Raw genomic sequence first — 57671 nt, 5'->3', positions numbered from 1 at the left:
GGGTTGGCGCTTCGATAGCATCTGGAGAGCCGCAGTCCGCGCCGGGGTTTTCCGGCAAGTATGTATGAAATCGGGCGATAGTCTCGGCCAAGCTGTCAATATGCGCCGGCGTCAGTTCCCCGCGGGTCAGCAGCGTATCCAGCAACTTACCGGCCGCAAAGCGGCGCATTTTTACCGCATATTCAAATGCCGGTTCCGCGTTGATTATCGGTTGCGTGGGGCTGCCGCCAATTGCCGTTACCTGCAAATAAATGCCTGGGGCCAGACGCCTATTCAAGCGAATTTCTTCCTGGCAGTAAAAGTGGCGTTGGCTAAGTTGGCTGAAATCCAGAAAGCCCAGATCGACCGGCTTTTTAATTTTGTAGGCGTAGCGGCCGGCCAGCAATACCCAGGAAATATGGGTTTCCAGTACGGTGACCCGTTTGACCGGATGCGGGAAACAAGCCGGGTCGCAAAGCGCGGCTATCAGCGGTGGGTATGCATTTGCCATGATTAAACACCTTTACGCGGACTGGGCGCGACTGATACCGAAACGGCAGTAGCAGTGATGCCGCCGATTCTGGCAGATCGGCAAGCGCTATGCAAAGCAAGCGTGCACCTAAATTGCTGTCAGGCATGTAAGTCATAAATGCCAGGATTTGCCGTGCCTTACAGGGTAAAGTTACGTAATGGTTGAGATTTCGACTATAATCCCGCCCCGCTTATATGGCTTTTTCATAGGCTTACCAAATTCGACTGGTTTACATCAACTTCATCCACATGCTGATTTCGACCCTGGTACCTGACTGGTACGGAGCCTGATAAAAAAATGGACATTACCCTCATCATCAAATCCCTGATACTCGGCGTAGTTGAAGGATTAACCGAATTTCTCCCCATTTCCAGCACCGGCCATTTGATTCTAGCCGGCGATTTGCTGAATTTTAACGACGATAAGGCCAAGCTGTTTACCATCGTGATTCAGGTTGGCGCGATCCTGGCGATTTGCTGGGAATACCGGGCTAAGATCGGCTCGGTATTGAGCGGCTTGACCAGCGACAGGCAAGCGCAAAAGTTTGTATTAAACCTGATGATTGCGTTTATGCCGCTGGCGACGCTGGGCTTGTTGTTTGGCAAGCATATCAAGGCCGCGCTGTTCAAACCGGTGCCGGTGGCCTTGGCCTTCATCATCGGTGCGTTCGTGATTATCTGGGCGGAAAAGCGCGAGCACAAAATCCGGGTCGATAATGTTGACGATCTCAGCCCGCTGGATGCCTTGAAATTGGGTATCGCCCAGGCCTTTGCCTTGATCCCCGGTACTTCTCGCTCAGGTGCCACCATTATTGGCGGCTTGTTGTTCGGTTTGTCGCGTAAGGCTTCCACCGAGTTTTCTTTCTTCTTGGCGATTCCCACCTTGGTAGTCGCCAGTCTTTACGACTTATACAAGCACCGCGACTTGCTGCATATCGAGAGCGACGCGCTGTCGTTCGCGGTCGGCTTGGTCGCGGCTTTTATCAGCGCTTTGTTGGCGGTAAAAGGTTTGCTGCGTTACATCAGTCATCACGATTTTATAATTTTTGCCTGGTATCGGATTGTGTTTGGCGTGGTGGTGATTGCCAGTGCCTACAGCGGTCTGGTGCAGTGGACTGTGGATTAGTATTCGGCGTCACGCAGGGCAGTATTTCGGTTTTTTTTGATCTTTAAAATTTAAGGGTAGGTTATGGCTTTGCCACTGTTGATGATAGTCATCGGTCTGATTGTGTTGGTTTGGAGTGCCGATATTTTTGTCGAAGGAGCTGCGGCGATAGCGCGTTTTCTGGGTATGTCGCCGTTATTAATAGGTATGGTGGTGATTGGTTTCGGTACCTCCGCGCCGGAATTGACAGTGTCCGCCTTGTCGGCCTGGCAAGGTAATCCGGGGATAGCGCTGGGTAATGCTTACGGTTCGAATATTACCAATATCGCCTTGATTCTCGGTGCCGTGGCGCTGATTAGTCCCATCGTAGTGCATTCGCAAATTATCAAAAAAGAGCTGCCGGTGTTGTTTGGGGTGACGATATTTGCACTCGGTCAAGTATACGACGGCGATCTGTCGCGGATGGACGCGGTATTGGAGCTGGTGGTGTTTGTCGGGGTGATGACCTGGATGATCCGCCAAGGCTTGAGCAAAACTGCCGAAACAACTGACGTGTTGGGCGAGGAGATGGCCGAAGAGCTGGAGCAGCGCAGCATGTCTTGCGCCCAGTCTGTGATTTGGCTGATCAGCGGATTGCTGCTGTTGGTGATCAGTTCCAGGTTATTGGTCTGGGGTGCGGTAACTATTGCTCAGGATTTGGGGGTCAGCGATTTGGTGATCGGTTTGACTATCGTCGCCATCGGTACTTCGTTGCCCGAGCTGGCATCGTCGATTGCCGCCGCCCGCAAAGGCGAACACGATCTGGCCTTGGGTAATATCATCGGTTCCAACCTATTCAATACGCTGGCTGTAGTGGGATTGGCCGGGGTCATTCATCCGATGTCGATTCCACTGGAAATCGTTAATCGCGATTGGCCGCTGATGGCGCTGTTGACGGTGTCGCTGTTCTTTTTGGGTTATTCCAGTAAAGGCGAGCAAGGCCGGATCAATCGCGTCGAAGGCGGGATATTGTTGGCTATTTACGCCAGTTACACCGTGTATCTGATCAACACCGTAGTGAGCGCTTAAGCATGTCCTTAGAAAAACGTTTGGGAAATATCGCCTTTCGTTGGGGCAACTGGCTGCTGTACTCGCCGGGATTAGTGTTACTTGCCTCGGTAATCTTGGCGTATCTTGCCGTGCAATACACCGGCAATCATCTGACCGTCAACACCGATACCGCGGAACTGATCGCGCCGGAAGCGCCGTTTCAGCAAAACCGCCGCAAGTTCGAACAACAATTCGGTCAGGAAGTACACACGCTGTTACTGGTGATCGAATCTTCCAGTCCGGAATTGACCAAAGCCGCTGCACAACGCTTAAGCCGCGAACTGAGAGCCGATACCGAACATTTCACCAAGGTCTATCGGCCGGATGAAAACGCGTTTTTCCAACGCAACGGCTTGCTATATCTGGATACCGATAAGTTGCAGGATTTTTCGGTGACACTGGCGCAAGCCCAGCCGTTTATCGGCCGAATCTCGCAAGATCCCAGCCTGAACGGTTTTTTCTCGATCTTCGAAGACGCGCTGAACGCGGAAACCAAGACCGAAGAAGTGCCTATCGATTTGATGTCTTTGATCGACAAGGTCAGCAACTCGCTGCATAAGACGCTGAACGGCGAAACCGATTTGCTGTCCTGGCAAAAACTGATCGCCGAAAACAAGATCAGCGAAGAACAATCGGACAAAGCCTTTATTTTCGTCACCCCGAAATTCGACTACAGCCAGATTTTGCCGGTAGAACCCGCAATCAAGGTGATCCGTCAGGCCGCCGACAAAATTCAGGACCCCAATCTACCGGCAGTCAAAGTCTGGGTGACCGGTGAAGTGGGCTTGGAACATGACGAAATGGCCGGGATGAGTGAAGGTACTTTTACCGCCAGCATCTTTTCTATCGTGTTGGTCTGCGGCATTTTGCTGGTCGCTTACCGTTCCTGGCTGTTGATGCTGGCGACCTTGTTGACGCTGGCCTTGGGTATGGTATTTTGCGGTCTGTTCGCCTCCGTGGCGGTCAAACAGCTAAATCTAATTTCGGTGGCCTTCGCGGTGTCCAATATCGGTTTGGGCGTGGAGTATGCGATCCACTTTTGCCTGCGCTACCGCGACAATCTCGACCTCTACGGTAGCGACAAAGGCAAGGCGATTCGTTCGGCATTATTGGCGACCAGTCCGTCCTTGATCCTGTGCGCCGGTACCACTTCCATCGGTTTGTATGCCTTTATTCCCACCGATTATCAAGGTATTTCCGAGTTGGGTTTGCTGGCCGGTACCAGCTTGTTTATTTGTTTATTCATCACCTTGACCGTGTTGCCGGTGCTGCTTAAGGTGTTGCCGAATCCGCCCGTGCATCAATTGCATGGCGAGCAACCCGGCGCGACAAAATTTACCCACCTGCTGGCCCACTTTACGCTGCACTATGCCAAAGCTATTTCCTTGCTGACGTTGCTGGGTGCGGTCGTTGCTGTGTATTTTGTGTTTCAGGTGCAAACCGATTTCAATCCCTTGAATCTGCGTGATCCGCATACCGAGTCGGTGATTGCCTTCAAGGACTTGATGAAGGAGCGCGATACCTCGCCGATGACCTTGACCGTTTTGGTGAAAAACGAAGACGAAGCCAGGGCTACGCAGAAAAAGCTGGAGAGCCTGAAAACCGTCGACAAAACCGTCAGCTTGTTCGATTTTGTGCCTGACGACCAGGAAAGCAAGTTAGGTATCATCGACGACATGGTGCTGACTTTGGGGCCGCAAAGCCAGTTTTTCCCGCAGTTAAAAACCGGCACCGATCCGCTACCGGCAATCAAGCGCATGATCGCGGCGATAGACAACAACCTGCCGAAAAAAACCAATCCCGCCGACATCAAATCGCTGCAAACCTTTAAACAACAGTTGCAAGACGTGATGGAGGAACTGGAAGCCAGGTTTCAGCCTGACCGTGGCGTGTTTATCGAGAAAATTCAAACATCGTTGCTCGGCACGCTGCCGACCGTAATGAACCAGCTTCTGATTGGTTTCCATGCGGAAGAAATCATACCCACCAGTATCCCGGCGGAAATCAAGGAGCGTTGGCTGAGTAAAGACGGCTTGTATCGTATCCAGATTTTTCCTAAGGAAGATTTGAACGATCTCGGTAACTTGCAGACTTTTATCACCGATGTGCAGGCCGTGGCACCCAATGCCACCGATTTGCCGGTGATGTATTGGGAGTCCATGAAAGCGGTGATAGGCGCCTTCCAGGAAGCCATCATCATCGCCTTGGTGGCGATTGCCTTGCTGTTGATGTTCATTCGCCGCAGTATCGTCGATACCCTGTTGGTGATGACGCCTCTGGTACTGGCTGGCTTGTTCACGATGGCGACCACCGTGTTTACCGGTACGCCTATCAATTTTGCCAATATTATTGCCTTGCCTTTATTAATGGGGCTGGGTGTCGATAATGGTATCCACATGGTTGAAAAACTGCATCACTCCCTGTCGGAGGATCAGAATATTTATCAATCCAGTACCGCGCGCGGCATGTTCTACGGCGCGTTGACCACCATTTCCAGCTTTGTCGGTCTGGCATTTTCGCCGCACCAAGGCATATCCAGCATGGGACTGGTGATCACTATCGGTATTTTCTGGATTATGACGTGTACGTTTGTGGTGCTGCCGGCGATCAGCAAGCTGGTTTTGAAAAAAACTGTGCATTTAGCCTGAGATATTGAAAAGCTTAGCCTAGACTTATCCGGCAACTTACATGGCGGCCGGTAAAGCGAGTGGATCCAGGGTAAGTTTGGATTTTATATTTAACTTTTAGCTTTTAGAGGCAACCATGTTTGTAATCATTGGTTATGTGATCATTTTGGGCTGCGTATTGGGCGGCTTCATGATGGCCGGTGGCCACTTGGGAGTGCTTTGGCAGCCGGTGGAGGTGCTGATCATCGTCGGTGCCGCCTTTGGTTCCTTTTTGGCCAGTAACTCCTTAGCCACCAGTAAGGCAGCCATGGCTGGCGGTACCGCTACGCTGAAAGGCAGTACCTATACCAAGGAATACTATATGGAACTGCTGATGAGCTTTAACGCGCTCAGTCAGAAGGCCCGCAAGGAAGGCTTGCTGTCCCTGGAAAAAGTCGTGGACGATCCGGAGGGAAGTTCGATTTTTGGGGAAAAAATCGTGCATGACCACCATCTGATGGAATTCATTTGCGATAAGCTCAGGCTGATTCTGACAGGGGTTGACGTCAACCAACTTGAAGACATCATGGATGCGGAAATTGAAGTGCACCACGCCGAAGGCAACGAGCCGATCAAGGCCGTGCAAAGGGTCGGTGACGGTATGCCGGCGTTCGGTATCGTTGCGGCGGTAATGGGGGTGGTGCATACGATGGAATCGGTAGGGATTCCGCCCGCGGAATTGGGCAAGCTGATTGCTGCGGCGCTGGTCGGTACCTTCCTGGGTATTCTGGTGTCCTACGGCTTTATTGGTCCTGTGGCCTCGGTGATGGAGGCGCGGCTGGAAGAAGAGGGGAATGCCTATAAGTGTACCCAAAAAGGCCTGCTGAATTGCGCGAAAGGCACTTCGCCGGCGATGACAGTGGAGTTCATGCGTACCGCCATTCCTCACCACGTCAGGCCGGGCTTTACCGAACTGGAAGAACAGTTGAAAGCCGGTAAAGGGTAAGCAGCGATGGCCGAACAACCCATAATCATCAAGAAAATCAAGAAGGCCGGTCACGGCGGTCATCACGGCGGTGCCTGGAAAATTGCCTATGCCGACTTCGTGACGGCGATGATGGCCTTCTTTTTGTTGATGTGGTTGCTCGGTTCCACCGACGAGAAAACCAAAAAAGGCATTTCCGAATATTTCCAGAATCCCTTCGGCGTAGCTATTACCAATAGCAGCGGTGAAGGTACCGGCGACCGCACCAGTATCATTCAAGCCGGCGGTCAGGACTTGAAGTCGCAAGAGGAGGGGCAAGTGCATCAGGGGGAAAATACCCCGGCCGAACCAACCCCCGAGGATATCGAAAAGCTCGCGGAAGAGCAGGAAAAACTCAAGCTGGAAAAGTTGCAGGAAAAAATCGAGGACATGCTGAAAGCCAATGACAAGTTGGCGGAATATAAAGATCAGATCAAGCTGGAAACCACCCCTGAAGGTCTGAAAATCCAGATTATCGATGCGCAAAACCGGCCGATGTTCAAACTGGCCAGTTCGGGTATCGAAACCTACGCGCAAGCCATCTTGCGCGAACTGGCGCCGGTAATCAACGAATTGCCAAACAAAGTCACCATCAACGGTCACACCGACGCGCTGCCGTTTCCCAGCAATCGCACCGGCTATTCCAACTGGGAGTTATCCAGCGACCGGGCCAATGTGGCGCGCCGCGAGTTGACCCAAGGCGGTCTCAGCGAGGATAAGGTGCTGCGCGTCGTCGGCCTGGCGTCCAGCATTCCTTACAAGGGTGATGTACCGAACGATCCGATGAACCGGCGGATTTCCATCGTGGTGATGAATAAAAAGACCGAAAATCAAGTTCTGCACGATGGCGCCGAAGATAAACCCGGTAGCAGCGATACCACGGTTCCCGGCCTGCCGGCCATATCGCCGACGATTCAGCAAAATACCAAAATTACCGGGGCGGATGGCGCTGCGCATTAGCCGGGAGTCGTCAATTTGCGCAGCGCATCCACCTTGGTAACTGGGCTCCCGCCGACGCGGGAGCGACGATATTCAAGAACCCCAAAAATAAGAAATCTATCCGGCGATGCAGTTATTCAAGGCTTTGCTGAGCCAGCTGCTGGCCTATGGCGTGATGCTGGTTTTACGCGCACTGTTCCCCCTGCCCATTAGCGTTTGGCAAGCTGTCGTCATTCAGGCTTGCTTAGCTGCGCTGTTCTCGCGGGGGTTTCGCCAGCCTGTTTGGTGGCTGCCCATCCATTTGCTGTTCATGCCGACCGTATTGCTGGGTCTGAGCTGGCAAGTGCCGGCTTGGCTGTATCTGCTGATATTACTGCTGCTAACCCTATTATTTTGGGGGACAGTGAAAGGTGATGTTCCTCTGTTCTTATCATCTTCTGCCGTCAGCGATACGCTGATTGAGATAGTGCAAAGCGAGGGTGCGCAAACGTTTGTCGATATTGGTGCCGGTCTGGCCACGGTTGTGGTGCCGCTTGCAAAAGCCCGGCAGGACATGGCTGTAGTGGCCTTAGAGCGAGCACCGCTGCCCTGGCTGCTGGCAACATGGCGTTGTCGTAATCTGACCAATGTCCGGGTCGGACGGTCCAGTTTCTGGGAGCAGGATTTACGGGAGTTCGATGTGGTATTCGCCTTCCTGTCGCCGCTGGTGATGACAAAAATAGGCGAAAAAATTCGGCGGGAAATGCGGGCCGGATGCTTGTTTGTCTCGTCCTCCTTTCCCATTCCGAATAGTGAACCTGAATCGGTTATAGAACTCAATGATCGCCGGAAAACCAAGCTGTATTGCTATCGGATAGGCCGGTTTTAGGGGAATGCCGTTGAGTTAAGAACTTGTAGGTGCGAATTTATTCGCACTATGGGCGCCAAAGGTCGAATAAATTCGACCCTACGCATGCCATCTCTAAACCTAACTTCCCGCTCTAGGCCCTGTGCGTGCGGAAGATAAGGAATTGTGCTTTTAGGTGTGCGTATTATTAAACTCCGGTACCAGTTGTTTCAAGCCGGCCAATAGTTGTTGGTTATCGTAGTTCCGGCAGACTAGCTGTAAGTCTTCAATCTGTTTAGCCCATTCCACGGAGTCGTAGAGTCGGGCTTTGGCCAGGCGCAATTTCGCGTGGCTGGTTGCCAGCAATTGCTCCTGGTCATGGAATAATTCTTCGTAGAGTTTTTCGCCGGGCCGCAAGCCGACAATTTTAATCTCGATGTCTTTGTTCGGGACTTTGCCGCTCAGGCGGATCATTTGCTCCGCCAGGTAAGTAATTTTCACCGGTTCGCCCATATCCAGCACGAACACTTCCCCGCCCTGGCCTATGGTTTCTGCCTGCATGATCAGCTGGCAGGCTTCCGGAATCGTCATGAAGTAGCGGGTAATATCCGGATGCGTCACCGTGATAGGGCCGCCGGCCTTGATTTGTTCTCTGAACAAGGGCACCACGCTGCCGGCAGAATCGAGCACGTTGCCGAAACGGACCGTGGTAAAACGGGTGTTACCGGTTTGATTCAGGTTTTGGCAAAGGATTTCCGCCGCCCGTTTGGTCGCGCCCATCACGTTGGTAGGATTGACGGCCTTGTCGGTGGAAATCAGTACGAAACGCGCCACGCCTGCTGCAATAGCCGCTTCCGCTAGGATCTTGGTACCGATCAGATTGTTATGCACCGCCTCGCGGATTTGATTTTCCAATAAGGGCACATGTTTATAAGCAGCGGCATGAAACACGATTTCTGGTCGTTGCCCGCTGATTACCTGCTGCACAGCAATAGGGTCGGCGACATCGCCCAGTACCGCCTGATGCGATAACTCTGGAAACAGCCGGTTTAAGTCGGCGTTGATTTTGTACAAATTAAATTCGCACTGATCGAACACGATCAACTTGCGCGGTTGTGCTCTGGCCAGCTGCTTGCAAAGCTCGGAGCCTATGGAACCGCCGCCGCCCGTGACTACAATAACTCTATCGTGCAGGTGGTTTTTTATGCCGGGCCAATCCAGTTTTACCGGCGTGCGGCCCAGAATATCTTCGATGGATACGCTACGCAGGTTGGCGGTGGTGACCGCGCCGCTCAGCAGTTCTTTAACCGACGGCAAAGTCTGAAAATCCACCGAACAGTTTTCGCAGATTTCCACGATACGGCGCATCTGCTGGTCGCTGGCCGACGGCACGGCGATCAGCACTGTTTCGATATTCCAGCGCTCCACTAATTCGGGTATTTGCTCGACCGTGCCGGCGACGCGGATGCCGCGAATCTCGCGCTTATATTTGCCGTGGTTGTCATCGACGAAAATGATTGGCACATAATCACTATCGATATTCGCCAACAAATCTCTTACCAACATTTCCCCGGCGGACCCGGCACCGACAATCAAGGCGCGCCGGCCGATGCGTTCCGCGAATGTCTGTTCTTTCCAAAAGCGATAAACCAGACGCGGAATGCTGAGCAAGGAAAACAAGATCAGCACATACAGCGGCACGACCGAACGTGGCACACCGTGCAGGCGGTCGTATAAAAACAAGGCGGAGGCAATAAAAAAAATACCGGTCAACACGGCTTTACCGATGCGGATCAGGTCCGGCAACGAGGAGAACCGCCAAACGCCGCGATACAAACCAAACACCCAGAACAAACTGACCTGGATAGCGATAACCCATGGCAGGAACAATAAGGCCGAATAAAAAAATTCGTCGGGGATGTCTTGCAGATTAAAGCGCAGCCAGTAAGCGCCGAACCAGGCCAGCGGAATCATGGCCAAGTCGTGCACAAAGATGGTGGTGCGGGAGCGAAATTTTAGGGTCACGAGATAACCAACTCGGTTTGGCCGGCCTTAAACCGGTAAGCCAGATAGATTAAGGGCAGATAAGCCAAAGCAATCCCGGCCAAAGCATGGCTGGGATGCTTAAATATCCATAGAGAGACAGGCAGCAGCCAGCCGCAATTGATTGCCCAGGCTGCCAATAACACCGGCAAATGTCCATACCGTTTGGCTGCGTGTTGGTAAGTGTGCGAGCAATGCGCCGCGTACCATTTTTGTCCACTAAACATCCGAACCGCCAAGGTATAGCTGGCATCCACGATAAACGCACCGAATAAAATCAGCCCGCAATACAGCAGCACGGCGGCCTGTTGCGCGGCCAGTAAAATCAATAAACCCAGCAACAGACCGATAAAGCCGCTGCCGACATCGCCCATGAAGATTTTCGCTTTCGGCCAATTCCAAAACAAAAAGCCTGCGCAAGCCGCCGCCAAACTAAAGGCGACAGAGCAAAGGCTTTGGTCGATAAAAAACAGATAGCCTGCCAACGCCGACGAGACGAACAGCGCTTCCGAACCGGCGATGCCGTCGGTACCGTCCATGAAATTAAACAGGTTGAGAGTCCACACCAAAAACAGCGCTCCCAACGGATAGCCCAGCCAGGAGAGATTTAAGGTTAAGCGCCCGAAGATGGCGTCGAATGGCGCGGGGATCAATACCACGGGAAGGCCGCCCAACAATTCCAGGGCGATAATTGCAGCCACTAAATGCGTCAAAAAACGCCAGCGCGCGGCCACTTCGCCGTGATCGTCGCAAAAACCGATAACAGCTACCAACAGCGTGGAGCCCAGTAAGGCTAAGGATGTACCGGTTAATTGACTATCGAAAAACAGCCAGAGAGCGGCCGCAAAGAATGCCAGCACGACAGCCAATCCGCCGCCGCGCGGGGTTGGCACGCTGTGAGAGCTACGTTGGTTAGGGATGTCTAGCACCTTGTAAGTTAAGGCATAGCGGCGAATCAGGCCGGTCAATACGACGGCGAGCAGCAAAATAACAATGAAAAGCAGTAGCACGCTAGATTAACTTAGGTGGCGAATAATATCGGGCAGGGCTTTCCAGAGCGTGTGTCGAGGTTGAAAACCCAATTCGCGGCCGATTTTAGCAGACGAATACCAAGCCGAACCGGTTAATTTTTCCAGGCTATCGCTATCGATGGGAAAGCGCCGCCCCGTTAGCCGGCCAAAACCATCGCCCAATCTCGCTAAGCTGGCTAGCAGCGGCATAGGTACCGACCAGGCAACGGGCGGTTTGCCGAGAGCGGCTCTGATCGCGTCGTAAATCTGCCGGGTGGAATAGTTTTGTTGATCGGTGACGATATAAATTTGTCCGGCTGCTTCGGGCTTCTCGGCAGCCAACAAGGCGGAGGCAATCACGTCTTCTACATGAACCATGGAACGTTGGTTACCGGACTCTGCCAACGGTGGAAATATCCCGCGTCGGACCGCTTTTATCATCCTCGGCAAGTTGCCTTTCTCGGTATCGCCGTAGACCATACTGAGTCGCAACACCACGGGATGCGGAATATAACCGCCGTGCAGCACCAGTTGCTCCGCCTCGTATTTGGATAAGCCGTAAGAGTCGCTGGCCGGCTCGTTAAGCGTTTCGTCCATGGGTTGACGGCTACTATCGCCGACCGCTTTCACGCTGCTGAAGAACACAAAGCTTTTTACTCCGGCCTGTTGCGCCGCTTCCAGCAATTTGCGCGTGCCTTCGGTATTCACTTCCCGGTATTCGGCTGCATCCTGCCGGTTCTCCGCCAAGGCGTGGGCTTTACCGGCCAGATGAAACACCACGTCTATACCGGCGCAAAGTTCCGCGGGGCAAGCTCCCGGTTTTGCAAAATCAAAAGCTATGTTGTCCGGGCTATGTCCGGCGCGACTGCAAGTTCTTACCGCATAACCTTGGTTCATTAAGGCCTGGCACAGCTGCGAGCCGATAAAACCGCTGGCGCCGGTGACGAGAGCCTTAGTCATACGCTGTGTTGCCAAAAGCACATAATTGTTGACAGCTATCTAAACGGCAATTGGCGACGGCGCGTCATTGGAGGTGAAGTGCGATTGCAGGTCATGAGTATTCGAGAGCGGGTAGCCTAGTTATTGATTGCTGCCATGCTCTGCAAACACCTCGTACTTACCGTCTTTATCGAAGGAAACCACCTTGTAGGCGTCTTGTTGCCCACCCATTTCCATGCCGGGGCTGCCCATCGGCATGCCCGGCGCGGCGATGCCCACTATTTTGGATTTGCTTTGCAACAGTTTCTGAATGTCGGCGGCGGGCACGTGGCCTTCGATGACATGACCGTCCACGATAGCGGTATGACAGGATGCCAGCTTCTCAGGCACGCCGAAACGGGCTTTGATGGTCTCCATGTCTTCGCTGATCACATCGTTGATTTTGAAACCGTTTTGCTTGGCATGTTCCAGCCATTTGCCGCAACAACCGCAAGTGGGGCTACGATAGACTGTCATTTCCAGCGGCTTTCCGGCTTCTTCAGCAGACGGGCTTTGGCTGCAAGCCGCCAGTAATAAAACCATTAGTTTTGCTGCTCTCATAAATACCTCTTTATTCGCCGTGTAGTGTAACGATGATAGTGCGATTGCCGGCATGATTGCGATGCTCGCATAGATAAATGCCTTGCCATATCCCCAAGGCCAATTGGCCATCGCTGATCGGAATGCTTAGCGAGCTGCCCAATATAACGGTTTTAATATGAGCAGGCATATCGTCCGGCCCTTCGAGCGTGTGGCGGTAGTATGGTTCATTTTCCGTTACCGCCCGGGAGAAATAACTTTCCAGGTCCCGGCGTACATCGGCATCCGCGTTTTCGTTGATCGCCAGCGATGCCGAAGTATGTTGCAAAAACACATGTGCCAAGCCTATTTCAATTTTATCCAGTTCGGCTAGCTGGCCGACGATTTCCCGCGTGATCAAATGAAAACCGCGCGGTTTTGCGGCAAGCTGGATGCGTTTTTGAATCCACATGGCGAGAATGTTAAAAATTGATAAATGTTGGAAATTTGGATGGCTGCAAATTATTCAGCGAATCGTAAAACTCCGCAATTGGTCCTCTAATCCCGGAGCAATACCGCAAAGTTGAGGTAGATAATTCCTTCTCCCTCCGGGAGAAGGTTAGGATGAGGGAGATTAAAATCAATTATTTACACCCCTCACCCCAGCCCTCTCCCGGAGGGAGAGGGAGGCGTAACTTAGCGGCATTGTCCTTAAGTGTAAATGCCCTTATTTATCGATGATATTGCGGACTCAATTCCCGTACCGCATCGACCATGGCTTTAACGTGTTCCGGATTAATGTCAGGCAAAATGCCATGGCCTAAATTAAATACATGTCCCGAGCCATTGCCGAAACTTTGCAGCACTTTGCCGACTTTCTCGCGGATCACTTCTGGTTGCGCATATAGCGTGATCGGGTCCATATTGCCCTGCAACGCCACCCGGTCGCCGACGCGGGCGCGCGCCTGACCGATGTCGGTTTGCCAGTCCAGGCCCAATGCGTCGTAACCGGTATCGGCCATCGCTTCCAGCCACAGACCGCCGCCCTTGGTAAACAAAATGGTGGGGATTTGCTTGCCATCATGGCGGGTATTTAACAGCTCGCGAACCTGCCGGGCATAGCGCAACGAAAACTCCAGATAATCGTCGTGGCTGAGCATGCCGCCCCAGGTGTCGAACACCATCACCGCATCGGCGCCGGCAGCGATTTGCGCATTCAAATAAGAGGCAACCGATTGTGCCAGCTTATCCAGCATCTGGTGCATGAGCTGCGGTTGTTCGAACATCAGGCTTTTCACTTTCTGAAAGCTTTTGCTGCTTTTGCCTTCCACCATGTAGGTGGCCAGCGTCCAGGGACTTCCGGAAAAACCGATCAAGGGTACCCGGCCGTGCAGATTGGTTTTGATCAAGCGCACTGCGTCAATCACATAGCGCAATTCGGTTTCCGGGTCGGGAATCGGCAGTTTGGCGATGTCGGCGGCGGTTCTAACCGGGTTGGCAAATTGCGGGCCTTCACCTTCGGCAAACGAGAGACCTAAGCCCATCGCATCGGGAATGGTCAGAATGTCGGAAAATAAGATGGCAGCGTCGAAATTAAAGCGTTCCAGCGGTTGCAAGGTCACTTCGCAAGCCAGTTCCGGATTGGTGCAGAGCTGCATGAAGCTGCCGGCCTTGGCGCGCACTTCCCGATACTCGGGTAAATAACGTCCGGCTTGGCGCATCATCCAGACGGGTGTGCGCTCGACAGGCTGTCTTAACAGGGCTTTTAAGAATAAGTCGTTTTGTAAGTTGGTCATTCGTTTTGATTGGGGGTGAGAATCAGCGGCGGCTTTCTTTTTGTACGGCCCGGAAGCGCTTTTCCATGGCCTGCTTAAACTCGCCGGGCATGACGGCTTTAAGTTGAATCGCTTCGGCGGCGGTTTGGAAAGAGCCGTAAATTACCACGTATTTTTCCTGTTCGCCTTGTTTGATCGGATAGAACTTCAGGCCGTCGCGGTAATCGGCGTATTTTCTTTGGAAACGCAGCGCCGCATCTTTACTGGACAACACCATGACTTGCAGCGTGAAGTTGCCGGCCGGTTGCGCCATGATCCAATCCTGATCGCTGCCTTCGAAGGCGGGTTTGGCAGGTTTGTGTTCCACGGGCTTGGTCGCGGCTTGGACGGGCGGTGGCTCTATAGCGGGCGTTGCAGGTTTTTCCTGCTGCGGCTCGGTTTTGGGTTCCGGAGGGCTGGCAGTGGCTGGTGCACTAATAGTTTCGCTGGCAACAGGCTGGCTTGCTGGCTGTTTGTCCGTGTTATTTGGAACAGGATTGGCCGGCTTAGGCTTGTCCTGAACGGGGGCAACGGCGACCGCATCGATAGTTGGTGCCGGTTCCGGCTCGGCAGCTTTAGGTTCGGGCAATGCTGCAACCGGGGTTGGTGCTATTGGTATTTCATTTGCCGGCGCCGATGGCTCTATGGGTGCTGGTGTTGCCGGAACAGGCAGACTTTCGATCACAAGCTTGTTGGTGTTTTCGCTTTGACTGGCAATCGGCGCATTGCCGGCGGGCTGTTCAATAATCATGTCCAGCGGCAATAAAGATTGCACCGCATAGCCGGCCCCGGTTAAAACGCCGGCGATTGCCAACCATAATCCCACCTTGCTGCGTTTTTGGCTTTGGTAATTAGCCAATTTAGGCAATTGAGCCAGAATCTTGCCGGGGATACCGTTGCTGGCGCGGTATAAATCTTCGATCAGGCTGTCGCTGATGGCGTTGAAGGACACCACCGCGCCGGGCTGCGCCGACAGGTTTTGCAAATACTCGCCGCATTGCTTTTTGCTGAGCGGTGGCAGTTCGATGAAATGACATTCTTCCACCCGTTTGTCGGTACCGCTTTTGATGTGGAATTGATCGTGATTCATCGCTAACACCAGCCGTAAGCCCGGCAGCGAGTCGGCAAACTCAATCAGCATCGTGATCAAACCGGGTACCAAATTGCCGGCATCGTCGATCAGCAGCACCACTTTTTGTTTGGCGCATTTGTCGCGCAGCGCGCTGAGATCGAAAGCCGAAGCCTTGGCGATGTTCAGGCCGCGTAATAAATCATTGATCAGGCTTTCGAAGCTGGAGTCTGCTGAGGCAGGCAGCAACACGACTTCCCACATATCCTTGCGATTTTGCCTGACAGTCTCCAATAACGTGGTTTTACCGATGCCTTCCGGGCCGCAGACGATCAGCGATTGCTGCAAATTGGCCAGCAAGTGCAGCAGCAAATCCAGTTTTTGCGAGCGCTCCAGCGTAATCAAGGCCCGTTCGGTATTGTTGACCACGGAGCGCTTTTGGTAACTGTAAGTCAGGTCGTCGTTATCCAGCATAGCCGTTCAAGGTTGCCTGCAATTGCGCCAGATCGACGTTGACGGGGAGAGAGGCTTTGCCGACCGCTTCCAGCAAAATCACCCGAATTTTGCCGTCGACATTTTTTTTATCCACGGCCATCAAATCCACATATTGCTCGGTCGTCATTTCCGTGGGAGGAGTGACAGGCAAATTGGCGGCCTGGAACACGGCGATAATCCGATTGACGTCGGCATCATTCAGCCAGCCCAGGCGTCGCGATAAATCGGCGGCAAAACAAGTGCCGATAGCCACTGCCTCGCCGTGCAGATAATGGCCGTAGCCGCTGCCGGTTTCGATGGCGTGGCCGAAGGTGTGGCCCAAGTTTAGAGTAGCGCGCACGCCGGATTCGAACTCGTCTTCGCCGACCACTTCGGCTTTATTGATGCAGGAGCGCTCGATGGCATAAGCCAACGCGTCTTTATCGCGCGCCAGCAATTTCGGCATATTCGCTTCCAGCCATTCTAAAAAGCCGGGGTCGCGGATCAGACCGTATTTAATGACTTCCGCCAGGCCAGCCGACAACTGTCTGTCGTCAAGAGTATCCAGCACGTCAGCGTCGGCGATGACGCATTGCGGTTGATAAAACGCGCCTATCATATTTTTACCCAGCGGATGGTTCACGCCGGTTTTGCCGCCGACGGACGAATCGACCTGAGCCAATAGAGTGGTGGGGATCTGGATAAAGGCGATACCGCGTTGATAGCAGGCTGCCGCAAAGCCGCCCATGTCGCCGATCACACCGCCGCCCAAGGCAATCAAAGTGGCGTTGCGGCTAAATTTTTTGGCGAGCAATTGATCGAAGACTTTTTCCAGATATTGGAGTGTTTTGTACTGCTCGCCGTCTGGGAGAATGACTGTTTCGACTTGATAGTCGCCGCCCAATGCCGTCTGCAATTTGGCCAAATAAAGCGGGGCGATAGTCTCGTTGGTAACGATCAATACCTGCTTGGAGCGAATATGTTTGGTCAACAGTTCCGCTTGGGCCAGCAAGCCGGCGCCAATGTAAATCGGGTAGTTTCTGTCGTTATTTAGTGCAACTTGCAATTCTTTCATGATCTTCTAAAGCAGCCTGATATTGCTGCAAAATGGTTTTCACCACGGTTTTAGTAGGCAATACGCCGGAGTCGATTTTAAAGTCGGCGCATTCTGTATAAAGCGGGTCGCGTTGCGCCAGCAGGGTTTGCAGGCGTTGTCTGGGGTTGTCGGTACGTAGCAGCGGGCGTTGCGTATCGTGCTTGGTGCGATGCAGGATTTTGTCGATAGAGCAGTGCAGATACACCACGAAACCGTTTTGCTTTAATGCTGCCCGATTTTCCGGCATTAACACCGCGCCGCCGCCGGTAGCCATCACTATCCCTTGCAACGCCGATAAATGACGGATCACGGTTTGCTCGCGCATCCGGAAGCCTTCTTCGCCTTCGTAAGAGAAGATCGTCGGAATATCGACGCCGGTGCATTCCTCGATGACTCTATCGCTGTCGTAGAACGGCCATTGCAAGGCTTTAGCAAGCTGTTTGCCTATGGTGGTTTTACCCACACCCATCAGGCCGATCAAATAGATATTTGCCGCTGGTTTCATTGCATTGGCTGGTTTCGCGCATTAAAAACCGGAGCATTATGCCCACTTTTTGCAGGGAGTTAAATTTTAGATGCCGGGCGTTAGCTTTTGAAGGGCTCTAAAAATTAAAGGAATCCCCTTCTATCACGGGAGAAGGAGGGGTGAGGAACATAAAAATAGGAAATTCACCTTATTTAATTCTCCTCACCCCAACCCTCTCCATCAGGAGAGGGAGTTTATTGGTCAACTACGCCCGACATTGCCCAGCCTCGTGCACCCATGCAGTCGTCCTGCAGGGAGGGAGTCAAATTAACGGCTCTTTACTTTCATAGGCTAATGCTATTAAGTTTGGAGTATTCCCTCTCTCCAAGGGAGAAGGGGTTTCCTCGGCTTTTACCGATTCTCTTAACTCAAGCACAGTCAGATGAATGGCTTCCATTACGGCAGGCGTATCTTGTAAAACCTCATGATTCCAAAATCTAAGTACTCTATATCCCAGCTGTTGTAAATAATGGCTTCTGTCTTGATCGTATTGCTTTTGATCAGCGTGTTGTCCGCCATCAACTTCAATTACCAACTTGGGTTCCAGGCAAACAAAATCAACGATAAATGGGCCGATAACCTGCTGTCTACGAAATTTACAGCCCAACAATTGCCGATTCCTGATCTGTTGCCAAATCACTCGTTCGGCGTCGGTTTGATTTCTGCGTAGTGAACGGGCCAATTCTTTCATTGCAAAAGCCTTTTTTGGATTCCCTCACCCCTGCCCTCTCCCGGGGGAGAGGGAGTTATCTTTCCGATCTAGATGGGGCGATCCTAATTTAGTCTAGCTAATAAAAATACCGGTATTCCCCCTCTCCCTCAGGGAGAGGGCTGGGGTGAGGGGAGTTAAAAGTCCCGGCAAAACTAAATTTTTTACCCCTCAAGCTAACTAAACCCGGATTAACGCAAACACTCAACCAAACTGCGCCGCTATCTGACCCTGAATTTTTTCCGCCATCGCTTTACGATCAGCCGCATCGCGGATGGGTCTGCCCACCACTATATAATCCGCGCCGTTTTGAATGGCCTGTTCGACGCTTACCGCACGTTTTTGATCGTCGTCTTCGCGGTTGTCCACCGGCCGGATACCGGGAGTGATGACCAGCAGCTTTTCGCCCAACTGTTCCCGAATCATCGCCACTTCCAGGCCGGACGAAACAATGCCGTCGCAGCCGATTTGCAAAGCGCGTTTGGCGCGTGATAACACCAACTCACGCACATCGCACCGAAAGCCCAAGTCGTCCAAATCGCCGCGATCCAGGCTGGTTAACGCGGTGACGGCCAAAACCTTTAAGTCGCCTTTCGCTGCTGCTGCCGCTTCCATGATGGAATCGTTGCCATGGATAGTGGCCAGGTCCACACCTTTATTGCTCAACGCTTTAATTGCGCGACCCACCGTGGCCGGAATGTCAAAAAACTTAAGATCGACAAATACTTTTTTATCACGTGCCTTCAGCCATTCTATAAAACCGAAATAATCACCCGACATGAACAACTCCATGCCTACTTTGTAAAAAATCACCGCATCACCCAACTCTTCGACCAAGGCTTGCGCCTCGGCGATGCTGGACACATCCAGGGCCATGATCAGGCGCTCGCGGACAGGAATGGCTTTAGCTGATATGAAAGAATCTGACATAGGAAATTATGAAATAGTCTGTTTACTTGGTTAAGGGTGGCGTTTTTATTGGTGAGCTTGGCAAGACCTGCTAAAGTGGCTTGCAAGCAACGTTGAATTTTCAGTCGGCATTCGAGTACCAAATGCTGCGCTTGCGATGTCGCTAAGAATTAGTGCCTAGCGGTTTACATGCCGCCGCAGGCGTTTCATTAAACTTTCATTAAGCTGAAATAATTTTGGCTTAAAGTCCTATAATCAGGCAGGCAAATGATCCACTCATTAAGCTAACCAGTATATTTGATATGAATCAGTTTCGCCCAAAAGGATTTATCAGGCCGCTACAGCCCGAATTGCAAAGCATTAAGCGGGCAATGGACACCGCGTTGATTTTTATCACGCTATACATCTCTCTGCATATTTATGGCGAGACGTTCAGTCGTGAATACCTAGGCTTATTCATTGTTTGCACGGTGCTGTTCGGTATTTTTGCCGAGCACCAGGAAATCTATCACGGCTGGCGTGGCGATCCCCTGTTTGACGACGCCGTGCGGATATTGTTGTCGTGGATAGTGGCCTTTGCGCTGATTGCCAGCAGTTTTTTTGTATTCGACCTTGGGTTTGAATACTCGCGGCAAGTATTGGAGCTTTGGCTGCCGCTGGCACCACTCAGCATCATCATGCTGCACTCGCTACGCCGCTCGACATTGTCTTATTTGCGGATGCACGGGCTTAATACCCGAAATTACGCGATTTTGGGCGGAAATTCATTAGGTAAGCGCCTTAACGCCGCGTTGACAGAAATGCCGTGGCTTGGATACAGCTTTGTGGGATTTTTCGACGACCGTATCGAGAATAAACAGCGTCGGCTCGATGAAGACATGGTCGATGTTATCGTTGGCGACTTTAAAGAGCTATTGGAAAGAGCACAGCGCGGAGAGATAGATCATATCTACATCACCTTGCCCCTTCGTGCGGAAAAGCGAATCAACCAATTGATTCGAGAGCTGGCCGATAGCACCGTGTCGGTCAACATTGTCCCGGACTTTTTTACCTTCAATCTGATGCAGTCCAAACTCAGCAGCGTAAAAGGTATTCCGGTAGTCAGCGTCTTCGATACGCCCTTAAATTCGTCGCTGGATGGATCGGTCAAACGCCTTGAAGATTTATTGTTGTGCGCGATCATCTTGCCGATTATCGCTATTCCGATGTTGATCATCACCATTGCGATCAAAATTACGTCGCCGGGACCGGTCATTTTTAAGCAAATGCGTTACGGCGTTAAGGGTGAGCAGATTGAGGTTTGGAAGTTTCGATCAATGTCCGTGTGTGAAAATGGCGACAGCATCAAACAAGCCACGGCCAACGATAGTCGCGTAACGCCCTTGGGCGGTTTTCTGCGCCGTACCTCGTTAGACGAATTACCGCAATTTCTAAACGTGTTGAGCGGCACCATGTCCGTGGTTGGTCCACGGCCCCATGCCGTGGCGCACAATGAATACTACCGCAAACAGATCCAGGGCTATATGCTGCGGCACAAAATGAAGCCCGGCATCACCGGCTTGGCGCAAATCAGCGGTTGTCGCGGCGAAACCGAAACCATCGACAAAATGGAAAGACGGATTCATCACGACCTGGAATACATCCGCCAGTGGTCAGTCATTTTAGATTTAAAGATTGTGGTATTAACAATTTTCAAAGGATTTGTGGGGCAGCAGGCTTATTGACTAAAAGCTCCTCTCTTTTGAAAAAAAGAAAGCTATTAAGTTTAGCCCCCTCTCCTTGCGGGAGAGGGTTGGGGTGAGGGGAATTAAAAAGGAAGCTCTGACTAAGTCCTTACACCGGCTAACCACGAACAGTATTTTATTAATTCCGGTCGAGGTAACCTGTCGAACCACCTTGTACTCTGAGGGGCTGACCGGAACCAAATTGTTTAGAGCGTCCTAAGGTGAATTACTCGTTTTGGTTCCCTAACCCCAATTTTCCATTTTGTGCCCTTTGGGTATGTATGAAGGCAATGTAGTTAAGTTAAGAGTTGAATATGTTGTAGGGTCGAATTTATTCGACCTTTGGCGCCCATGGCGAGAATAAATTGGCACCTACAAGTTTTAACTTAGCGGCATTTAGTATGAAGGGAGAAAAGGTTTCTTTAATTTTTAAGCGGACCTTTTCATAAGCTTTAATTCTACTTTGTCAGCTTGGGGTATCACATTGCCGAAGGTCGTTATTCCGGCATGGATTGCCGGAACCCAGGTTCCATGGACGGTTAGAAGCTCGCCATCCATAAGGCTGGATACCAGCTCTTGTGATCTTTGGGTGTCCCGGCGGATATGACGGACTCTGACCAAGTAGAATTAAGAGCGCCCAACAGAAATCGATAACTGGAATGTGGAGACCAAGAAATGAATCAAAGACATCCACGGCCAATATATGGCACTGCAACATACGAACATAAACCATGCGATTAACGCAACAACAAGCCGACATCTTAAAGTGCATCGCCGCTGACGTGTTTGGAACGCAAGCAAGCTTGCAATTATTTGGCTCGCGTACCGACGATACTAGACGTGGCGGCGACATAGATTTGTATGTAAAAGGATTTAATCAAAACCTTGAAAAAACCTTAGATGCCAAACTGCGTTTTCTGGTTAAAGCCAAGCAGGCACTTGGCGACCAACGTATCGATTTAGTATTTGCCCCAGCAGAGGGGCGGGAGCAACTGCCCATTCAGCGTGTTGCGGAACAGACAGCTATTCCGTTATGAATAAACAAGAACGCATCGAATTTAAACTTCGTCCAGCACTACAGGAATGTTGGTTGCATCAGACGCGATTGCATGCAGCTTGGCAAGAAGCCATAAATTTCTCCGCCATTAAAGATATCGCAATCCACGAACTAAACGATGCGGAAGTTCGTACACTCGACCAACTAGTGTTCCGTTTCGGCAAATTGCAGGATGCTATCGGATCGAGATTATTGCCTGCAATTTTACAAATACTGCAAGAATGGCAGGAACACGAAGCTTTCCTGGATAAGCTAAACCGGGCGGAGAAAATTGGTTTATTGCCATCCGTAGACAAATGGTTATTGTTGCGCGAACTGCGTAACCAAACAGCACATGAATACCCTGAGCATCCTGAAGTCGTAATAGCCAACCTGCGGCATCTTGTGACACATGTACCCATGCTCGAACAGAGTTTTCTGCATTTAGCGGGCGCCGCAAATGCGCGGATTTTAACCCCAAATCAACAAGATAATGGCTCACCCTGAAAGCAAGCGCAAACTAGCAATGGTATTTATCGCGTCGAGCATCGCATGGATAGCGATACTTTTCATCGAATCATCACAGCCGCCGGCTGCAATAATGGGTGAAGTTTCTGGTTTGGATAAAGTGGCACATTTTATGGCATTTGGTGTGCTGGTGCTGCTGGTTTACGGAGTCACGTCAAATATAAGACCAGAATCTGCAATGTATGAGTCATTTATTCCGGTAGTGATTGTGACAATCATCGGCATAACTGATGAGCTTTATCAATTATCAAATCCCAGTAGGGCGTTCGAGTTATTGGATTTATTGGCTGATATTAGTGGTGCAGTTATTAGTTTGAGTTTATTCAGATTTATATTTAAGAGAAGATTGGGGCGGCGTTACCTGTTATCAAAGTAAAAGAGGTTATTGCCTATTGACCACTGCTGGGTCAGGTAATAAAGTTTGTGCGAAAAGATTATGAATGTCTCATCGTCTTAGTCGACTAAATGCCTAAAGAATTAGGGTGGGGGAAAGTAATTTATTCTAGCCGCAGATTGAAAAAAATTATTAAGGCTTAATTAATATTCAGCAAAGCGGGTGATTAAATTGAATAAAAAAGACAGGCTCGTGGATATAGATAAGGCTAAAGGATTTGCAATTTTTCTTGTTGTGGTCGGGCATATCGTCGCAGCAGATACGCCAGCAGGAAATGAATGGTATGCTGTGCTTAAATTTTATATCTATAAGTTTCATATGCCATTTTTTATGTTCATATCCGGGGTGATAATGGCATATACATTTCCTGTTATTAAAAATGGTGAAGATTACTTTAAGTATATTTTTAGAAAGCTAAAAAGGTTAGTGCCGGGATATGTTTTATTTGGTGCTGTAATTTATATTGGCAAATTGGCTTCTTCAAAAGTGATGCATGTTGATCGTTTGCCAGGGAATGTATATTCCGAGCTATATAATCTTTTATTAGTGCCGTCTCAGAGCGCCGGAGGGTCGCTTTGGTTTATCTATGTTTTAATGGAAATGTATATAGTATTTCCATTGGTAATGGTGTTTTTTATTAAAAGGCCGGTGCTTATTATATTGGCTGGTTTGATTGCTGAGTTTATGCCAGTATCTAATGTTTTGATGTTGGATAGGTTTTGCGAATACTTTATATTTTTTGCGATAGGTGTTATCGTTGTTCAGTGGTATCAAGAATATTTAAACGTTATCGATAGATATAGATATTATGTGATTGCATTATTTATTATGTCATTTGCCACGGTGGAATTCGTTTCCCCGTTAGTTTCAAAAATCATTATAGGTTTTTTCTCTTTGCCTGCTTTACATTCAATGATGAGGTTTACGGTTGATGCGACTCTTTCTATTTGGGAAATATTCGGTAATTATACCTATAGCATATACCTAATGAATACAATCTTAATCGGTCTTGCAAAAGGTGTAATATTGATGTTTTTTACTTGGGATGGGGCTAATTTTTTAATGATATCGCCCGTTTTGCTATTGGTAGGATTATTTGGGCCAATCTTTGTAAAAAAATATATATTTAAATATGTGCCTATTTTAAATTCAGTAACAAGTTAGTGGGATTTCTGGATAGTCGTTGTTTTAGTTGTTGCTGACTATATATTACGCTTTAATTCTAAGGGATTGTAAGCCATGGGCAAATATTTTATTTCGTTTCGCTGAATATGGCTATAAATTTATATCATAAAATACTTGGATATAAAGTTAGTTTGATGGAATGGGCTTATTATCGTGTTGAGCCCAATTTTAGCGCGCCTGTTTCTTGGGTTTCTGAGCAGTATGGCCCCGTAATTAATTTATGAGGGTGTGCCGGTAAATATATTCGGCGTATTAATTAAAGTATAGAGTTGCTAAATATAATGAGTGTGTTGCATAGCATAAAATGGAATTATTTGGGTGCCTTATTCAAAGGTGTCTCCCAGTTAGTGGTGCTTGCCGTAATGGCTAGGTTATTAAAGCCTGAAGAGTTTGGGCTAATGGCTTTAGCGTTAGTGACCATAAAATTTGGTAGCTATTTTTCAGACTTCGGCCTATCCGCAGCAATTCAACAGAAGAAAGAAATAAATGACACTGATATACAAGCTTCGTTTTGGTTCTCGTTAATCGCAGGGTTATTGTTTTGTTTAATTATTTATTTTCTGGCAGAACCGCTGTCACTTTTTTTTGACACGCCAGAATTAGCACCAGTAATAAACATAGTTGCTATAAGTTTTATATTGATTGGGGTGTCCGCCACACCAATTGGTCTATTAAAAAGAAATATGCAGTTTAAGTTTCTGTCTATTGTGGAGTCTATTAGTTATTTAATCAGTAACGGCGTAATAGGGGTTCTAATGGCTTATTATGGTTACGGAGTATATAGTCTTGCTTTAGCCTATCTTAGCCAACTCTTATTCGTGTTTGTCGCAAGCTATTTCAAAACTAGGCATTCAATCAGAATTAATTTAAAAATATCCGATTACAAGCATATTCTAACGTTCGGCGGCGGATATTCTGTAGCTAGCTTCATGAGCTTCATTGGCTCCAATATAGATCATCTGCTGATAGGAAAGTATTTCCCCGCAGCTGAGCTAGGAATATGGAACAGAAGTAGAAATATAATTTCCATGCCTTCCTATAATTTATTGGTTTCGATAACCGGGGTGTTACTGCCTGCGTATTCGAAACACCAACACGATAAACAACAATTCAGCGAGTTATACATTAAAAGCTTAGTAATAACTGGGTTGTTTCTGGTGCCAGTTGCGGGTGGAATGTTTGCTGCTGCGCCACAGTTGGTTGATGTTTTATTGGGCAAAAACTGGCAAAACGCAGTAATGTTTGTGCAAATATCGGCGTTATTCGTACCAATAGAAATGCTTGCTAGTGTCGCCGCGACTGCTTGCAGTGCTATTGGCGCTTTATCAACACAGATTAGAATTCAAACATTATTATTATCTATTTCCACGCCTATAATGCTATATTTTGCATTGCAGCAGAAATTAGAGTTAATACTAATAACCCTTGCTGTGTATTACTGGTTAAGATTTTTTATTTACCTATTTGTTTTTGGAAAAAGGCTGGAAATAAGGCCGATGGTTCATTTTGAAATTGTTTTCTCTCAATTGATGGGAGCTGCATGGGTTGGCGCGTTGATTTATCTCACGGCACATTATTGTTGGAGATTAAATGCATTTCAATTATTGCCAATTGAAATCGCTGTAGGTGGCGTAGGGCTATTGACATTTGTTATCTTTGGGCCTGCAAAGCGGGTTAGAGAAATAATTCGTAGCTTTTTAATCGCCCGCAAAACGAGTAATGAGCTAAACACAATAGCTAGAACTGTTTTAAAGAAGGGATATTGAGTATGAAAAAGTTACGACTTTTGTATTTACCGATTGAAGATAAAGAAGGTGATCAACCCGCAAGGCGCAAGATATTTTCAGATATGGTAAACGAAGGGCGGCTTGAGGCTCTGGAAATATTTTCTTACGTAATTTACGGCCGGGAAAATGGTTGGAAATTAATGTGTGAGAAAATATATGAATTGGCACGAGACTTTCAAGCGGATGCAATATATTGGCAAGGAGTTTGGTACGGCGGTCCGCTAGACGAAGAAATGCTGCGTAAAATGAGAGAGTTGCCAGCAAAGCCAGCAATATGTAATGAAAATGGTGATCCATTTGGAAACTTTTGGGTAGTTCCGTATCCAAAATCGCTTCTAGCGCAGGTTAAATATACTGATGTTTGTTTTAACCAGGGCTTAGGCCGAATGGCCGAGTACCTTACGGCGAAAGGCGCCAAACATGTCTATCTCCTACCTGCGGCCTATGATCATGTTAGTTTCAACCAGCCGATTAGCAATCAGCAAGAAAAGGAAAACGATCTGGTTATGATTGCAAACAGATGGAAATCAAGAAGACCATTTGCGTCTGCACCAGGCGCAAAAAACAGACCGATATTAATAAAATTGTTGGAAGAAGAGTTTGGTAATAAATTCGCATTATATGGGAGAGGATGGGAAAAATTTTCTTGTTCAAAAGGGCCAATTGGCTTTTTTCAACAAATTGAAGCATACAATAATTCTAAAGTAGCGATAGGTATTCCTCAGTTTAGCGACATTGAATATTACGATTCTAATAGGCCGTTTAATACAATAGCTACTGGCATACCATATGTTTCCGGATATTCTCCAAAATTTGAGCAGATTTTGAAAGATGGAGAGCATTGCCATTATTTTAAAACCCCTAATGAAGCGGTTGATAAAGTAAAGTGGTTGCTGTCAATGCCGGATCAACAAAGAATGGCGCTTGGCCGGAATGCAGCCGAGTATGTGCGAAAGAATCACACGCAGCGGCATAGGATGGAAATACTTATTTCAACATTAGAAGGGGTTTGGGCGCATAAACATCTCAATGCGCCTTTTCCTGAACCAAGAACAGATTTTTTAGCAAAAAACTATGATGTTTTTAATCAAAGTAATTAATAAACTTAAATATCACTATTGGCAAATTGCTGGGAAAGTTTTATGTAAAATTCATGGGGTCAACATTGGTGAAGAATGTGAGTTTTATGGTTTACCGATTATTGTACGCTATCCAGGATCGAAAATAACTCTCGGTAACCGTGTTGTTTTGTGCTCCCATCCTAGGTTTACGGATTTAGGAGTTAATCATCCTGTTATTATAAGAACTTTAAGAGCAAATGCTGAAATATATATAGATTCTGATGCAGGGTTAAGCGGTACAGTAATTTGTGCTGCTAAGGCAGTAAAAATTGGTAAGGAAGTATTAATAGGCGCCAATGTTTCAATATTCGATACTGATTTTCATTCAAAGGAGCCTATTAACAGAAGGCATTGTAATGATCCAGATAAAATCCCCGCTCTACCAGTAATTATAGAAAATAATGTATTCATTGGAACTGGTGTAATAATATGCAAAGGTGTGACTGTCGGAGAAAATAGTATTATAGGCACAGGCTCAATAGTGGTTAAAGATGTGCCACCATCAAAAATATACGCAGGTAATCCAGCAAGAGAAATATCACATGTCTGATAATCCAAAAGTACTCTTTGTTCAGCATTCTGGGGCTAACGGTGGAGCGCCGATGAGTTTGTTCTATTTATTAGAGTATGTCAGACAACATTATTCGGTCATTGTGTATTTTACTGAATACGGTCCTGCGGTAGATTTTTACGAGAAAAATGGAATTAAATGTGTGGTGGATCATGTTTTAGGAAAGCTACCCCATTGCACAATAGAAAATCAAGAATTAAATCCTTTTTGTTTTAAGTTTTATCATGATTTGAAGCCATATTTTAAGCATTATGTTAAGTTGATTCCTACCTATTATAGAATGCGAAGCATATTAAGTGAAGAAAAGCCTGATATTGTGCATTTGAACTCATCGGTCTTGATAGCCGAAGGATTGGCAACAAAGTCGCTTGGGATTCCCCTAGTTTGGCATATGCGAGATTTTTTGGAATATGGCAATTTCAAAATACGGTACAGATTTTTAAGGAAAATAATTTCTAGATGCAGCGATGTGGTAATTGGACTGTGCGAATCGGAAATCAATAGAATTTCGCCAGAAAAAAAGGCTTTAGTAATTCCAAACTTTATAAGTTTTAATAAATTTGATTATGAAAATGTTCTTCCAGTTAATTTGCGTAGCACTTTAGGTGTGTCGTCTGAAACAAAAGTTATTGCCATTCTAGGTTGGAATACTCCCGCCAAAGGAGCGCTCACGCTGATGAAGGCGTTTGCGGAAATCAGCAAAAAGTTTCCTAACAGTGTTTTGGTGTATTTTGGTGAAGGTCAACAACAGGTAAATAAAAGTAAGATTAAGAGTTTATTGCGGCTATTGGTCGGGAAGAAGAATTTAAGACTAGAGCTACAAAAAATTATTGATGCATATGGCTTGCAAAACAGGGTGTTCTTTCCTGGAATTATTTTTGATATTGCGGGTTATATTGCTGAGGTGGACATTATTGCTGCTCCTTTTACTGAGCCGCATTTCGCTCGCCCTATACTAGAAGCAGGAGCGATGAAAACTGTAGTAATTACAAGTGACATTGATGGTACCAGAGAGATGGTGTTAAACGGTCAAGCAGGTTATCTAGCCAAACCTGGCGATGTAGAAGAATGGTCTAGGCAGCTTGATTTAGCTCTTTCCTCCGACAATAAAGATAAAATAGAAGCAATGTATGTCAATACACAGCGCACATATAATTCAGAGGTAAATGCAAAGAACACTATTGCAGTATATCGCAGTATTTTGGCGAATTCAGTTAATTTATGATAAATAGCTTTCGATTTAAAAGCCTGACATTATTTGTATTTTGTCTATATCTTTTCTGGGGCTTTTTTGGTGTTGATATAACCATTAATGGCGATGCTTTAAGATTTCCCTTACACAGAGCCTACATTCTGCTGACCTTGCTCATTTTTTGTTTTAACATCAAAGAGTTTTTCGAATGTTCAATGAAAAACAGCCTCTTGATGATCTTGATCTTTTACATGTTTATAACTGCGGCATGGTCAAGCAGACCAGTCGATACGTTTAGATTTGTTGTGTTTTTGTTTTCATCGCTGGCTATTTGCATTTTGGTAGCGTTGGCCTATAGAGACAATCAGTTAAGGCTGATTAGATGGGTTTTTTGGTTGTGCTTTGTTTTGATAATTTGCTCTATTGTAGCAGCGTTACAATTTCCACAATACGGTATAAATTCAACAGATTTCGGAACAAGTCGATGGATAGGCATTACTGAGCACCCAAATAAACTGGGCGGACTGTCACTCGCGTGTATATGGCTGGCAATTAACCTTTATTATCTTAGTTCAAGCAAGTTAGAAAAAATTGTGGCACTTTTTAGTATTTTTGCTGCTTTTTACACAGTTATTCATGCGGATAGCATGACGAGTATTCTTGCTTCAATACTTGCAGTCTGTTATACCTCGTATTGGTATTTGTTAAGCACAAAAAGTTCAGCAGTAAAAATAGTTATATTTACAGTAGCTTTTTTAGGCAGCTTAATTATCACAACTGTCTACATGAGTACCTCGGAAATCGTAAGTCAAACGCTTGCGTTAAGTGGAAGAGATACATCACTAACGGGACGAACATTGCTATGGGCAAACGGACTTGATGCATTAATAGATCACCCGATTATTGGTTCTGGTTTTGATGATCTTGAAGGCTTGACCAAAAAATATCATATACTAATGTCGCATCTACATAACGGGTATATAGAGATATTGGTAAAAGGTGGTTTAGTAGCAGGTGTGCTTGTGTTTTTAATATTGATGGGTGTTTTTATTAAGCAAATGGCGTTGAAAAGACTTGGTAATTCTAGTTTTGTTATATGCCATACGGGTTTTGTTTCAATATTAATGCATAATATGGCTGAGTCATCCTTATTTAAAGGTTTTAACAGCTTAAGTATTATTTTTATTTTTATTATGGTTTATACCAGTGTCGCTTATTATGATGCGCTGGGAAAGAACTTGATTTCTAAGTCTTTTTAATTTTCATTAAATAATATGGTAATCTGGATCTGTATCCCTGTTTTTAATCGTGTTGATTTTACCATGCAGTGTTTGGCTTCATTAGTAAAACAAGATTACAAAGATTATAAAATTGTCATTTGTGATCATGGTTCTACCGATGGAACTTCTGAGCGAATTCAGGCCGAGTACCCAGAGGTTGTTTTGCTCAGTGCAGACAGTAGTCTTTGGTGGACTGGTGCTATAAATGTTTGTGTACGGTATGTGCTTGCGCATGCAGGGAATAATGATCAGCTATTAACTCTAAATAACGATACTGAGTTACCGACAGATTATTTGCGGCAATTAATTAAGTGTGGTGAAAAGTATCGTAATAGTATTGTTACCTCTGTTATTCACGACATTAAAACCGGCGAACTTTTTGATATTGGTTACCGGCAAAACTGGCTATTTGCTACAGCTGTGGCAGTCGACTTTGAGCATAATCACATAACTAATGATAGCGATGTTGTCGAAGTTACCCATGCCTCTGGCAGAGGTACGCTATTTCCCATTGAAGTATTTCAAAAGATAGGTCTATATGACGAAAAGCGTCTGCCACATTATGCGGCTGATTACGATCTGTCTTTCAAGGCTGTTAGAGCTGGATTTAAAATTTATGTTAGTAAAAAATGTCGCGTATTTTCCCATGTTGAAGCCACGGGTTTGACTACGGTTTTGTCTCATTTTTCCATGAGAAATATGCTGAATTACTTTTCAGGGATGCGCTCCCCGGCTAATTTAAAAGCAAGGTTTTGGTACGGATGGAACAATTGCCCAAGAATGATTTTTCCTGTTTATTTTGTTATTGACCTTGTGCGAATTACTGGTAGTTATTATCGGCACTTTATTATGAGAGGCTGAATGATATGAAGCATAGTTTCTAGTTATGGTCACGCAAAGACAAGCGCGCAAGGTCGATTCGCTGCAGGCTATCAGAGCATTTGCTGCTCTCGCAGTGATGCTGTTTCATGGCACGGAAATGTTAAGTGAGCGGTTAGGCTACTTATTTGTTAGTAATGTATTCGTTGCTGGGTTTTCTGGTGTAGATATATTTTTTGTATTAAGTGGATTTATTATTTTCTACACTTCCAGTTCTGGAATTGATTTTTATAGGTTTATACAAAAGCGATTTATTAGAATATATCCAATATATTGGCTTGTTACCATGCTTTTAGTGGGTTGGTTCTTTGCGTCTCCGTCCCCGGAACAATCCTATAAAGGTGATCTAAGGGTGATCTTGGGGTCTCTTTCATTATTTCCTCAAAAGCAATATGTTATGGGCGTGGCCTGGACGCTAACTTACGAGGTGATCTTCTACCTTGTCTTCGCTTTTACTTATTTTAAAAGCCCAGTTTATTTATTTTTTACGTTTCTTATTTGGATAGCTGTGATTTTTAGCTGTAATTTGTTCAATATTAAATCCGGATATTTGGCTATTGATATGCTTGTAAATCCAATTATTCTAAATTTTGCGCTTGGCTGTTTAATAGCCTATGCATATAAAAGACATTCAATATACAAGAATGCTGTATGGTTTTTTTGGTTTGGTGTTTTTTTATTTGCATTAACTTGGGCATATTATTATTATTTAAAATTAGCGGATTCAACGGTCTTTGAAGGTGAAATGGCGCGGGTCTATCTGTTTGGAGTGCCTGCTGCTATTTTGATATTTGGAGCCCTTCATATTTCTGCTTCGGTACCTAGAGTACTTGTTTACTTAGGTGACGCATCGTATTCACTCTACTTATTGCATGGCACTGTATTATCAATGTTAATCAAGCTTGTTATTAAGCTAAATTGTGGCGCAATTTTTAGTAACTTTAGCGGTGCAGTTTTTTTGTTTGTATGCACCGTATTGATCAGTTGTTGTTTTTACAGTTTAGTTGAAAGAAATCTTTTGCGGTTTCTGAATGGATTATTGTTGAGGCCTACTATAGCAATTTATAAAATTTAATAGGTTTTTCTGTCCTATTCTTACAGGCGCTGTGTTTTGATTTTTGGCTAAATTCTCTGTAACAGTTTTACCGGCTGTCTTTCGCCTATCATAGGAAAAGTGGTATTCTAAGATGGAAGTTAAATTTGTTATTCTGGTGTCTATTTATTTTATTACTAATTATTAACACGCTAAATAGATAAGGACAGTTCGCTAGATACGTTTTTTTTGCAATCAGTTAGTGCTTTCATATGGTTAATATTTCGGGAATATTGGAAACGTAGAAGAGTTGGTGTGATAATTTTTTTTGGATCATTGATCTGGTTGCTTGCAGTGTTTAGTGTTGTTTTGAACTAGCAATTCTTTAGTTAATTGCTTTGCTATATTAATTTCTAGCGCAGTTTTTCTTGAATTATAGGATTGTTAAATATGAAAAACAAAAACAGTTATGCATTTAGCGCTGAGCTGGTATACGCGAGAACAACAATAAATACTATTTATTGTCCGGTCTGTGGGTTTAAAGAAGGGAGGCTTCTTTATACCATCACCGCGGATGAAGCGGCTCAGCATTTTGTGCTGAAAGAAGTCGATCCTGCTCGTAATTTAAAACTTGCTAATCATATTGCCGATTTATGGCGACAATACACTTGCGATTATGTTGAATGTGACTCCTGCGGATTTGTTTTTGCCTATCCATTCGTAGGTGGGGACTTTTCTTTTTATGCACTCGCTTATGATCGTTCGGGTTACCCAAAATGGAAATGGGAATATCAAAAAACAGCAGATGCTATTTCTATAATTTCTTCTCGCAAAGAGGAATATTCTCTTAGGCTCCTTGAAATCGGTGCTGGTGATGGTGCATTTGTTAGGAGGATTTCACCCAAAGTTGTTGCCAAAGAAGATATCCTCTGTTTGGAGTTTTCCGAATATGGACGCAATCGTATTTTAGAATACGGAATTGAATGCCTGAGTGTAGACATTAGAACTTTAAAGCCTTCCTCGCTTGATAAGCTATTTGATATTATTTGTATGTTTCAAGTATTGGAGCACATGGATCGTCTTGAGGAGCTTTTCAATACCCTTAACCGTATTAGTAGTAATTACTCACATCTGTTCGTGACTGTTCCGAATAATGAACAGATTGAATTCAACGAAATTAGTGGCTGTTTACTCGACATGCCTCCTAACCATATAAGCCGTTGGAATCGACAGGTTTTTGAAAAAATTGGGATTTCGTTCGGGTGGACTGTTTTAGAGTATCAGGTCGAACCCATAAATACAGCGGATACACTCAAACAACAAATAGCCTATCGGTATTTGAAGCGCAGTCAGGATTCTTCTTCTATAGCCAATCTGATTGAGCGGATACGCTATGAAAGAATTCGTAAACTTTTACGTATTGTTTGTGCTGGGGTTTATGCGCTGGGAAGAATAAACATTCTTTTTAAGGCTGTGTCAAAAAATAAGCGGGGGGATTCGCAATGGGTTCATTTTCAGAAACTTTAACGAATTGAAGTTGACAAAAGTCTTTAATTATTTATGGAACAATACTAATGAAAACGGACATAAATGCAGTCATTGTAACGAATGTGCCGGCGCCTTATCGTGTTCCCGTATGGCGTAAAGTTGCTCAGGCAGAAGGGATAAGTCTTTCGCTTATCTTTTGTGCGCCTCCTCATATTGATACCGTTCTTGATACTTCTGATTATGGTTTTGTCTCGTATTTTTTGACAGGCCGCTATCAAGCCATGGAGCGGCGCTTTATGCATTGTGACCCGGGGGTCTGGTCTTTGCTTAATCAATTACGACCTGATGTCGTAATAACTACAGGTTATATTCCGACCTTTTTGTTTTCTTTTGCATGGGCTATTGCTCACGGAGTCCCCCATGTAGTCATGACGGATGGCACCGCTAAATCAGAGCTGTCGCTTTCTTGGTTACATCGTTTGGTACGCCGTATTGTTTTTAAGTTTAGTAGCGCATTTATTGGGGCTTGTGATGGCAGCAGATCCTTGTTCAGGCAGTACGGGGTACTCGAAAGTCGTATCTATAAATCGTGTTTATGTGCGGACAACGAGCGTTTTTCTATTCCTTTATCAACAGCACCTAAAGATTTTATTTATTGTGGGAGATTTGTCTCACATAAGCGTCCAATATTTGCTCTTCAAGTGGCGCGTGAAACTGCGATACGGCTGGGGCGCAAAACTTCAATTGATTTTGTGGGTAGCGGAGATATGGAAGCTGAAATGCGTGCCTATGCCGGCAATATTTCCGAATACGTTGATTGTCATTTTTTGGGATATGCAACTCAAACGGAATTACCCAAACTGTATGCCGATGCCAAGATATTTCTATTTCCTTCCGAATGGGATCCTTGGGGTGTGGTTGCTAACGAAGCCTGTGCTTCTGGATTGCCTGTGATAGTCTCGCCGCATGCTGGTGTAGCAGGAGAATTGGTTGCAGATAACGAAAATGGTTTTATCAGAGAGTTGGATGTAGAGCTATGGGCTGAGGCGGCAGTAACTTTGCTTAGCGACCGAGCTTTGTATGGTCGTTTTTCTGAAAACTGTCGGCTTAGAGTCGCTGAATATAGCTTCGATAATTCGGCACTAGGTATTACCGATGCAATAATGCAGGCTTATCATGAGCATTAAGGATTGATTTGACTATGACTAGAGCAATCGTGATAGCCACAATTATGCGGCCGGAGGGAGACACTGGGGTGCAGACGCATTTTCGTGCTTACTTGGACTATCTGCATTTAAGAAATCAGCCTAGCGAATTAATTACTCCATACAATGCGGCTCTTTGGCAGGTTTACCCAGTATTTGCGGTACGAAAACTATTGATTGGGGTGTTCAGTGTGTGGTGGTATCGCTATTGGCATGCGCACTTCTTAAAGCAAGCCCTACGATCATATTTGCAGTCCGGTAAGGATTGCGTCATATATGCCCAATGTCCGCTGTCCGCTGAGGCTGCACTGAGTGCAAGAGTATCTGAAAATCAGCGTGTGGCGATGGTTACCCACTTTAATATTTCTCAAGCGGACGAATGGGTGGGCAAAGGCTTGATTGAGAAAGATGGCTACCTTTATCGATCGATTCAACGTTTTGAGTCGAGCGTTTTACCACGAGTCGACGGCTTAGTGTTCGTTTCCAAATTTATTAAGGGTGAGCTTATTAATCGCATCCCCGATATTGAGAAAGTGGCTTCTGCTGTGGTTCCCAATTTTTTGCCTGACCCTGGCTTACCTGATGAAAGTGACGCCGTTGCCGATCTAATAAGTATTGGTACCCTGGAAACACGTAAGAATCAACAATACCTTTTGGATATTGTTGCGGCACTACGAGAGATGGGACAACCTCTGACACTGACAATAGTGGGAGATGGCCCAGATAGAGTGATGTTGGAGGCAAAAGCGCGTGCATTAAAAGTTGATGACTTGGTTCGGTTTGTGGGATTTGTTAATAACGCCGCACAACAAATTGCATTACATAGGGCATGCATTCATGTTGCCACGATTGAAAATTTACCGATTACATTGATCGAGTCTATGGCGAGGGGGCGTCCAGTTTTTGCTGCTCCAGTTGGCGGTGTTTTAGAAATATTGGGTGATGAAGTGGGAGGATTAGCCCTACCGCTAAATGATGCTCATGCTGCCGCCCGAATAGTTGCTACGGCTCTGGGAAATCGGGAATGGATGTTGGTAACTGGTTCAGCAGCTAGAAAACGGTTTGTCGAAGAATATGCTAGCGATTTCGCCGCAAAAAAGCTGACAGCTTTTCTTGAGAGCATTTAGCGAAGAATCATTGCTATTAATCGTCTCTATTCAAAGCTTGATTACTAGTTGTTTGTCTAACTCTTTTGTAATGACCTTGTCAATTAAAGTGCTTCCCCCTTTTTGTAGCTTATCTCGAATATTTAATGAAAATCTTGAGCGTTCATAACCATTATCAACACGCTGGCGGAGAAGATAGTGTTGTTGCTGCTGAGCTTAAATTACTGGTCGACCAAGGGCACGAGGTAATGTTATGGAGTGTCGATAATAAGGATTTGCCCTTGAGTTTGATGGGAAAATTCAAAACAGCCTTGGCTACCAATTATTCTGTTACCGGGCGTGAGAAAGTTCGTGATTTATTACGCAGTTTTAAACCTGATGTGGTTCATGTTCATAATTTTTTTCCGCAACTTAGCCCGTCCATTTATGACGCTTGTATTGACGAAGGCATTCCTGTAGTACAAACATTACATAACTACCGTTTGATTTGCCCAGGGGCTTTACTTATGCGTGATGGAGGGATTTGCGAACAATGTGTGGTCGGTTCGCCATATCAGGCAGTGCTTTATAGTTGTTATCGCGGCTCAAAATTAGGCAGCCTGGTTGTTGCGCATATGGTAGATAAACATCGTAAACAAGGTACCTGGCAGCATAAGGTGGATCGTTTTGTCGCGCTGACTAACTTTGCCAGGGAAAAATTTATCGAGGCGGGTTTTCCCGCAGATAAAATCAGCATTAAACCTAACTTTGTCGCCGAATCCAAGGCCGTCATCCGCGAAGTTCAAGGTCCGTCATATGCCTTATTCGTAGGGAGGCTTAGCCTTGAAAAGGGTATTAATACACTGATTGAATCTTGGCGACTACTTAATGGGGCTGTTCCGTTAAAAATTGCTGGGAGTGGGGAACTTGCCAATCAACTAAGTGGGATAAACTCAGTCGAGTACTTGGGGTTTCAGTCTGCGGAAGATGTTGATGCGCTAATGAGGCAAGCCAAATTTTTGGTAATGCCTTCAGAATGGTATGAAGGTTTTCCGATGGTATTAGTAGAAGCGTTCTCACGCGGATTGCCGGTGCTGGCTTCCAGGCTAGGCGGCATGGCGGAAATTATCGAGGATGGTGTAACTGGACTGCTGTTTGAGCCCGGCAATGCGCACGAACTTGCAGAAAAGGCGCGGTGGTTAATGAATCATCCTGATGAATGTATCCGGATGGGCAGTAATGCTCGAGAGACTTATTTAAAAAGGTATACACCGGAGATCAATTATCAGCAGTTGAAGGCCATTTACCTGGCGGCAATGGCCTAGCAGAGATTTTAGCAATCTAACGTAATTGGAGTTTGCTATGTTGTCTGGTCTAAAATCGGCGCGCTATTTGATTAATCCAATATCTGACGGGATCATCTGAAATCCAATTTGCTTGACTGGTGATTGTGCGCAAAATGTAGCTCTGTTTCCAGTGATTGTGACGCATGGGTCAACATTGAGACTGCCGTGCTCTATACCTTCACCAACCCACTCCTGCCAAGGAGCGCCTGCTCGCTTTTTCAAGCGGTCAAGTACATCGTAATCGACATTGAATTGCCCTGTAGTATTCCATGCGAGATTGTCGGACAGTGTGTTGCTTTGTTCTGGTAGCCAATACCTCAGGGTTGTCCCTCCAAGTTTATTGGAGATGATTACATTACGTCTAATTTTATTGCCTTCGGGCCAGTTTTCGTGAGCCATTGGTTGTGCGAGTTCCGGGTATTTGTTCCGCCAAATCTGACTTTGGTAAGGCACCGCTTTTAAGCGTTTTTTGTTTTCTTCCCAATTGTAAGACGGCCAGCGATTATCAACCAATATTGCATATTGTTCGGTATTGAATAGATTGTTTTCAATATTATTATCGCGGCCACCCCCTAATTGGATCGCCATTTCACCAGCATTATTGAAAATATTGCCCATTATAGTAAAGCCGCTGATGGCATCATCCAGATAAACACCTCTGGCGCCATGCGCAGAATATTTGAAAAAATTTTTTGAGAGATCGACGCTTTCCAGTCCGTAGCCAAAGATATTATGAATACTGTTATTACGGATGATATTGCCACGTTGAGTCCAATCTTTGCCCATGTAAATGGCGCCGCAATCGGATGACTGATCGCAGACATGACTTACTTCATTTTTTTCGAGTAAATGGTCGTTGCCGTCAAGAATGATGCCGGTACCTGCCGCATATTCGACCATATTATGTTTCGCGCTGCCACCTACACCTCCCAGTCGAATTGCCGGAGAGTAAGTCAAAATAGTGGTGCCGAAATGATGAATGTGGTTATTAATTGCTAGGTTATTGGATGATTGTAAGGTATTTCTGTTTCCACCTGTTAATAGAATACCTCCTTCACCGGTTTCGTAGATTTGGCTGTTGGCAATAATAATATTGTTGCTGTCTACAGCTTCTATTGCTCTAGCACCGACATTATTAACTTCAAGTTTGTTAAGAGTTATGTCACTTGAGTTAGATATGCTGATGGCAGTTTCCGTGCTGTGCCGAAATATTAGGTTATGAAAGCTAATATTTTTTGCCGCCTTAAGCGATACAAGTTTTTGTAATGAAGAGACTATAATATTTTCAGGAATAACTTTGTCGGGTGGGATGAATAATATTCTTGCTTTTGGTTTGTCATAAAACCATTCGCCACTACTGTTTAATTCCGATAGGATGTTTTGTAGGTAAAATCGTCGGCCACTGGCTAATGGAAAGGTAGTTTCGGCCGACAAGGTTATCTGGTTGCTATTTTGATCAATTGCTAATACTGGTAAATATTGATCATACCAGTCATTGCTGGCAAAGATATGTATCTGGGCTCGACTAACTTCATTTTGTAGGAGGGGGAGTTGCTCGAAACTACTGAATTTTGTTTTCTCATCCATAGGTATTTTGATATGTGCCCAGCCAGAGTCTGGCCAACGAGCAAGTTGCAGTCTGTGTTGGTTTACAAACAACTCAAAACCTGGAATGCTGCCCTTTTTCCGGTTTGTATCAGAGTACTTAATATCATCTAAAGCTAAGTTAGCAGTAGGGCAATTCCAGATTTTATTTTCACCCTCAGTGCAAGTTTGTAAAGTTATACCGCCGCTTATCTCTACGGCTCCATTTTCGCCCTGCCAACGAATTTCGCGGTCAGCAAAGCCAGAGTCACGTATATCAAACTCTAATATTCTTTGTAACGTATATGTGCCGGGTTGAATATGGACTGTCACCGATTCATTAAACTGGCCATTTTTTTTCAAATCTCTAATGGCTTGTTGTGCGCGATAAAGAGTCTGAAAAGGGCCGGAAGTTGAAGTTGCGTCTAGAGATAATCCACTAGATTGATCATTTCCTGATGGGGCAACATAGTAGTCGAGAGCCATTGAAGTGGTTGAAAAACATATCAATGCAATAATAGAAAATGATTTATTTATCATTATGAGATTACTCGATAAAGTGATGGGTAAGTATGAGGTATTATATTTTCTGAGGCCATAAAAATATTATTTATATTTATGGGGCTTGTTGGTGTTAAGTCGATGTCCGGTGGGTTGATAAAAATAGTCGAATGGTTTTTATTATGTAATGGTTGTATGCATGATTGGAGGAAAAGATATGTCGTGCCAATAAGCGGGGGGGTAGAAATTAATTAAAATCTATTAAATATCACATATGATAATTCCACAAAAGCGCTTGTTAAAGCGCTTAAGGGAATCGTCACAAGGTTAAATTTCTTAATTTAATCGACAGGGCCGATATCCGTAGGTATAGGTTTAAAGCCAATCTGATATATAGGGGAATTGGCACAGGAAATACTAATCGAATTGCCTGTTATGGTTAAACAGGGATTGGCAAACAGGCTGTTCTTTTCAATTCCTTGGCTTAGCCAGTCTTCCCAGAGGCTCCCTCCTTTCTCTGCGCCGGTATCCAAAATATTGTAATCTACTCTAATGTCGCCGTTTTCTCGCCACACCAGATTATTACTTATGTTATTTGTTTGCTTAGGCATCCAATAACGTATGGATTGACCGTTAGAAGCGGTAGAGATTATGATGTTCTGCCGTATGGTATTGCCTTCTGGCCACTTGTCATTGTGCATAGGCAATCTCAGCTCAGGGTATTTAGCTTGCCAGACGGTATCGCTAATTGGCATGGACGTCAAAGATTGTCTATTTATAGACCAATTATAATGTTGGCTGCGATAATCGGTTAGAATTGAGTATTTGTTGGTTTTAATAATGTTATTTTCAATACGGTTATCACGTCCGCCACCTATCTGAATGCTCATCTGGCCGGCATTTTCTAAAATATTGCCATATACAGTGAAGCCGCTGACTCCATCGTCCAGATAAATGCCACGCGCTCCATCTTTTACATATTGAATAATATTTTTTGATATATTGAAAGTGGCGTTATATAACTGATAGCCAGAGAAATCATGAATGCTATTATAACGAATGATGTTTCCTCGATATGTCCAATCTCTACCTGAATAGATTGCACCGCAATCGCTGGATTGCTGGCATATCTTAGAAATATCATTTTTTTCAATCAGATGGTCGTTTCCATTGAGAATAATTGCGTTACCATTGCCATTTTGTATTAGATTATGAGAAACGGTAGAAGCCGTGCCTCTAATGGATACGGCGGGAGAATTGTTGAATAATATAGAATCATAGTTTAGTATGATATTATTGCTGATAATATTGCCAGAAGGCTCCAAAGTTGGTCTGTCCCCACCTAGCATTAAAATGCCACCTTGGCCTGTATCATGAATATTGCTGTTATGAATCGTGACATTAGTGCATGTTAGACAGCGTATTGCCTGGCCTGCTACATTGTTTATATCAAGGTTATCCAGTATCAATGTGCTGGACCTATTTATATTGATAGCATTGCTGGTGCTGTGCTGGAAAGTTAAGTTACTTAATCTAATATCACTAAGGTCTTTGACTCTCAAAAGGTTAGTTGAAGATGAAATAACAATGTTGTTTGGTTTTGTTCCAATCGGAGCTATGAGTAAAATTTGGTTATTGGTTTTATCGAAAAACCATTCTTCGGGAGCATCCAATGCTGTTTCGACATTCTGCAAGTAAAAACGTCGGCCACTTGCCAAATTATCATGAGTTTCGCTAGATAAAATAATTTTGTTGTTGCTCTGATCGATATTCAATATACCGATGTACTCGTCGAAAGTGTCATTGCCTGCATAGGTATGAATTTGGGCGTTACTTAAGTCGCCAGAAAGTGGTGGGATTTTTTCAACTACGCTGAATTGAGTTTTGAGATTTAGAGGCAATTTGATATGTGCCCAATCGTAATCGGGCCAACGAGCTAGGTGCATTCTATGCCCGTCTATAAAGAGCTCAAAGGCTGGGGCATTACCAGAAATACGTTCATTGACTTCACCTTTTATATTGGTGGCGATCTCGGCGCTTAGAGGACAGCTTAGAATTTGGTGTGGATTAGTGCCGCTAATTGGTTGGCAGTTTTTAAGAACGATACCTCCAGAAATGATGCTGGCACCTTTTTCCCCGGCCCATATAATTTCCTTGCCCGGTTCACCGGCGTCTTTGTCATCAAAGTCCAGCGAAGATTGGAGTTGGTAAGTTCCCTTGCCGACATAGACCGTAATCGCTTCATTAAATTTACCAGCTGCTTTTAATTGCCGAATAGCGTTGCGAGCGCGAGTTAGGGTTTTGAAAGGGCCGGTTTTGGTCCAGAAATTGACGCTGGGGGACAGGCCATTCAGCTTGTCGCTGCCCGAGGGTGATACGTAGAAATCCTTTGCCGCCGCTGCCGAGCAGAACGTTGCAAAGGTTAGGGTAATGACAAGTTTAATAAACATAATTTTCTCCTTTTATTAACTCATGCTCCAATAGCCTGACAGACCACGGAATACAGTCAGCTAATTCAGTTAATATTTGAGGGGTAGTGTTCCGGTCCTTGGTTACGAAGATACTTTGGAATTGTTTCAGAATTGGGTCAACTGCGGGCTAGTCCATTCAGTCTGCATCGCCAACACGGAATCAATACTAGCAGCTCTTTTCAATAACGAAATACGTAACCTCACGAATACCGCTTTTTCAACCGCAGTCAGGGTGTAATAAATTTTGACGAGCCAAATTGGTGCGCTGGGCTAGCATCTGAACTAAAGCGCACCGTTCTGACATGCTGTTGAAAAGTGTTGGTAACAGCCTATCTCGATTGCATATCTCGATAATGGCTTTTTATGGGCCCATCCAAGCTTATATCGGCAGCCTCTAAAAATCCCTTTTCCTACGTAACCGCAGGGCATAAAGGAGAGGGTGAGGGATGATCATATTTCATATTTAGTTCCCTCATCCCAACCTTCTCCCGGAGGGAGAAGGAGATTTTTTAATTTTTAAAGGTTCCCTATAGCTATGTGCCACCAATGAGTAAATTCGTCAGGTTTGGCGAGAGTGGTGTTGTTGATGCGTGCATCAAGCTAACTGTTCCAGCCTGGCCAAGTGTGTCGAATTATAAGCGGATGATATTGGAGGCTAGGTACAGCCTAAAACATAATGGCTTGATAACCAAGCCATTTTTTTATTTTAATTAAATCTTAATGGTGTGCCTAAGCCTGCTTCATGCGCTGTTCTGGACGATTTGTGATCATTCATAAATAGCTCGTAGGCACGCTACAGGCCTTGATTGGCAAAGCCGGGCGCTTGGTCGGTACCGACGAAGCGTCTGGAGTTACCGCCAAGAACTTTGTCGGCGCCGCTGAGCCTTTTGTGGGTACCGCCAGGTGTTTTGTCGGTGCCGATGAGTCTTCTATGGCTGCCGCCAATTGGTTTGTCGGTAACCATGAGCTAGTCGTGGGTGCGGACGCGACATTTAGCCGCGCCAGCAAAGGCTTGTAGAGCTTCTTAAAATGTATATAGAATTAATTAAGCCGTTAGGGTTTTGCCGTCTAATTCGGTTGGTTCTGCGGTGGAGTCTGCCGCGCCGATAACTGTGCGGTATTGTATTTTGGAAACCTCTATAAATCCTCTCTCCCTCCTGAAGAAGGCTTGGGTAAAGAATATAACTTATTGATTTTATTTGCCTCGTCCCAACCTACTCCTTTATGCCCTGCGGGTACGGAGGGAGAAGGGAGATTTTTTTGAGGTTCCCTCTAGTAACAATAAGGAGAATTCAAAATGGCTAAATCCGATTACTTTCCACATCCAGATAGCGATTTATTGATTTGGCATGATCGTTTTAAGGTCAATCTCGCCGCGCGTCAGGCTGAATTTGGTTTATCCGCCGAGGATATTGCCAGTGTCGATAGCGATAATCAGGAGTTACATACCAAGATTGGCGAAGTAAATGCCGCTTCAGCGGCAGCAAGGCATGCCACGGCGGCTAAAACTGCCAGTCGCAATAATATCGAAAGCCGAGTGAGAGCTTTAGTCAGGCGAATCAAGGCGCATCCGGCTTATTCCGATGCTTTGGGTAATTTGCTCGGTATCATCGGCTCGGAAGATACGACCAAGCTTTCCGAAGCCAAGCCGGTCTTGACCGGGGTAGATCAGACGGGTGGTGTGGTGGTGCTGAATTTTGTTAAATCTAAGAGCGACGGTATCAATATCTATTGTCAGCGCGAGGGTGAGTCGGAGTTTGTATTTTTGGCAAGGGATACGATACCGCCTTATGTCGATAACCGACCTTTACTGGTTGCCGGCAAGCCGGAATTGCGCCGCTATACAGCGGTTTATATCTTAAAAGACGCCGAGGTTGGTCAATATAGTGACGAGTTGGTGGTCAATTGCGCGCCTTGACCGCGTTGGTTTTTGGGTAGTTTGAACCATGGCAGCGTTCCTCAAACTTATAGACGGCTTTTAAAAGGCCCTCTCCTCGTGGGAGGAGAGGGTGGATACGGAGGGACTGTCGTTAAGCTTTAGTCTTGTTATTTCCCCTCTTTGAAAAAGAGGGGGCAGGGGAGATTTTCTGAATAAATCCCCCTCGATCCCCTTCATGCCCTGCGGGTACTTTTTCAAAGGGGGAAGCACCTTGACTTAACGGCATTGCCCGGGGGATAGGGAGTGAGCGTAGCAACCCTCTCGGCAACTACTCCCAGCGTTGCCCTGTTGATATCGCTTTGATTTAGTCGAATTGGACTGCTTTGAATTGACTCCGGGGGCAAATATAGCGATGCTAGGGTGACAAAGTTAAAAGCATCAATTTTCAATTAACCGCCCGATGGAGCACGGAATGCAGTCAATCAAGTCAGTAGATATTTTCGGAATACGCTTCCCTATTCTGGATTACGAACTTACGTTACAACTTTTTCAGGATTGGATAGCCACCGGCCAATCCCATCAGGTCTGTATTGCCAACGTGCATACCACCGTGGCCTGTCTAACCGATAGCGAGTTGCGCGATATTTCCAACAAAGCCTTATCTACCATGGATGGCCTGCCTTTGGTCTGGTATGCCAAGCTGGTGCATCAAGCGGAGATTAAGACGCGGGTTTGCGGTCCGGATTTGATGTTGAAATGCCTGGATCATGGTCAGCAACTGGGCTGGCGGCATTTTTTTCTGGGCGGTAAAGATGAGGTCTTGGCAGACTTGGTTACCAACATTCGCAAGCGCTATCCGCAAGCCGAGCTTGTGGGCTGGCATTCTCCGCCGTTTCGGCCTCTGTCCGACGAGGAAGATCAGCAATTGGTCGATTTGATTAACGCCGCCAAACCGGATTTTCTATGGGTCGGCTTAGGCGCGCCCAAGCAGGAGAAATGGATTGCGGCGCATCTGGATAGAGTGCATGTACCGGTGCAATTGGGCGTGGGTGCTGCTTTTGATTTTCACTCGGGACACATCAAGCGGGCACCGCTGTGGATGCAGAAAAGCGGTTTGGAATGGTGCTACAGAATGGCCAAGGATAGGCGCTTGATTAAGCGCTATTTTTCCACCAATCCGGTGTTTTTGATGCGTTTTGCCTGGGATTTTTGGCGGATTAGGTTGTTGAAGCGGTCGGCGGTTACTTCTTGAAAATGCTTTTTAGTATCGGCGAGAATGCTGTTGATTCCTTCTCCCTCAGCACCCGCAGGGTATAAAGGAGAAGGTTAGGATGAGGGGGAATCAAATAGGTGTTTCCTAATTGGATTCTCCTCACCCCAGCCCTCTCCATCAGGAGAGGGGGTAGATTAGCATTTACCACATCACCGATTAGAAATCGATTTTACATCCCTAGTCGTCACACCTTTATATAACTGGCGCGGACGGCCGATTTTCAATTCAGGATCGGAGATCATTTCGTCCCATTGGGCGATCCAGCCTACCGAGCGGGCCAGCGCGAAGATGGCGGTGAACATTTCGGTCGGGATGCCCAGCGCTCTTAAAACGATGCCGGAATAAAAATCAACGTTGGGGTAGAGTTTTTTCTCGACGAAGTAAGGATCTTCCAGGGCAATGCGCTCCAATTCCATCGCCAGTTTGAACAGGCGGTCGTCGTTCAGATTCAATTCGTCCAGCACTTCGTGGCAGGTTTGCCGCATCAGTTTAGCGCGCGGATCGTAGTTTTTATAAACCCGGTGACCAAACCCCATTAAACGGAACGGATCGTTTTTGTCCTTGGCTCTGGCGACATACTCACCAATTTTCGACACATCGCCGATTTCTTCCAGCATGTTCAACACCGCTTCATTGGCGCCGCCGTGTGCCGCGCCCCACAGGCAGGCGATACCGGCCGCTACGCAAGCATAAGGGTTGGCGCCGCTGGAGCCGGCCAGTCTTACGGTTGAAGTGGAAGCGTTTTGTTCGTGGTCGGCGTGCAGGATCAGGATTCTATCCAGCGCTCTAACCAAAACCGGGTTGGCCAGATAGTCTTCGCCGGCGTCGCCGTGCATCATGCGCATGAAGTTTTCCGCATAGCCCAACTTGCGTTTGGGGTAGATAAACGGCATGCCGATACTGTATTTGTAGCACATCGCCACCATGGTCGGCATTTTCGCGATCAGGCGAATGGCCGAGATATAACGGTCTTCCTTGCAGGTGATGTCCATTACTTCGTGATAGAACGCCGACAAGGCGCCGACTACACCCACCAATACCGCCATCGGATGCGCGTCGCGGCGGAATCCGCTGTAAAATTTAATCAGCTGTTCGTGTACCATGACATGCTGGCTGATAGTGGTGACGAAGCCTTTCATTTCCGAGCCGTTGGGCAGGTCGCCGTTCAGCAGTAGATAACAGACTTCCAGAAAATCGCATTTTTCCGCCAGTTGTTCGATGGGATAGCCCCGATACAACAGCACGCCGGCGTCACCGTCGATAAAGGTGATTTTTGAAGTGCAGCTGGCGGTGGAGGTAAAGCCGGGGTCGTAAGTAAAATGGCCGGTCTGCGCGTACAAGGAACGAATATCGATGACGGACGGGCCCATGGTGCCTGGCGTGACCGGTAATTCGATAACGCGGTCTTGGTCATCCTGTTTTAACGTCACTTTTTTATCAGTCATGTCAAATTCTCCGGAGAGCTAGCTGTTGAAAAGGGGATGGTTTGTATTCTATTGCAAATAGCGAATAAACACAGCTTTAGATCAGGATTGTTTACGAATTAATAAAAATAGAGATTGTTTGATGGGTTTCGCTTTGCTCTACCCATCCTACAAGTCTAATTTTATGTAATTCCGTAGGATGGGTAGAGCGCAGCGAAACCCATCGTTAACTTCTTAATAGGCTAACCATGACCGAATACCGACGTCATCGAGTCCAAGGTGGCACTTATTTCTTCACGGTAAATCTGGCTGATAGAAACCAAACACTTCTGACGGATCATATTGAAGTTTTGCGACAATCCTTGCGTACGGTTAAACAAAAACATCCGTTTACAATAGAAGCTATTGTCGTGTTGCCGGAACATCTGCATGCCATCTGGACTTTACCCGATGGTGACGATGATTTCAGTTTGCGTTGGCGACAGATCAAGTCCGTGTTTTCCAGGCATTTTGAAACAGGTGAAAAAATTTCCAACAGCCGTATGCTTAAAAATGAGCGAGGAATTTGGCAAAGACGATTTTGGGAGCACCGTATAAAAGACGATAACGACTTTGCCCGGCACGTGGATTACATTCATTTCAATCCGGTGAAACACGGTCATGTCGCAACCGTCGCGGGTTGGCCTTATTCGTCGTTTCATCAATTTGTATATCAAGGGATTTTGCCAATGGATTGGGGTGGAGTCGCAGGATTGGAAAGTGATTTGGAATTGGAATAGGTGTTTGATGATGGGTTTCGCTTTGCTCTACCCATCCTACAACTCTAATTTTATGTAATTCCGTAGGATGGGTAGAGCGCAGCGAAACCCATCGCCAACGTCAATAACCCGGCAAAAAATTAACGGTTTGAAATGGGAGGATATTATGGGACGCTTCGTTTTTGTGCTGCTGCTATTGGTTGGGCAGGCGTCGTTGCAGACAGCAAGGGCTTTGGACATGCAAGATGTTCCGGAACCGCTAAAGCCCTGGGTCAACTGGGTGTTGGCCGATGAAACCCAATACCGTTGCCCGTTTTTCTTCGACGATTTTCAACAAAAGCATTGCGCCTGGCCGGGCGCGCTGCACCTGAATTTACAAGCCAAGCACGGCAGCTTCGTTGCGGACTGGACCGTTTACCGCAAGGATTGGATTGTCTTGCCGGGCGACACCCAACATTGGCCGCAAGCCGTCTTAGTCAACAAACAAACCCAACCGGTCGTGGAAAAGGACGGCAAGCCGACTGTGCAATTGCCGGCCGGCCGTTACCAGATTAGCGGCGAATTTCTCTGGGAAAATTTACCGGAACAGCTAGCCCTGCCCGAGGCCAGCGGCCTGATTCAGCTCAGCGTCAACGATAAGCCGGTCGTTTATCCGCAAATCAAACAAGGTGCGTTGTGGCTGAATACCGAGAACGGCAATACTGCTGATCGGGAGCAGGATAGGCTGGACCTGCAAGTGTTCCGGCACGTGTTAGACGAGGTACCGTTGCAAATCATCACGCGTCTGGAATTGGAAGTATCCGGCAAAGCGCGGGAGATCGAGTTTCCCTATGCCTTGTTGCCTAATTTTATCCCGGTGGCACTGAATAGCCCGCTACCCGCTCGTTTGGACGGCAATGGGCGATTGTTGGTGCAAGTGCGGCCGGGGCGCTGGAGCATCGATATTCATGGCCGTCACCCGCAAGCTTTGACGCAACTGGATTTGACTATAAAAGATGAGAACTGGCCTGCCGACGAGTTATGGGCATTCCAGGCCGCGCCGGCCTTGCGTTTGGTGGAGATCGAGAATTTGACCGCGATAGACGGCAGTCAAACCAATCTGCCCGCCGAATGGCGGCATCTGCCTACCTATCAGATAAAGCAGGGCGAGAGCATGGCGTTTAAGGTAATCCGCCGAGGCGACCCGGAGCCCGAGCCGAATCAACTCAAGCTGAATCGCACGCTGTGGCTGGATTTCGAGGGCGGCGGCTACACCGTCAGCGATAACATTACCGGCAGCATGAGCCGCGACTGGCGTCTGAATGCATTGCCTGAACTGGGGCTGGGGCAGGTGCAACTGGACGGTCAGAGTCAATTGATTACCCAGGTGGCCGATGGCAGCCAGGGTGTCGAAGTCCGGCGCGGGGCTATCCGCCTCAATGCCGATAGCCGGATCGAAGCCGATTTGAATGTCCTCAACGCCAGCGGTTGGCAACAGCGTTTTCAACAGGTGCAGGCCGAACTCAATATCCCGCCCGGCTGGCGTTTGCTGGCGGTCAGCGGCGTGGATAATGTGCCGAATAGCTGGTTAAACCGCTGGACATTGCTGGACTTGTTTTTGGTCTTGATCGCGGCATTAGCGGTGGGGCGGCTCTGGTCGCCGCAATGGGGCGCATTTGCCCTGCTGAGTTTGGCGCTGATTTGGCATGAGACTGACGCGCCGCGCTTGATTTGGCTGAATGTGCTGGCGGTGTCGGCTCTGCTGCGGGTATTGCCGGCGGGTAGCTTTTGGCAATGGTTGAAATGGTATCGCAACGCCAGCTGGCTGGCGCTGCTGATGCTGACGATTCCGTTCATGATAGACCAGATTCGTATCGGTATTTACCCGCAACTGGAACTACCCGGACAACCCATTCAACGCCTGCATTCGGTGGTGAGTGCGGCAGCACCGATGGCGATGCAGGCCGAGCAGATGACGGATTCGGCGATGGAGCCGGAACTGAGCGAACTTGCCGAAACGAAGCGCGAGTATTTAGCTAAACCCAAGGCGTCCAGTTCTTACGGCGGCAGCGCGGCCAGTTTGCAACGTATCGATCCGGAAGCTAATCTGCAAACCGGCCCCGGTCTGCCTCATTGGGGATGGCACAACGTGCATTTAAGCTGGAATGGCGCGGTCGATAGCGGGCAGCAAATCCGGCTGTGGTATTTGTCGCCGTTTATGATGATGTTGCTGCACTTTGCCCAAGCTGCGCTGGTGGCGGTATTGGTTTTGAAAATGCTCGGTGCCATCGCCAGTGACTGGCGCTTGTCCTTGCCGAGTTTGACCTGTCTGTTGCTGTTGCCGCTGTTGATGTCGCCCAACGAAAAGGCCTATGCCGATTTGCCAGACGCGCCAATGTTGGAGCAACTGAAAACCCGCTTGCTGCAAGCGCCGCAATGTCTGCCCAACTGCGCGCAGATAGCCGACATGCAATTATCGGTTAAGCAGGAGTTGCTGCGCATCGAATTGCAATTGCATGCGCAGCAGGATCTGGCGGTACCGTTGCCGGCTCAGCTTGAGCAATGGTTTCCGGAACAGGTCAGCGTCGATGGCGGCGAGGCGCAAGCCTTGATCCGGCAGGATGACGGCAGCTTGTGGCTGGCGGTGACGCAGGGCGTACACAAGGTAACGATGCAGGGCCGCTATGCCGCGCAGGATAAATTTAGTCTGCCGTTGCCATTGCCGCCGCAACACACCAGCGTCTCAGCCGATGGTTGGCGGGTGGACGGTTGGTATGAAGACGGCAAGGTGGGTCCGCAACTGGAGTTCAGCCGATTGCAACCCGATAATGGGCCGAAAAATAAGCTGCAACAAACCGCTTTGCCGGCGTTTGTGCGGGTGGAAAGAACCTTGCATTTGGGTTTGGATTGGCGCGTGACCACCCGAGTCGAGCAATTGGCCGGCGCGCTGAGTCCGGTGTTGCTGGAGCTGCCGTTATTGCCGGGCGAAGCGGTCACCAGTCCGCAGGTACGAGTCAAGGACGGGAAAGTGTTAGTCAACATGGCGGCCGGCCAGGCGACGCTGGAATGGGAGTCGGCGCTGGCAAAAACCGGGCAACTGGCATTGCAGGCTGCCGATACATCGCAATGGCACGAGGTATGGCGCGCCGACGTCAGTCCGATTTGGCATTTGCAGGCCGACGGCATTGCGGTGGTGCATCATCAGGATGGGCAGGGCCAGTGGTTACCGGAATGGCGGCCTTGGCCGGGCGAGCGGGTCAATCTGACTATCAGCCGTCCGCAAGGGGTGGCAGGTGCCACTTTGACCATCGATAATAGCGAATTGACGGTCAAACCCGGACAGCGTAGCGAAACGGTGGAATTGAGCTTGAGCATTCGCAGTTCCAAAGGCGGACAACATCCCGTAAAACTACCGGAGCAGGCGGAATTGCAAAGCGTGACGATAGACGGGGTGAGTCAACCGATTCGTCAGCAAGGTGCGACGGTGAGCTTACCGATACATCCCGGTACTCAGCAAATTGTGTTGAATTGGCAGACAGCCAAAGAACCCGGTTTGCTGTTGCGTACGCCGCTGGTCGATCTCGGCGTTGCCAGCGTTAACAGCCGCATTCAATTGCTGATGCCGCAAGAGCGTTGGTTGCTGTGGACCTTCGGCCCAAAATTCGGGCCGGCCACTTTGATCTGGGGCTTATTGATAGTGCTGGCCTTATTGGCGGCGGGTTTGGGTAAGCTGAGTATTACGCCGTTAAAACATTGGCAGTGGTTTTTGCTGCTCATAGGCTTGAGCCAGTTGCATATTGCCGCAGCGTTTTTGGTGGTGGGCTGGTTGTTTGCGTTGGGTTTCCGCGCCGGCCATGCGCCGGAGCGGCCGCGCTGGTTCAATCTGGCGCAGATCGGCTTGGCCGGTTTGACCTTGCTGTCCTTGTTACTGATCGCGATTGCGGTCGAGCAAGGTTTGTTGGGTAGTCCGGATATGCAGATTGCCGGGAATCAATCTTCGGCGACCTTGCTGAATTGGTATCAGGATCGCAATGGTCCGCAGTTGGCCATTGCCACGGTAGTCAGCCTGCCTTTACTGGCCTACCGGATTTTAATGCTGGCTTGGTCTTTGTGGATGGCCGCAGCCTTGTTGAATTGGCTGCGCTGGGGGTGGAACTGTTTTGCCGGTGGCGGGCTTTGGAAAAAGTCGCCGGTCCAAGCTGTTGTGCCGAAATGATCGGGGGCTAATCGGATTATCCCTCGCCATCAATAGGCTGCTGTAAATGACAAACGTAGGTTGGGCAGAGCAAAGCGAAGCCCAACAGCATCAAACTGTTGGGCTTCATTGTATTCAGCCCAACCTACCTTTTACGACAGCCTCATCAAGAGAGGGGCTGAACTCAATAGCTCAGCGCCAACTCATGCTCATCCAGAACTAACCGGGTTTTGCCCTGGTTCATGTCAGTGTGAGTCGGCCGAGATTTTCCGGACAATAACTGAATCATTTCCGCCGGCAAGACATGTTCGGAGCCCATCGGACACTCTTCGCTGTCGATTTTATTGGCGATGCTGCCTCGCGAAAGCATTTCTCTAATTCGATTTAACACAACAAACTCCTCACATAAGGGCAAAAATCATCAGTCGAGTATAGAGTCGGCGCGTGACAAAAATATGACAAGGCATACTGTGTCGTCTGCCCGGAGACCCTTACCTGGAGGGTATTTCGGTGGTGGTCTCTTCGGTTTGTCGCTCGTCTTTTCTGCCCGTAAGGCCCGAACCAGCAGGGTAATATTCTTAATCCGATCATAATCTGCCCTTAATTCTGTTTTAAGCCAACCTCCCTAGAATTTCCCGCAACTGAATAATTTCCCAACAAGGAGTCGTATATGTTCAGAATGACAAAAATCATGTTGATCGGTTTGTTGTTTTCGTCAGTGGCTTTGGCCGACGACGATTGGGGCGAGCATCGCCATCATCGCCACCACCATCATGGTCACGGTTACGGCCGTGAGTACTATCCGGCTTACCCTGTGGAGCGCGTTTACGTGCCCGAGCGAGTAGTGGAATATGTGCCTATGCAACAGCACTATTACGCGCCACCGCCACCACCTCCTGTTAGATATGGCGGTTACGACCAGCGTTCTCCGCAGGGCCTGGTCGGCGGTTTGGTCGGTAGTGCGATGGGTTATGAAATGGGCCGGGGCGACCCATTGGCGGCCGGTATCGGTGCTGCGGCCGGTTCGTGGATTGGCAATGGGATGAACAGATAATGAAGAAGCTAACAGTCTGTTCACTAACTGCCGGTTGTCTGCTGTTATCGGCTTGCGCTTCGCAAACTGGTTGGACGCCAACCGTCGACACTTACAACAACCAAAACTCTTATCGCTTGAATCAGGATATGCATGAGTGCCAGCAATTGGCATCGCAAGCGTCGGGGGGCACCGCGAAGGAAACCGCGATAGGAGCCGGTGTTGGCGGCCTGATTGGCGCGGCCGGCGGCGCCGCTTTGGGAGCTGTGCTCGGCAGCCCTGGAAAAGGCGCGGCTATCGGTGCAGCTGCCGGCGGTATCGGCGGTGCATCCAAACAAGGTATTCAATCTGAAGACCGGTATAAAAACGCCTACAACAACTGCTTACGCCAACGCGGCCATCGGGTAGTCAACTGACCAACACGTCAGCAGAAACCCGTTCGGCAATCTTTTCTGAATTTTTCAACTCAATCCATAGAAGACTGCTTGTTTAAGCAGCCTTCCACGCGGAGAAACAGTTATGTTTTTAGACACGGTATCGGCTTTTTCAAGCCGATTTAGCCTCAACGTGCTGCGATGGCGTGCGGTTATGCCGCTGATGTTTCTTAGTCTGCTTAGTGCTTGTTCCGGTATTCCAACGCTGCAACGCAATGACGATCAAGCTACGCTGCCCGGTACAACCAAAACCACTTACACTAAATCTTACAAAGTTAAAGGTAAAACGTATTCACCCATGCACAGCGCGCTGGGTTACAAAGCGCAGGGCCTGGCTTCCTGGTATGGCGCAGAATCCGGTAATTTTACTGCCAACGGCGACCGCTTCGATCCGCGCGGCATGACGGCGGCGCATAAAACGCTGCCCATCCCCTCAAAAGTTAGGGTTACCAATCTGCGTAACGGCCGATCCGTGGATGTGGTGATCAACGATAGAGGGCCTTTCAAGGCTAATCGACTTATCGATCTGTCCCAGGGCGCGGCGGAACAGATCGGCATGCGCGGATTGGCGGAAGTGACGGTGGAATATTTGGGAAGTTAGGCTTGTTGCAGAATTTGTAACTATTCAGAGAAAAGCCCAACAGCCCTTTTCAAGAGGGTGTGTTTAAGGCGATGAGAATCAAAAAAGGTATTTACATCTCCTTACCCTAGCCATCTCCCGGAGGGGCAATGCAACTTGCAGGTGCGAATTTATTCGCACTATATGCACCAAAGGTCGAATAAATTCGACCCTACAACATGTCCAACTCCTAGCTTAACGTCATTGCTCTGAGGGTGAGGTTCCTAATTGTTACGCCGCCTTCGCACCGAAGCTACTTGCGTTGCGACGATTCTGTACAGCTGTGTGCTATACGTTTTTGTGTCGTTCTTCCACCATCGCATCGATATATTGCATCACCTCGGCGCTGGCGGCCTCGGCCAGTTGCATTTGCCGAATGATTTCATCGAGCATGCCGGGATCATCTACCCATTTGTCGCGAGAAACTTCATAAGCCCTTTGTGTCGTTTTATGCACGTCGGCATGTGGTTGATTCAATTTGGCGTAAGCGCTGGTCGAACGGAATTTTTCATAACCCAGTCCCTCGTAATACCATTTTCCTAACCGGCAATTATGGTTGTCTACCATGATGGCTTGGTGATGAGGGCATTCGTTGGCTGTTTCGACGGCCACATAGCCGTTTTGTTTGTAGACCACATGATCGAGTTTAGCCAGGACGCCGAAAGATTTGTCCTTGGCATAAGAAATGTAATCGACCGAGATCTTCGCGGATCGGGATAAATTGGAAAACTGTTGGCGGAAGGAATTGACTTGCGCCAGTATCTCTTGCGAAAGCGAGGAGGAGCTTTCCGCTTCGGTTTGCATTTGTTCAACCCGTTTATTAAAAGACTTGAGGGTTCTGGATACCTCCAATGCGGCGTTTTTGGTATGTTCGGAGAGGTTTTTGACTTCGTCCGCGACCACCGCGAAGCCTCGGCCGTGCTCGCCGGCGCGTGCCGCTTCTATCGAGGCGTTTAAGGCCAGCAGATTGGTTTGATCGGCAATCCCGGTAATCATCGATAAGGATTCGGTGATTTTTTTGCTGTCGTTAATCAGCGCGCCGATTACATCCGATACCGAATGCACATTGGAGTTGATGTCGGACAGGGAGTTACTGATGGTTTCCACGGCGGATAGGCTGGCGTTGGCGTTCTCGCCTGTTTCCACTGCAATATTTTCTACCTTTTGCATTTGCTCGGTGATATTGAGCAAGTCGCTTTGATTACCTTTCAGATTGTTGAGCAGATTGTTGGTGTTGAGCGCATGCAGGCCTGCCGATAAACGTCGTTTGATCGTCAGTTTGTCGTTTTCATCCATCAACTTGATGGCGTCGTTCATATTCTTTGCAGACTGTTTCAGTATCCCCGGAAAGCCGTCAACCAGGGCATAACGGTCGTAATTGCCTTCTGCGGCGTGTTTAAAACAAGAGTTCATTTCCTTGAAATAAGACTCCATGATGTCCAGGGTTTCATTGAGCTCCCAGGCTATCTTGCCGACTTCACCCATGCCGCGCGTTTTGGTGACGCGATGATAGAGCTGGCCTTGATTGGTGTGTCTCAGCACTTCTTCTATCCGCTCTAATACCAGCAGACATTGTTTGCCGGCGTGCCAGGCGTCCAAGGCCACCACTGGCAACGGCAGCAACAAGCCCAGTATCAGCCAGGAAAAGCCATGTGCCATAAGCGTGTAGATGAAAACGGCAACAGCGGAAAACAGAATGGCGGCCACTGCGTAATTAAGCTTGGTTCTTAAAAACGGAATATTGGCGTTGGAATTCATGGCTTACACTCCGTCGGGTTTATAAAGGCTTAACACCAAGCTATTGTAATTTTTTGCGCCGGCTTGCTTGACCACGTCGAATAGATATTCCAGAGATTTATCCGGGGCATCTTTAACCAAATGGCGTTTTTCTATAACCAGCATTTCCCGATAAATCGGGATGATGACTTCCAGAGCGTTACGGGGGGGATTACGGCGTACCGAATAGTAACCCTGCAATTTACCGTTTTTATCGTAGTCCGGAGTAATGTTGGCAAATACCCAATAAAATCCACCGTCCCGGCATAAATTTTTGGCAAAACCGAAAAATTCGTCACCGGCTTTTAGGGTATTCCACATAAATCTAAATACGCCGCGCGGCATGTCCGGGTGTCTGATGATGTTATGTTGTATGCCCAGCAATTGATGTTCCGGGTAGCCGGCAATTTCCATAAAGATGCGATTGGCATAAGTGATGCGCCCTGAGGTGTCGGTTTTGGAAACGATAAAATCGTCATCCGCGAGTTTTTTTTCGTTCTTGTTAGGGGTGATAGTCGGCTTCATATTCCGTACCTTAATTTGGGGCTATTGGTGGTCAGTCCATGCATGTTCTGCGCGAAAACCGGATGAGCTTGATCATGACCGCATCGGACATTGATTCGATCCGGGGTTGTGATAGCCGCGCATGTTGTGGGGTATTCGCTCGCCACACAAGATTAGCTCAATTGAGCAAATTAATCAGGAGGCGTTTGATTGAAGTTGCTTCGAAAGGTTTGTCCAGTATGGCGGATACTTCGGATTTCTCTATCGCTGCCAAGCGATTTTGGTTTTGCTCGCTGGTGACCATCAGAATGGGTACCGAGCCGCGTTCGGGGTGGTTGCGAATATGGTCTATCAACTGTAAACCGTCCATTTCCGGCATGTTGTAGTCGGTCACAACCAGGTCGAAATACTGTTGATTGAATAGTTGTAAACCCTGTTTGCCGTCGTGAGCCGTGACGATCTGATAGATGCCGATGTTTTCGAAAACTTTGGTGAGATATTTCAACGAGAATTCGCTGTCGTCCACCAGCAGTACCCGCAGGTCTTCGATATCCAGATGCGTCAGGTTAAGTTTTTCCGGGCGAACATATTCCAGCGTGGAATGAAGGGCAGTTTCCAGGGCCTGACGGGTAAACGGTTTGGGTAATATAGCAATCGCGCCGGCCTGGCGGATCGGTTCCAGATATTTGATATTAGTCTCGCTGGAAATCAGCAAAAAGGCCATTTCATACGAGGCGTCGTCATTGCGCAGTGCATGGACCAACTCCACGCCGGTCATGTCCGGCAGATACATTGAGCTGATAATCAGATCGGGCTGGGAGTGCTGTAAGCGTTCGAATAACTCGGCGCCGCTTTGCACACAGGTAATATCGTTTATCTCGCAGTCGTGCAAAAAGTGGGAGATGATTTGTTGCTGAGTATGAGATGGTTCGACGAGAAAAACCTGAAGATTGGCAAGCTGATGGTCTGTCATGGATTAGTGGTGTTTCATGCAGTACAGGGTTAAACCAATATGCGCTTGTTTGGCAAAGTGCTTGGCTGCGATGAAATCCTCGCGAGTTAAGGGTAGTCCATGAATAGAGTGGTCGCAATAAATAAGGCCCACGGTCTTTTTTTCCGCATAAACCGGAAAAACGAAGCACTCGTATTCGCCGATATGTTGGCGGATCTGCGGGGTGTAAAGCTCATGATGTTGCTGGGGAAACAGCCAGACGCCTTCTTGCTGTTGTAAGGCGTGAAACAGTAAGTTTGCCGAGGCTTCGGAATTGTATATGCGGATTTTTTGGTCGAGCGCGATGTTATGCCAGCCCAAGGAAAACTTTTCGTTCAGCGTCTGTTTATCCGGGCTGAGCAGCATGAATAGGGTTCTGTCCATTTCCACACCCCGATGTATGCCTTCCAATACCATTTCAAATAGCCCATTCAAATCGATCTGACCGCTGATATGGCTGCTGATGTCTTGCAAAATTTGAAATTGCAGCTGTTTCTTGTCGGCCTTTTCCTCTTCCGCTTCTTCGAACTTGGCGATGATAGCTTCGGTGCTGATGAATTTGGAGGCATCATTGGCGCCGAACTGCCGGGCAATGTGCACCGCTTCCAAGGTGTTTTTGTCGATCTTGGCTTTTAGGGTTGCCGGCGGCAGGCCGGAAAACTCAGCAACTTTTGCCAGACAAGCCTGCATGGCTTCCGAGTCTTTGCCCGATTTAAGTGCTGCGCAAATCTGGTGGCCCAGTTGCACCATTTTCACCCGTCTCTCCGCGGAGTCCGGTTTGGCGATGGCTTCTTCGATCAAGCCGCTCAGACACCAGGATTTACTGAGTTTTTTGCCCAAGTCCTGCAAGGTAAAGCCCAGTATTTTTTTCTCGGCCTCGCGATTGTTCAGCCCGCTTTTTTCGATTTGCTCATGGACTTTTTTGGATTGCGGATTGCCGGAGCACCAGAAGGCAATGTGGCCGATATTGTGCAGCAGAGCAGCCACAAACACCTCTTCCGGCGAAGTGTCGCCCATGCTTAGTGCCAAGTCCTTAGCTTGCACGGCGGCATGCAAGGCTAACGCAATTTCTCGATTGGCCCTGTCCTTGTTGGTGGAGGACAGCATCGCTTCAAAAAACGAGCAGGCCAGCGTCAGTTCCCTTATCACC

The 57671-nt window shown here is 47.5% G+C and carries 50 protein-coding genes (2 of these 50 cut by a window edge); 29 read left to right on the top strand and 21 right to left on the bottom strand.

Features of this window, described 5'->3' with window-relative positions; genetic code table 11:
- On the bottom strand, window positions 1-490 hold the 5' portion of the coding sequence (locus tag A1332_RS12020; RefSeq protein WP_064008727.1) for an AAA family ATPase. It extends 1070 nt beyond the left edge of the window; 490 of the gene's 1560 nt are visible here — the first part of the coding sequence; it begins with the start codon at window positions 488-490; its stop codon lies off the left edge, out of view.
- Between the two features lie 318 nt (window positions 491-808).
- Between A1332_RS12020 and A1332_RS12015 the strand changes: the two genes are divergently transcribed.
- The 6 genes from A1332_RS12015 (at window position 809) to A1332_RS11990 (ending at window position 8141) form a co-directional block, all read left to right on the top strand.
- Entirely contained in the window at window positions 809-1636 is an 828-nt protein-coding gene (locus tag A1332_RS12015) for an undecaprenyl-diphosphate phosphatase (protein ID WP_064008726.1), read from the top strand.
- Between the two features lie 63 nt (window positions 1637-1699).
- Window positions 1700-2683, top strand: coding sequence for a calcium/sodium antiporter (locus A1332_RS12010; protein WP_064008725.1), 984 nt, complete (start codon window positions 1700-1702; stop codon window positions 2681-2683).
- 2 nt (window positions 2684-2685) lie between these two features.
- Window positions 2686-5352 carry an MMPL family transporter gene (locus A1332_RS12005; protein WP_064008724.1) on the top strand — a complete coding sequence of 889 codons (2667 nt, stop codon included), beginning with the start codon at window positions 2686-2688 and terminating at the stop codon, window positions 5350-5352.
- Between the two features lie 115 nt (window positions 5353-5467).
- Window positions 5468-6316, top strand: a complete 849-nt coding sequence (gene motA / locus A1332_RS12000; protein WP_064008723.1) for a flagellar motor stator protein MotA — start codon at window positions 5468-5470, stop codon at window positions 6314-6316.
- A gap of 6 nt (window positions 6317-6322) precedes the next feature.
- Window positions 6323-7294 carry a flagellar motor protein MotB gene (gene motB / locus A1332_RS11995; RefSeq protein WP_064008722.1) on the top strand — a complete coding sequence of 324 codons (972 nt, stop codon included), beginning with the start codon at window positions 6323-6325 and terminating at the stop codon, window positions 7292-7294.
- Window positions 7295-7400: 106 nt separating this feature from the next.
- Window positions 7401-8141, top strand: coding sequence for a hypothetical protein (locus tag A1332_RS11990; RefSeq protein WP_064008721.1), 741 nt, complete (start codon window positions 7401-7403; stop codon window positions 8139-8141).
- Between the two features lie 150 nt (window positions 8142-8291).
- Here the strand turns inward: A1332_RS11990 and A1332_RS11985 are convergent, their stop codons facing one another.
- The 11 genes from A1332_RS11985 to pyrF form a co-directional block, all read right to left on the bottom strand.
- Window positions 8292-10124, bottom strand: coding sequence for a polysaccharide biosynthesis protein (locus tag A1332_RS11985; RefSeq protein ID WP_064008720.1), 1833 nt, complete (start codon window positions 10122-10124; stop codon window positions 8292-8294).
- The gene (locus tag A1332_RS11980; protein WP_064008719.1) at window positions 10121-11152 is read right to left on the bottom strand and encodes an MraY family glycosyltransferase; all 1032 of its coding nucleotides are present in this window, start codon (window positions 11150-11152) and stop codon (window positions 10121-10123) included. The genes A1332_RS11985 and A1332_RS11980 overlap by 4 nt, the downstream gene beginning before the upstream one ends.
- Before the next feature lie 6 nt (window positions 11153-11158).
- Window positions 11159-12112, bottom strand: a complete 954-nt coding sequence (locus A1332_RS11975; protein WP_064008718.1) for an NAD-dependent epimerase/dehydratase family protein — start codon at window positions 12110-12112, stop codon at window positions 11159-11161.
- A 120-nt stretch (window positions 12113-12232) separates the two neighbouring features.
- Window positions 12233-12691, bottom strand: coding sequence for a DUF411 domain-containing protein (locus A1332_RS11970; RefSeq protein WP_064008717.1), 459 nt, complete (start codon window positions 12689-12691; stop codon window positions 12233-12235).
- A 10-nt stretch (window positions 12692-12701) separates the two neighbouring features.
- On the bottom strand, window positions 12702-13121 hold the full coding sequence (locus A1332_RS11965) for a secondary thiamine-phosphate synthase enzyme YjbQ (RefSeq protein ID WP_064008716.1): 420 nt from the start codon (window positions 13119-13121) through the stop codon (window positions 12702-12704).
- Between the two features lie 259 nt (window positions 13122-13380).
- Window positions 13381-14445, bottom strand: coding sequence for a uroporphyrinogen decarboxylase (gene hemE / locus A1332_RS11960; RefSeq protein WP_064008715.1), 1065 nt, complete (start codon window positions 14443-14445; stop codon window positions 13381-13383).
- Between the two features lie 22 nt (window positions 14446-14467).
- Window positions 14468-16006, bottom strand: a complete 1539-nt coding sequence (locus A1332_RS11955) for an AAA family ATPase (RefSeq protein WP_064008714.1) — start codon at window positions 16004-16006, stop codon at window positions 14468-14470.
- Window positions 15996-17081 carry a 3-dehydroquinate synthase gene (gene aroB, locus A1332_RS11950; protein ID WP_064008713.1) on the bottom strand — a complete coding sequence of 362 codons (1086 nt, stop codon included), beginning with the start codon at window positions 17079-17081 and terminating at the stop codon, window positions 15996-15998. The genes A1332_RS11955 and aroB overlap by 11 nt, the downstream gene beginning before the upstream one ends.
- Entirely contained in the window at window positions 17053-17607 is a 555-nt protein-coding gene (locus A1332_RS11945) for a shikimate kinase (RefSeq protein WP_064008712.1), read from the bottom strand. The genes aroB and A1332_RS11945 overlap by 29 nt, the downstream gene beginning before the upstream one ends.
- Window positions 17608-17890: 283 nt before the next feature.
- On the bottom strand, window positions 17891-18319 hold the full coding sequence (locus A1332_RS24790; RefSeq protein ID WP_082879666.1) for an endonuclease domain-containing protein: 429 nt from the start codon (window positions 18317-18319) through the stop codon (window positions 17891-17893).
- A gap of 222 nt (window positions 18320-18541) precedes the next feature.
- Complete coding sequence (gene pyrF, locus A1332_RS11935; protein ID WP_064008710.1) at window positions 18542-19267, bottom strand: orotidine-5'-phosphate decarboxylase; 726 nt, start codon at window positions 19265-19267, stop codon at window positions 18542-18544.
- A gap of 281 nt (window positions 19268-19548) precedes the next feature.
- Between pyrF and A1332_RS11930 the strand changes: the two genes are divergently transcribed.
- The 16 genes from A1332_RS11930 (at window position 19549) to A1332_RS11855 (ending at window position 37079) form a co-directional block, all read left to right on the top strand.
- Window positions 19549-20970 carry an undecaprenyl-phosphate glucose phosphotransferase gene (locus A1332_RS11930; protein WP_064008709.1) on the top strand — a complete coding sequence of 474 codons (1422 nt, stop codon included), beginning with the start codon at window positions 19549-19551 and terminating at the stop codon, window positions 20968-20970.
- 731 nt (window positions 20971-21701) lie between these two features.
- Window positions 21702-22007, top strand: coding sequence for a hypothetical protein (locus A1332_RS11925; RefSeq protein WP_064008708.1), 306 nt, complete (start codon window positions 21702-21704; stop codon window positions 22005-22007).
- The gene (locus A1332_RS11920; protein WP_064008707.1) at window positions 22004-22513 is read left to right on the top strand and encodes a hypothetical protein; all 510 of its coding nucleotides are present in this window, start codon (window positions 22004-22006) and stop codon (window positions 22511-22513) included. The genes A1332_RS11925 and A1332_RS11920 overlap by 4 nt, the downstream gene beginning before the upstream one ends.
- Window positions 22500-22910 (top strand): VanZ family protein, encoded by a 411-nt coding sequence (locus tag A1332_RS11915; protein ID WP_064008706.1) that lies wholly within the window; start codon window positions 22500-22502, stop codon window positions 22908-22910. The genes A1332_RS11920 and A1332_RS11915 overlap by 14 nt, the downstream gene beginning before the upstream one ends.
- A gap of 189 nt (window positions 22911-23099) precedes the next feature.
- Complete coding sequence (locus tag A1332_RS11910; protein WP_197491447.1) at window positions 23100-24092, top strand: acyltransferase family protein; 993 nt, start codon at window positions 23100-23102, stop codon at window positions 24090-24092.
- A gap of 302 nt (window positions 24093-24394) precedes the next feature.
- A complete protein-coding gene (locus A1332_RS11905) occupies window positions 24395-25879 on the top strand; it encodes a lipopolysaccharide biosynthesis protein (protein WP_064008704.1) in 1485 nt (494 codons plus the stop codon).
- Window positions 25880-25881: 2 nt separating this feature from the next.
- Window positions 25882-27000, top strand: coding sequence for a glycosyltransferase (locus A1332_RS11900; RefSeq protein ID WP_064008703.1), 1119 nt, complete (start codon window positions 25882-25884; stop codon window positions 26998-27000).
- On the top strand, window positions 26975-27571 hold the full coding sequence (locus A1332_RS11895) for an acyltransferase (RefSeq protein WP_082879665.1): 597 nt from the start codon (window positions 26975-26977) through the stop codon (window positions 27569-27571). Before A1332_RS11900 ends, A1332_RS11895 begins: the two co-directional genes overlap by 26 nt.
- The gene (locus tag A1332_RS11890) at window positions 27564-28817 is read left to right on the top strand and encodes a glycosyltransferase family 4 protein (protein WP_064008702.1); all 1254 of its coding nucleotides are present in this window, start codon (window positions 27564-27566) and stop codon (window positions 28815-28817) included. Before A1332_RS11895 ends, A1332_RS11890 begins: the two co-directional genes overlap by 8 nt.
- Complete coding sequence (locus tag A1332_RS11885; RefSeq protein ID WP_064008701.1) at window positions 28814-30043, top strand: O-antigen ligase family protein; 1230 nt, start codon at window positions 28814-28816, stop codon at window positions 30041-30043. Before A1332_RS11890 ends, A1332_RS11885 begins: the two co-directional genes overlap by 4 nt.
- A 15-nt stretch (window positions 30044-30058) precedes the next feature.
- Window positions 30059-30925, top strand: a complete 867-nt coding sequence (locus A1332_RS11880; RefSeq protein WP_082879663.1) for a glycosyltransferase family 2 protein — start codon at window positions 30059-30061, stop codon at window positions 30923-30925.
- Between the two features lie 25 nt (window positions 30926-30950).
- Window positions 30951-32018 (top strand): acyltransferase family protein, encoded by a 1068-nt coding sequence (locus A1332_RS11875; RefSeq protein ID WP_064008699.1) that lies wholly within the window; start codon window positions 30951-30953, stop codon window positions 32016-32018.
- A gap of 408 nt (window positions 32019-32426) precedes the next feature.
- Window positions 32427-33503, top strand: a complete 1077-nt coding sequence (locus A1332_RS11870; RefSeq protein WP_064008698.1) for a class I SAM-dependent methyltransferase — start codon at window positions 32427-32429, stop codon at window positions 33501-33503.
- A gap of 47 nt (window positions 33504-33550) precedes the next feature.
- Complete coding sequence (locus A1332_RS11865) at window positions 33551-34651, top strand: glycosyltransferase family 4 protein (RefSeq protein ID WP_064008697.1); 1101 nt, start codon at window positions 33551-33553, stop codon at window positions 34649-34651.
- 14 nt (window positions 34652-34665) lie between these two features.
- Window positions 34666-35796 carry a glycosyltransferase family 4 protein gene (locus A1332_RS11860; RefSeq protein WP_064008696.1) on the top strand — a complete coding sequence of 377 codons (1131 nt, stop codon included), beginning with the start codon at window positions 34666-34668 and terminating at the stop codon, window positions 35794-35796.
- Window positions 35797-35921: 125 nt separating this feature from the next.
- Complete coding sequence (locus tag A1332_RS11855) at window positions 35922-37079, top strand: glycosyltransferase (protein ID WP_064008695.1); 1158 nt, start codon at window positions 35922-35924, stop codon at window positions 37077-37079.
- Between the two features lie 63 nt (window positions 37080-37142).
- Here the strand turns inward: A1332_RS11855 and A1332_RS11850 are convergent, their stop codons facing one another.
- The 3 genes from A1332_RS11850 to A1332_RS25305 form a co-directional block, all read right to left on the bottom strand.
- Complete coding sequence (locus A1332_RS11850) at window positions 37143-39224, bottom strand: right-handed parallel beta-helix repeat-containing protein (protein WP_082879662.1); 2082 nt, start codon at window positions 39222-39224, stop codon at window positions 37143-37145.
- A gap of 302 nt (window positions 39225-39526) precedes the next feature.
- Window positions 39527-41635, bottom strand: a complete 2109-nt coding sequence (locus tag A1332_RS11845; RefSeq protein WP_064008693.1) for a right-handed parallel beta-helix repeat-containing protein — start codon at window positions 41633-41635, stop codon at window positions 39527-39529.
- Window positions 41636-42449: 814 nt separating this feature from the next.
- A complete protein-coding gene (locus A1332_RS25305) occupies window positions 42450-42620 on the bottom strand; it encodes a hypothetical protein (protein WP_157204002.1) in 171 nt (56 codons plus the stop codon).
- A 333-nt stretch (window positions 42621-42953) separates the two neighbouring features.
- Between A1332_RS25305 and A1332_RS11840 the strand changes: the two genes are divergently transcribed.
- Together A1332_RS11840 and A1332_RS11835 are read left to right on the top strand one after the other, a co-directional pair.
- Window positions 42954-43574: a hypothetical protein gene (locus tag A1332_RS11840; RefSeq protein ID WP_064008692.1), complete on the top strand. Its 621-nt coding sequence runs from the start codon at window positions 42954-42956 to the stop codon at window positions 43572-43574.
- A 433-nt stretch (window positions 43575-44007) separates the two neighbouring features.
- Window positions 44008-44787 (top strand): WecB/TagA/CpsF family glycosyltransferase, encoded by a 780-nt coding sequence (locus tag A1332_RS11835; protein ID WP_064008691.1) that lies wholly within the window; start codon window positions 44008-44010, stop codon window positions 44785-44787.
- Between the two features lie 170 nt (window positions 44788-44957).
- On the opposite strand, the gene gltA is transcribed toward A1332_RS11835, so the two are convergent.
- Complete coding sequence (gene gltA / locus A1332_RS11830) at window positions 44958-46253, bottom strand: citrate synthase (protein WP_064008690.1); 1296 nt, start codon at window positions 46251-46253, stop codon at window positions 44958-44960.
- A gap of 227 nt (window positions 46254-46480) precedes the next feature.
- Between gltA and A1332_RS11825 the strand changes: the two genes are divergently transcribed.
- Together A1332_RS11825 and A1332_RS11820 are read left to right on the top strand one after the other, a co-directional pair.
- A complete protein-coding gene (locus A1332_RS11825) occupies window positions 46481-47011 on the top strand; it encodes an REP-associated tyrosine transposase (protein WP_064008689.1) in 531 nt (176 codons plus the stop codon).
- Window positions 47012-47156: 145 nt separating this feature from the next.
- Entirely contained in the window at window positions 47157-51185 is a 4029-nt protein-coding gene (locus A1332_RS11820; RefSeq protein WP_064008688.1) for a hypothetical protein, read from the top strand.
- Between the two features lie 163 nt (window positions 51186-51348).
- On the opposite strand, the gene A1332_RS11815 is transcribed toward A1332_RS11820, so the two are convergent.
- On the bottom strand, window positions 51349-51555 hold the full coding sequence (locus A1332_RS11815; protein ID WP_157204001.1) for a hypothetical protein: 207 nt from the start codon (window positions 51553-51555) through the stop codon (window positions 51349-51351).
- Between the two features lie 279 nt (window positions 51556-51834).
- On the opposite strand from A1332_RS11815, the gene A1332_RS11810 reads away from it, so the two are divergent.
- The 3 genes from A1332_RS11810 (at window position 51835) to A1332_RS11800 (ending at window position 53232) form a co-directional block, all read left to right on the top strand.
- Window positions 51835-52218: a hypothetical protein gene (locus A1332_RS11810; RefSeq protein WP_064008686.1), complete on the top strand. Its 384-nt coding sequence runs from the start codon at window positions 51835-51837 to the stop codon at window positions 52216-52218.
- Entirely contained in the window at window positions 52218-52613 is a 396-nt protein-coding gene (locus A1332_RS11805; RefSeq protein WP_064008685.1) for a glycine zipper family protein, read from the top strand. Before A1332_RS11810 ends, A1332_RS11805 begins: the two co-directional genes overlap by 1 nt.
- A gap of 103 nt (window positions 52614-52716) precedes the next feature.
- The gene (locus tag A1332_RS11800; protein ID WP_064008684.1) at window positions 52717-53232 is read left to right on the top strand and encodes a septal ring lytic transglycosylase RlpA family protein; all 516 of its coding nucleotides are present in this window, start codon (window positions 52717-52719) and stop codon (window positions 53230-53232) included.
- Window positions 53233-53538: 306 nt separating this feature from the next.
- Here the strand turns inward: A1332_RS11800 and A1332_RS26310 are convergent, their stop codons facing one another.
- From A1332_RS26310 to A1332_RS11780, 4 genes are all read right to left on the bottom strand, one after another.
- Window positions 53539-55008, bottom strand: a complete 1470-nt coding sequence (locus A1332_RS26310; protein WP_064008683.1) for a methyl-accepting chemotaxis protein — start codon at window positions 55006-55008, stop codon at window positions 53539-53541.
- A gap of 3 nt (window positions 55009-55011) precedes the next feature.
- A complete protein-coding gene (locus A1332_RS11790) occupies window positions 55012-55551 on the bottom strand; it encodes a PAS domain-containing protein (protein WP_064008682.1) in 540 nt (179 codons plus the stop codon).
- A 157-nt stretch (window positions 55552-55708) separates the two neighbouring features.
- Window positions 55709-56503, bottom strand: a complete 795-nt coding sequence (locus tag A1332_RS11785; RefSeq protein ID WP_064008681.1) for a response regulator — start codon at window positions 56501-56503, stop codon at window positions 55709-55711.
- 3 nt (window positions 56504-56506) lie between these two features.
- Window positions 56507-57671, bottom strand: the 3' portion of a protein-coding gene (locus tag A1332_RS11780) for an HDOD domain-containing protein (protein WP_064008680.1). It continues 278 nt past the right edge of the window; the window shows 1165 of its 1443 coding nt (coding positions 279-1443); the start codon falls outside the window, past its right edge — the gene reads right to left on this strand; it ends in the stop codon at window positions 56507-56509.

Source organism: Methylomonas methanica (assembly GCF_001644035.1).
In the GTDB taxonomy this organism is placed as follows: Bacteria; Pseudomonadota; Gammaproteobacteria; order Methylococcales; family Methylomonadaceae; genus Methylomonas; species Methylomonas methanica_A.
This window is presented reverse-complemented; position numbering and strand designations above follow the sequence as displayed.

Coding starts and splice junctions, on each gene's coding strand:
- A1332_RS12015 (WP_064008726.1), top strand. CDS start 809: ATGGACATTACCCTCATCATCAAATCCCTGATACTCGGCGTAGTTGAA.
- A1332_RS12010 (WP_064008725.1), top strand. CDS start 1,700: ATGGCTTTGCCACTGTTGATGATAGTCATCGGTCTGATTGTGTTGGTT.
- A1332_RS12005 (WP_064008724.1), top strand. CDS start 2,686: ATGTCCTTAGAAAAACGTTTGGGAAATATCGCCTTTCGTTGGGGCAAC.
- motA (WP_064008723.1), top strand. CDS start 5,468: ATGTTTGTAATCATTGGTTATGTGATCATTTTGGGCTGCGTATTGGGC.
- motB (WP_064008722.1), top strand. CDS start 6,323: ATGGCCGAACAACCCATAATCATCAAGAAAATCAAGAAGGCCGGTCAC.
- A1332_RS11990 (WP_064008721.1), top strand. CDS start 7,401: ATGCAGTTATTCAAGGCTTTGCTGAGCCAGCTGCTGGCCTATGGCGTG.
- A1332_RS11975 (WP_064008718.1), bottom strand. CDS start 12,112: ATGACTAAGGCTCTCGTCACCGGCGCCAGCGGTTTTATCGGCTCGCAG.
- A1332_RS11970 (WP_064008717.1), bottom strand. CDS start 12,691: ATGAGAGCAGCAAAACTAATGGTTTTATTACTGGCGGCTTGCAGCCAA.
- A1332_RS11965 (WP_064008716.1), bottom strand. CDS start 13,121: ATGTGGATTCAAAAACGCATCCAGCTTGCCGCAAAACCGCGCGGTTTT.
- hemE (WP_064008715.1), bottom strand. CDS start 14,445: ATGACCAACTTACAAAACGACTTATTCTTAAAAGCCCTGTTAAGACAG.
- A1332_RS11955 (WP_064008714.1), bottom strand. CDS start 16,006: ATGCTGGATAACGACGACCTGACTTACAGTTACCAAAAGCGCTCCGTG.
- aroB (WP_064008713.1), bottom strand. CDS start 17,081: ATGAAAGAATTGCAAGTTGCACTAAATAACGACAGAAACTACCCGATT.
- A1332_RS11945 (WP_064008712.1), bottom strand. CDS start 17,607: ATGAAACCAGCGGCAAATATCTATTTGATCGGCCTGATGGGTGTGGGT.
- A1332_RS24790 (WP_082879666.1), bottom strand. CDS start 18,319: ATGAAAGAATTGGCCCGTTCACTACGCAGAAATCAAACCGACGCCGAA.
- pyrF (WP_064008710.1), bottom strand. CDS start 19,267: ATGTCAGATTCTTTCATATCAGCTAAAGCCATTCCTGTCCGCGAGCGC.
- A1332_RS11930 (WP_064008709.1), top strand. CDS start 19,549: ATGAATCAGTTTCGCCCAAAAGGATTTATCAGGCCGCTACAGCCCGAA.
- A1332_RS11925 (WP_064008708.1), top strand. CDS start 21,702: ATGCGATTAACGCAACAACAAGCCGACATCTTAAAGTGCATCGCCGCT.
- A1332_RS11920 (WP_064008707.1), top strand. CDS start 22,004: ATGAATAAACAAGAACGCATCGAATTTAAACTTCGTCCAGCACTACAG.
- A1332_RS11915 (WP_064008706.1), top strand. CDS start 22,500: ATGGCTCACCCTGAAAGCAAGCGCAAACTAGCAATGGTATTTATCGCG.
- A1332_RS11905 (WP_064008704.1), top strand. CDS start 24,395: ATGAGTGTGTTGCATAGCATAAAATGGAATTATTTGGGTGCCTTATTC.
- A1332_RS11900 (WP_064008703.1), top strand. CDS start 25,882: ATGAAAAAGTTACGACTTTTGTATTTACCGATTGAAGATAAAGAAGGT.
- A1332_RS11895 (WP_082879665.1), top strand. CDS start 26,975: ATGATGTTTTTAATCAAAGTAATTAATAAACTTAAATATCACTATTGG.
- A1332_RS11890 (WP_064008702.1), top strand. CDS start 27,564: ATGTCTGATAATCCAAAAGTACTCTTTGTTCAGCATTCTGGGGCTAAC.
- A1332_RS11885 (WP_064008701.1), top strand. CDS start 28,814: ATGATAAATAGCTTTCGATTTAAAAGCCTGACATTATTTGTATTTTGT.
- A1332_RS11880 (WP_082879663.1), top strand. CDS start 30,059: ATGGTAATCTGGATCTGTATCCCTGTTTTTAATCGTGTTGATTTTACC.
- A1332_RS11875 (WP_064008699.1), top strand. CDS start 30,951: ATGGTCACGCAAAGACAAGCGCGCAAGGTCGATTCGCTGCAGGCTATC.
- A1332_RS11870 (WP_064008698.1), top strand. CDS start 32,427: ATGAAAAACAAAAACAGTTATGCATTTAGCGCTGAGCTGGTATACGCG.
- A1332_RS11865 (WP_064008697.1), top strand. CDS start 33,551: ATGAAAACGGACATAAATGCAGTCATTGTAACGAATGTGCCGGCGCCT.
- A1332_RS11860 (WP_064008696.1), top strand. CDS start 34,666: ATGACTAGAGCAATCGTGATAGCCACAATTATGCGGCCGGAGGGAGAC.
- A1332_RS11855 (WP_064008695.1), top strand. CDS start 35,922: ATGAAAATCTTGAGCGTTCATAACCATTATCAACACGCTGGCGGAGAA.
- A1332_RS11850 (WP_082879662.1), bottom strand. CDS start 39,224: ATGATAAATAAATCATTTTCTATTATTGCATTGATATGTTTTTCAACC.
- A1332_RS11845 (WP_064008693.1), bottom strand. CDS start 41,635: ATGTTTATTAAACTTGTCATTACCCTAACCTTTGCAACGTTCTGCTCG.
- A1332_RS25305 (WP_157204002.1), bottom strand. CDS start 42,620: ATGGTTACCGACAAACCAATTGGCGGCAGCCATAGAAGACTCATCGGC.
- A1332_RS11840 (WP_064008692.1), top strand. CDS start 42,954: ATGGCTAAATCCGATTACTTTCCACATCCAGATAGCGATTTATTGATT.
- A1332_RS11835 (WP_064008691.1), top strand. CDS start 44,008: ATGCAGTCAATCAAGTCAGTAGATATTTTCGGAATACGCTTCCCTATT.
- gltA (WP_064008690.1), bottom strand. CDS start 46,253: ATGACTGATAAAAAAGTGACGTTAAAACAGGATGACCAAGACCGCGTT.
- A1332_RS11825 (WP_064008689.1), top strand. CDS start 46,481: ATGACCGAATACCGACGTCATCGAGTCCAAGGTGGCACTTATTTCTTC.
- A1332_RS11820 (WP_064008688.1), top strand. CDS start 47,157: ATGGGACGCTTCGTTTTTGTGCTGCTGCTATTGGTTGGGCAGGCGTCG.
- A1332_RS11810 (WP_064008686.1), top strand. CDS start 51,835: ATGTTCAGAATGACAAAAATCATGTTGATCGGTTTGTTGTTTTCGTCA.
- A1332_RS11805 (WP_064008685.1), top strand. CDS start 52,218: ATGAAGAAGCTAACAGTCTGTTCACTAACTGCCGGTTGTCTGCTGTTA.
- A1332_RS11800 (WP_064008684.1), top strand. CDS start 52,717: ATGTTTTTAGACACGGTATCGGCTTTTTCAAGCCGATTTAGCCTCAAC.
- A1332_RS26310 (WP_064008683.1), bottom strand. CDS start 55,008: ATGAATTCCAACGCCAATATTCCGTTTTTAAGAACCAAGCTTAATTAC.
- A1332_RS11790 (WP_064008682.1), bottom strand. CDS start 55,551: ATGAAGCCGACTATCACCCCTAACAAGAACGAAAAAAAACTCGCGGAT.
- A1332_RS11785 (WP_064008681.1), bottom strand. CDS start 56,503: ATGACAGACCATCAGCTTGCCAATCTTCAGGTTTTTCTCGTCGAACCA.